This window comes from Acinetobacter gandensis, from assembly GCF_001678755.1.
GTDB lineage: Bacteria > Pseudomonadota > Gammaproteobacteria > Pseudomonadales > Moraxellaceae > Acinetobacter > Acinetobacter gandensis.
Genome location: NZ_LZDS01000010.1, coordinates 1 through 47,198 on the forward strand (window position 1 = coordinate 1; position 47,198 = coordinate 47,198).

Genomic DNA, 47,198 nt, shown 5'->3' on the forward strand with positions numbered 1-47,198 from the left:
TTTTGATTGATCGAAAGCTTGCGAGGAAGCTGAGATCAATTGATTTTTCCAGTCAATAATTTGGTTTTGATGAACATCAAACTCAGCACTCAATTCAGCAAGTGTTTTTTCTGCTTTAATCGCAGCAAGTGCTACCTTAGCTTTAAAATCATTTGAATGATTTCTTCTTGGTCTACGTGCCATAAAATACTCCATATATTGATGTTTATAACATCATTTGAGGAGCAGAATATCACTTATAGGAGTTGTTCAAATTTACGGATCCATCTCTCAATTGTACTTAGATGAACATCGCATTCAGTTTGATGATGTGAAAGGCTATATTATTGATGGTGTCGTTTTAAACAGTTTGTCAGAGCGTTTGGAATATTTGTCAAATCGAAAATTAACGCATTTTGACGATTTAAAGCAACTCTATTCAGCTGCAATGATTATCAATGAAAAGATTGATTTAGAAATTGCCAATCAACGCTTTGTTGCTCGATTAGGGAATACAGAAGAAAACTTATTGCAATTTAAGCAATATCTAAAATTGTTAAATGATTACTATCGACAGTTTATTCGAGACAAAAAATAAAGCCGGAAAATTTGGCTTTTAATTTTGCGATTCAATATTCTCTGCCATGTTTTAACTTATCGATTGTGTTGTAATTTCACCTGAACATCATTAGAAAATCACGCATGTAAAATGCATCGTGTTAATATGTTGCTCAGGTGATTAAAACATTAAAAGCTTATTACATCATGTTCCAGCAAGAAATTTCACAACTCAATCTTAAGCAGCTTAAAGCTGGTGAAAAGCGATGGGTCGGTAACTTACAAGGCTCATCTGCGGCATTATTATTTAAAGAAATTAGTAAGCAATCGAAGCAGCTTTTTATTATTGTTGCGCGAAATAACCAGCATCTGGGGCAGCTTGAAAGTGAGCTGGAATTTTACGGAATTAAACCCACAATTTTCCCTGATTGGGAAATTTTGCCCTATGATCGACTTTCTCCACATCAAGATATTGTCTCTGAGAGATTAGCAATATTATCGAATATGCCGCAGCAGGGAGTATTGTTACTGTCAGCTTCAACCTTAGCACAGCGTGTTGCGCCTGCATCTTGGGTGTTGGGTGAACATTTTGATATAAATGTTGGGCAAAAGTTTGACCTAGAACAACAAAAAATGCGTTTGATTCAGGCAGGTTATCACTTGGTTGATACTGTTTATGATCATGGTGAATTTGCTGTACGTGGAAGCATTATGGATATTTATGCATCGGGACAAAGTGCACCGATTCGCATAGATTTATTCGATGATGAAATTGATACTTTAAAGTTTTTTGACCCTGAAACGCAGCGTACCACACAAAATCTAGAACAATTTACAGTCTTGCCTGCCAAGGAGTTTCCGCTGAAAGAAGCACGTTCATTGTTTCGTGATCGTTATGCGGAAAGCTTTCCAAATGCAAATCCAAAGAAAAACCCAATTTACCAAGATGTACAAGAAGGTATTGCATCACCGGGTATTGAGTTTTATTTACCCTTATTTTTCTCTGAAAAAGCCATGCAAGAGCAAAGTACGCTATTTTCGTACTTACCAAAGAATGGCGTTGTCATTACAGATAAGGCTGTCGATGACAGTTTATTGCAATTTTGGGCAGATGTAGTTCGTCGTTATGAAGACCGTCGTCATAATGTCGACCAACCGATATTGCTGCCTGAACAATTATTTTTACAACCTAACCACATTTTAGAACAACTCAATAAGTTGCGTCGTATTGTGGCATCAGCAGAACCTTTTGATGAAAAAGCAGGTGTGCTCAACCTCGCTGCTGAAATTCCACCACGTTTACCAGTCGATCCAAAAAAAGAAAAACCGTTTAGCGCAGTTAAGCAATATATTGATAATGCAAATTATCCAGTATTGTTAGTTGCTGAGAGTGCTGGTCGCCGAGAAACACTTAAAGATGCATTACGTCCGAGTTTAGGTGATATTCCAACTGTTGAAAGTTTTGATGATTTCATTACTTCAATGCATGCAATTGCGATCACCAACGCACCTTTAGATCGTGGCTTGCTACTGAGTAATAAGCTCAGTGTAATCTCTGAAAATCAGTTATATGAACATCGTGTGGTACAGCGTCGTCGAAAGCGGCAACAGGAAGTCTCAGAAGAGTTTCTTGTACGCAGTCTGACTGAGCTGAATATTGGTGCACCTGTTGTTCATATCGACTATGGTGTTGGGCGTTATGCAGGTTTAATCACTTTAAGTATTGATGATCAAGATCACGAATTTCTGCAATTAGACTATGCAGATGCAGCGAAAGTTTATGTACCTGTCACGAATTTACATTTAATTAGCCGTTATAGCGGCGGCGACCCTGACCTTGCACCTTTACATAAGTTAGGTACGGATGCTTGGAGTAAAGCCAAACGTAAGGCTTTAGAACAAATACATGATGTTGCAGCGGAGCTGCTGCATATTCAGGCACGTCGTCATTCGAAGCCAGGTTATGGTTTTGAGTTAGATCAAAGTTTATATATGCAGTTTGCGAGCGGTTTTGCATATGAAGAAACCCTTGATCAAGCCAATGCAATTGAAGCCACTTTGTATGATATGCAACAAGCTAAACCGATGGATCGTTTGGTCTGTGGTGATGTCGGCTTTGGTAAAACTGAAGTTGCAATGCGTGCGGCTTTCGTTGCTGTACAAAATAACAAACAAGTAGCGGTTCTCGTGCCGACGACCTTGTTGGCACAGCAACATTATGAGTCGTTCAAAGATCGTTTTGCCGATTGGCCTGTCAGAATTGAAGTACTTTCTCGATTCGGTTCGTCTAAGAGTCATACAAAAACCATTGAAGACTTAGCCGACGGCAAAGTTGATATTGTGATTGGAACGCACAAAATTTTGCAGGAAAGTATTCAATTTAAAAACCTAGGTTTAATGATTGTCGACGAGGAACACCGCTTCGGAGTGCGTGATAAAGAACGTATAAAAGCATTACGTGCAGATGTTGATATGTTGACACTTACTGCTACTCCAATTCCACGAACTTTAAATATGGCTTTTAGTGGTATGCGTGATCTTTCGATTATTGCAACACCACCGGCACGTCGTTTAGCGGTGAAAACTTTCGTGCAAGAACATACTGGTGATGCCATTAAAGAGGCTGTATTACGCGAGTTGTTACGTGGTGGTCAAGTATATTTCTTGCATAATGAGGTCGACACAATTGAACGTGCAGCGGAAAGTTTACGTGAACTGGTGCCTGAAGCACGTGTCGCAGTTGCGCATGGTCAAATGAGGGAGCGTGAACTTGAACAAGTGATGCAGCAGTTTTATCACAAAGAATACAATGTATTGGTGTGTTCAACCATTATCGAAACTGGTATTGATGTGCCAAATGCCAATACCATTTTGATTGAACGTGCTGATAAACTTGGCTTGGCGCAATTACACCAATTACGTGGTCGTGTTGGACGTTCCCATCATCAAGCTTATGCTTATTTATTGGTGCCTTCAATTAAAGGTCTGAAAGGTGATGCTGAAAAACGTCTAGATGCAATTTCTCGCGCTTCAACTTTAGGTGCCGGTTTTATGCTCGCCACTGAAGATTTGGAAATTCGTGGCGCAGGTGAATTATTGGGTGAACAACAAAGTGGTTCTATGCAAACCATTGGTTATAGCTTGTATATGGAAATGTTGGAAAAAGCCACCAAAGCCATCCAAAAAGGAAAAACGCCTAACTTTGATTCGCCATTGTCGTTGACTGCTGAAATTAGCTTACATATGCCTGCATTGATTCCTGATGATTATTTAGGTGATGTTCATCAACGTTTATTATTTTATAAGCGTATTAGTAATACAGATACGCAAGAAAAACTCGATAATATTCGAATGGAATTGATTGATCGCTTTGGTTTACCGCCACAGTCGGTAAAACAATTGTTCTCTGTCCATCAATTACGCCTCAAAGCAGAGCAATTGGGTATTACCAAAATTGATATTAGTTCACATGGCGGTAGTATCGAATTTTCACCAGATACACCTGTACAAGCGATTTCAATTATTCAAATGATGCAGAAACATCCAACCTTCTTCAGAATGGAAGGCGGGCAACGTTTAAAAGTTATGGTAATGCTTGAAGAGTACGATAAACGTATTAAATTTATCAATGACTTACTCGATAGCCTATTGAAAGAATTATCTTAAATCATCAGCCGAATATGAAAAAAATGCAGCTTAACTTGAACAAGTTGCTGCATTGCACTGATCAGGTAGTGTTTCTTATGAAGAAACGCTTGATTTTTCTTAAAAATTTATTAAAGTCGTAATTAAGCAGAGCGTTATTTCAAATGCAGTTTATTTGTAATGAAAGGCTCTGTGCAGAATATTCACACCTCTAAGGATGTGATAGTATTAGCCATCATTCTAATTTTGCATCATTTATAAAGATATGTTTAGTTTACATCCACAACTTGCTCAAGATACGTTTTATGTAGGCGACTTTCCACTGTCAACATGTCGTTTAATGAATGATATGCAATTTCCGTGGTTAATTTTGATTCCACGTGTGCCTGGAATTACTGAACTTTATGAATTGAGTCAGGCAGACCAAGAACAATTCTTACGTGAATCTAGTTGGTTATCAAGCCAATTATCACGTGTATTCCGTGCGGACAAAATGAATGTTGCTGCTTTAGGTAACATGGTTCCACAATTGCATTTTCATCATGTAGTACGTTATCAAAATGACGTGGCTTGGCCTAAACCAGTTTGGGGTACGCCAGCAGTTCCTTACAACAATGATGTATTGGCTCATATGCGTCAAACATTAATGCTTGCGCTTCGTGGCCAAGGTGATATGCCATTTGACTGGCGTATGGACTAATCCCGATTTACGGACAATATCAGGATGGTAGAAGAATGAATGTCCGTAATGGAGCGACTAAGTGCCGTTAGACAACTTAATCAGCAAAGAACCTAAACAGTTTGAGTATTTCCATCGTATGATGGGATATATCATGCTGTCTTTGGTGGTTGTTGTCTATCATTACACCCAGCCGGATACGCAATACCAAATTTACATTCCTGTATTTTTGTTCTTTCTTTTACTGATTACGCCAAAACTTTCTCACTGGTTAATTTATCGTTATAGCAATCGGGTAAAGCGTAGTGTTTTATTCCTCATTGATATTGTGATTATTTCAGTGATGCTGTCGGCAGTTCATTTAAGTTTAGTGCTGACGTTCTTAGCTATTTTTGCACTGCTCTATACTTCAATTTACAACAAAATTAATTTTCTCTTATTGTCATTAGCAAGCTTGATTGGAATTGCAGTATTTTACATCTGTAATATCTATGTATTTGGATTCCAAGAATATTTCGAGGCAACAAGCAGTGAGTTAACAGTGCTTGGCTTTATGTGTTTGATTACCTACTTTGGTGTAGGTACCTTTTATCAGCGCAGTCAAGTTCAATATATCAGCAATAAAAAAGACCACTATTACGATCAAATGAATCGTTATATGGAGTTTGCAAACCAACTTAGTCGCTATGCGCCAATGCAGCTTTGGCAATCGATTATGAAAGGTGAGTCTGAAGCTAAAATTGAATATAAACGTAAGAAGATGACTATTTTCTTTTCAGATATTCAGGGTTTTACCGAACTTTCTGAAACGCTTATTCCAGATGATTTAGCATTCTTACTCAATGACTATCTCAGTCACATGACCGAAATTGCTAAGCAATATGAAGCCACGGTTGATAAGTTTATGGGCGATGCAATCCTCATTTTCTTTGGTGATCCACACAGTCAAGGTGTTGAGCAAGACGCGAAAATTTGTCTTGAAATGGCGATGGCCATGCGTCAACAAATGAAATTGTTGCGCGAACGTTGGATTAAAATGGGTTATCCGCCATTACATATCCGCATGGGTATTTCGACGGGTTATTGTCACGTAGGGAATTATGGGGCTGCACATCGTATGGCTTATACCATTGTCGGTCGTGATGCCAATTTGGCAGCTCGTTTACAAAGTGCTGCAGAAGTCGATGAAATCTTAATTTCTGATGATACACACCATTTAATTAAAAGTGATTACCTCTGTGCACCCAAAGCACCTATTTTCCTAAAAGGGATAAAAGGGCCAGTTCGTACATGGCAAGTTATGGAAAAATACACATCACAAAAAACCGATTACCAACGCTGGTTCGATTACGAGTATAAAGGTTTTCATTTACTGTTGAACTTGGATGAAGTTCAAAACTTTGAATATCCTGAGTTGATTCATGTATTAGAGCGAATGATTAAACGCCTTCAAACCCAGCAAAAAATGACAAATTCCGAAGGTATTGTTAAGTTAAATCTAGAAGATGAAGTGATCGAAGAAGTGAAAAAGACCGAATTTCACTAACTTATAATTAAAAGTCACATTCGGACATTTTACTTTTCATTGCGAACCATTTCTCTAGAGCAATCCATTTTTATAATGTTGGTAAGTTTTATAAAGCTTATTGTTTGTAAGTAAACGGATTGAATTGTTTTCATCAAAAAAGCCAGCGTAAACACTGGCTTCTTGGAATCACAAATTTTATTACAAGACTTTAGTTTTTAGTGGTTTTCAGAAGCATGGTTAATGGTGTACTTCGGAATTTCAACTTCTAAGTCTTCATTTTCAATTTTAACTTGGCAAGATAAGCGTGAGTCAGGTTCTAAGCCCCAAGCACGATCAAGTAGATCTGCTTCAACATCATCCATTTCATCTAAGCCATCAAAACCTTTACGTACAATCACGTGACATGTTGTACATGCTTTAGACATATCACAAGCATGTTCAATTTTAATGCCGTTTTTTAACATGCTTTCACACAGGTTGGCATTTGCTTCTACTTCAAACTCAGCGCCATTTGGGCAAATCGTTGCGTGAGGCAATACTTTAATACGTGGCATAGTCTTTACCTATAAATTAATTTGAGTTTGACCAGTCATCGAGTTTTGTGCCTTTTAATGCGGCATCAATGTGCTGATTCATACGTGCAGCGGCAAATGCATCGCTATGTATTTTAAGCTGTTCTACAGCATGTTCAATAGCTTTGATATCTGTTGTCTCTAATGCTTCATCAAGTACAGAGCGGGCAGATGCTAGAGAGGCTTGTTGCGCTTCAGTCATCAAATGCGCATCAACTTTTAGTGCTTGGTCAAGCGCTTCGAGTTCACGTTTTGCTTCTACTTTTGTTTCTTGTAGATGACGTAAATTTTTGTCTTCTTCAGCAAACTTATAGCCATCTAAAAGCAAACGTTCGGTATCTTCGCTTGATAAACCATAAGATGGTTTGATATCAATTTGTGCATGTACGCCAGAAGTCGTTTCTTTTGCTGAAACACTCAGTAAGCCATCAGCATCAACTTGGAAAGTCACTTCGATGCGTGCTTGACCAGCTGTCATTGGTGGAATGCCACGAAGCACAAAACGGCCCAAGCTACGGCAATGCTCAACCAAATCACGCTCACCTTGAACAACGTGAATCAACATCGCTGTTTGGCCATCTTGATAAGTGGTAAATTCTTGGCGACGCGCAACTGGAATGGCAGTATTACGTGAAATTAAACGTTCTACTAATCCACCCATTGTTTCTAGGCCGAGTGAGAGTGGTGTAACATCAAGTAGTAAAGAGCCATCTTTCGAGTTACCAATCAACTGATTGGCTGTAATCGATGCTCCAATTGCAACCACTTCATCTGGGTTAATTGTGCAAAGTGGTTCTTGATTAAAGACGTCAGCAACCGCTTTTTGCACCGCATAAGAACGTGTCGAACCACCGACCAAAACCACATTTTTGATGTCGTCAAGTTCAAGCTTGGCATCACGCATCACGCGTTTACAGACACTGATGGTTTTGTCTAAAGCAATTTTAATGATGGCTTCAAAGGTAGGGCGGTCTAAAGTTAAAGATTGGTCTAAAACTTTAAGCTCTACACTTTCAGCATCTGTTAGCGCTTCTTTGGCTTTGCGTGCAGAAACAATAAAATGTGCATATTCAGCATCATCTAGGGTTTCAATATTGAGTTGTTTCTTTGCCCATTTCACAATAAGACGGTCTAAGTCATCGCCACCAAGAGCAGTGTGACCACCTGTAGCTAGAACTTCAAATACACCTTGTGAAAAACGTAAAATAGAAACGTCAAAAGTACCGCCACCTAAATCATAGATCACATAGTTTTGGTCATGAGCTAGATTGGTGTCTTGGTCTAAACCGTATGCCACTGCAGCAGCAGTCGGTTCATTCAATAAACGTAAAACATTTAGGCCAGCAAGTTGCGCTGCATCACGTGTCGCTTGACGTTGAGCTTCGTCGAAATAAGCAGGAACAGTAATTACCGCGCCATTTACAGGATTTTTTAAACTGTTTTCTGCGCGGTCTTTCAGTTGTTTTAAAATTTCTGCAGACACTTCAACAGGCGTTTTACGGCCTTGACTGGTTTCAAAAGCAGGCATCTCATTCGCTTCACCTACAAGTTCGTAGGGATGTTGAAACTTAATATCTGCTTTAGAACGACCCATAAAACGTTTAACAGACACAATGGTATTTTTTGGATCAGTCGTTAAAAACGGTTTTGCATCATCACCATATTGCGATGTGTTTTCGCTGTAATGTGCAATTGACGGAAGTAACACTCGACCGTGTTCGTCGTTGAGCACTTTTGCTTTGCCTGAAAGTACCGTGGCTACTAACGAGTGTGTCGTGCCAAGATCGATACCAATTGCAATACGGTGTTCATGCGGCGCACTTGATTGACCAGGTTCTGCAATTTGCAAGAGAGCCATGTGTTACATCCTTTGAGCGTCAAATATTAAAAATAAATTAAAAATCATCATCTAAGTCAAAACTGTCATCGTCTAAGAAGCGATCTTCAGTTTTGTCGATATCAGCCATTACTTTTTGGAAGAAGCGGAGTTTACGAACGGTATCGCGCGCTTCAGCCCAGTCTTGGTCGTCATAATCAATTTTGAACTCACGTACCAAGCCATCAATCCATTGCTGAACTTCAGTTTTAAGAGAGCTTAGATCATCGGCTGATTGAGCCTCATCTAACTGCTCACGAATTTCTAAAGCATCCTGCAAAAATTCAAAATCACTAATCGATTGATCGAGATGATAATCTTGTTTTTTTAAACTTAGGAGGTACGCAGCCCGGCTATCTACATTGGATAAAGCTTTAAACGCTTGATTAATTTCACTTGATTTAATCAGCGCAAGATCTTTGTCTTCGGCTTTATCTGGGTGATATTGTTGCTGCAACTTTAAAAACTCTGATTTTAAAACTGCTAAATCAATATCGAGTGCTACGGGAAGGTTAAACAACTCAAAATGATTCATGGGAGATAAGGTCCGCAATAGATGTGCAAAAAGTGGTGCTTTAAATGCAATTAAAACAGTGAATATTACACTGTTTTAATGCCAAAAGAGGGAAGTGTAGGCTTAAACAGTGAACGATTCACCACAGCCACATTCGCCTTTTTTATTCGGGTTGTTAAATTCGAAGCCTTCGTTTAAACCGTTTTTGACGTAATCCATCTCCATACCTTCAAGATAAACTAAGCTTTTAGGGTCAATAAAAACTTTAACACCGTGCTGATCAAATACTTGGTCATGTGTGTCGATTTCATCTACGAATTCGAGTACATAAGCCAAGCCTGAACAGCCTGAAGTTTTCACGCCAACGCGAATGCCTTCACCCTTACCGCGATTTGATAGGTAATTGCTGATATGAGTTGCAGCATTTTCAGTTAAATGGATCATGAAAACTCCGTTAATCTTTCTTAAAACGCGTGAACAATTAAGCTTTTACTTTCTTGCTACGGTAATCTTCTACAGCAGCTTTAATTGCATCTTCAGCAAGTACAGAGCAGTGTACTTTTACTGGTGGAAGAGCAAGTTCAGTTGCAATATCAATATTTTTGATTGCTTGAGCTTCATCAAGCGTTTTGCCTTTTAGCCATTCTGTTACTAAAGAGCTAGAAGCAATTGCAGAACCACAGCCATAAGTTTTGAAGCGAGCTTCTTCAATTACGCCGTTGTCATCTACTTGAATTTGTAAACGCATTACATCGCCACATGCAGGTGCACCGACCATACCTGTACCAACGTTTTCTGCATTTTTATCTAAAATACCAACATTACGAGGGTTTTCGTAATGATCAATTACTTTTTCGCTATAAGCCATGATGCGTCTCCAAACCTCGGGGTCAGCCTTAAGATTTAATATGAGGGTGAAATTAAGTTAATCAATGAAATCGCCTCAATAAAAAGCGATTTCATTGGAATGAATTAGTGTTCAGCCCACTCTACAGAGTTAAGGTCGATACCTTCTTTGTACATATCCCAAAGTGGAGAAAGATCACGTAATTTTTCTACAGCAGCTTGAGTAATTTCAAGTACATGGTCAATATCTTCTTCAGTTGTGTATTTACCGAAGCTGAAACGAATTGAGCTGTGCGCTAGTTCGTCAGATAAACCAAGTGCACGTAGCACATAAGATGGTTCTAAGGTTGCAGATGTACATGCTGAACCTGAAGATACTGCTGCATCTTTTAGTGCCATCATCAACGATTCGCCTTCAACAAAGTTGAAGCTTACGTTTAAGTAGTTTGCAACGTTGTGTTCTGGGTGGCCGTTTAGAAAAACTTGTTCAAGACCTTGTAGGCCATTCCAAAGTTTGTCACGAAGTACACGTAGACGAGTTTGTTCTGCAATTAGGTTTTTACCTGCTAATTCGAATGCTTCACCCATACCCACAATTTGGTGAGTTGCAAGTGTACCAGAACGCATGCCACGTTCATGACCACCGCCATGCATTTGCGCTTTAATACGTACACGTGGTTGACGACGTACATAAAGTGCACCAATGCCTTTAGGGCCATAGATTTTATGGCCAGAGAAACTCATCAAGTCAACTTTCATAGTTGAAAGATCAATTTCTACTTTACCAGCAGCTTGAGCAGCATCTACGTGGAAATAAGTTTTGTTTGCGCGAGTTAATTCGCCAATTGCAGCAACGTCAGTAACAGTACCAATTTCGTTGTTTACCATCATGAGTGAAACAAGAATTGTGTCTGGACGAAGTGCAGCTTGAACCATTTCAGGTGTAATTAAACCTGTTTTAGCTTCTGGTTCAAGGTAAGTAATTTCGAAGCCTTCTTCTTCAAGCTCACGACATGTATCAAGAATCGCTTTATGTTCGATTTTACTTGTAATAATGTGTTTGCCTTTAGAACCGTAGAACTGAGCAATACCTTTTAGTGCAAGGTTGTCAGATTCTGTCGCACCTGAAGTCCATACGATTTCGCGTGGATCAGCTTTTACAAGATTGGCTACTTGTTCACGAGCATATTCTACTTTTTCTTCTGCCTGCCAGCCGTAAGCGTGAGAACGTGACGCTGCGTTACCAAAAGTACCGTCAAACGTTAAACATTCCATCATACGTTCTGCGACTTGAGGGTCTACAGGAGTAGTTGCTGCATAGTCAAGATAAATAGGACGCTTCATGTCAAATACCTGTAACCGATAAAAGGGCTGAATCAAAATTTGTTGAGTTTTGGCGAAGTGATACGGTTTGAACGTTGTCACGTGCTACTAGGTCAGCAAGGGTGATTTTTGCAAGATAATCGGCAATGTGGTGGGAGAGTTCCTGCCATAAATCATGAGTTAAACACATCGCACCATTTTGGCAGTTGCCTTTATGGTCACAACGCGTTGCGTCAACTGTTTCATTTACAGCTTCAATAATTTCCAAAACAGTGATGTCTTCAGCACTACGAGCAAGGTGATAACCACCATTTGCTCCACGGATACTGGACACTAAGCCGTGACGCTTCAATTTAGCAAATAACTGCTCTAAATAAGCTACTGAAATGGTTTGACGAGCTGCAATTTCGGCAAGAGTAATCGTCTGTTCAGTAGGCTGCAAAGCGAGATCAAGTAGGGCAGTCACTGCGTAGCGACCGCGAGTTGTTAAGCGCATGATTCGATACACATGTTAAGTCTAGATGTGCAGATTTTATGAATCCTGACTAAAATAGTCAAGTTTTTTTGATGTTGTTTAAATGTTTTATTTTATGTGAAAAATTATGTATTTAATTGAACCACACATTATACACTAATAACGTTATTAAAAGAACAGATATTAGACTAAATACGATATTAATTCGCTTTTGACGACGTTCAATACGTTTAATACGGTTTTTATATTGCTTCACTTCAACCTGTAATGTATTGATTTTTGAACGTTGTTGCTCAATTTTTTCTAAAAGCGGGGCAATACGTTTCTTCGATGCAACAACATTGTTTTCATCGACAGGTTCAGATAACCAATGTTTCCAATCAGCTAAAATTTTTGGAACACTAAATAATGAAACTAAATCACGGAATTCGTCTTTGAGGACGATGTCACCATCAATACGCATGCTTTTGATACTTTTGCGATTACCAAAAACAAAAATTTTAACCAAGTCCATCAATGTAGTACGCACGTCTAGGTCAATGGCTTTGCTTGGTGATTTAGTATCAAATAAGATGCCATGCTCAGTAAACTGAACATAAAAGTCAAAATAAGGAATGTAGCTATTTATTTTTAAAGCAATCTTTTGATCGACAAATTTCTTCGCTTGTAATGCGACAACACGATCATGTTTGAGAATAAAGGTAAAAATAGTCTCTAGAACAATCAATGTCATCGTCAGCAACAAATGAGGTTGAGCTTGACCTTGTTGCGTATCGCTCATAAAAAATCGGTCCTTTAAAAAACATCAATGCATTGTGTAATGAGCTTCCTGCCCATCTTCGAACTAAGAATATACCAAAAACTTTGCAATTCACCAGCTTTGTAGAACAGTTTAACGAATCTATCAAGTATTATGTTTGCTATTCTATTGAGAATTTGTAGGATTACATGTCAGTACGCACATAAAACAATCAGGAGAAGTGCAGCTTATGGAAAATACCGAAAGCGTGAACGATGATGTGCAAGAACAGGTAGAAAAACCACCAAAGTCAAGAAATCGAGGATTTTCAGACCGAAAATCTAAGATGGATTTTCGTAAATATACCAAGCAAATTTGGTTGGCAGGTTTAGGTGCTTTTTCACGTGCTGAAGGTGAGGGAAATAAACTTTTTGACTCATTGGTCAAGGTTGGAGAAGAGCTTGAATCAAAAACCATTGATATTGCAGACCAAACTGTAGAAAAAGTCTCTGAAAAAGCCAAAGAGTCGGTTACAGATACAAAAGATAAAGTTGAAAAAATCTTAGATAATGGTGTTAATCATTCCTTAAACCGTTTAGGATTGGTCACTGTAAAGGATTTACAGCACTTAGAAAGGCTTATACTTCAATTACATACGAAGATTGACCAATTAGCCGAAGAAAATGCCCAATTGCGGACAGAAATACGAAAAAAACAGTAATGTTTTAACTATTATTTAATTTTCAAGGTTTTTTCGTCATTTTTTTTGCATAAAAAGAGGTTCAGGAGTATTGCGTTTGACCCTAAAGCATTGCTATAAAGGCGCTATGGCGTTTTAAACACATTCTTGGACCTTAAATAAACGATATTAAGAGGACGTAATTTTCATGAATAAATCAGAATTAATTGATGCAATTGCAGACAATGGGGGATTATCTAAGGCTGACGCTGGTAAAGCTTTAGATGCAACGATTGCTGCTGTTACCAACGCGCTTAAAGCTGGTGATACAGTAACTTTAGTTGGTTTTGGTACTTTCAGCGTTAAAGAACGCGCTGCACGTACTGGTCGTAACCCACAAACTGGTGCGACTTTAGAAATCAAAGCAAGCAAAGTACCTAGCTTCAAAGCTGGTAAAGGCTTGAAAGATTCTGTAGCTTAATTCTGTTAAGCACATGAAACGCGCCATTTTTGGCGCGTTTTTTATTGGTAAATGTGATTAATCAATATATCGCATTCATTCATCACGGGTTTTCGGTTAAAATTCACCGCAAATAAAATATTGGAATACTTATGGAATCGTTTCGTAAAGTCATTAAGGGTTGGTTGGGCAAGGTCTTGCTCGTTTTGTTTTTGACCCCTTTAGCACTTGTAGGTATTGAAGGATATTTTAGTGGTGGATCAAAAGATACAGCAAAGACTGTAAACGGTACTGAAATTTCTCAAAAAGAACTCGAAGCACTCACGAACTCTTTAAAAGAACAATATCTTGCTTATGCTCAAGGTGATGAGACCTTATTAAACCAAAATTTCATTAGCAATAAAGCAATGGACACTTTGGTATCACGCCAATTGTTATTACAACAAGCTGACAAGTTAGGCATTAGTTTGAGTGATGCACAAATTGTGCAAATGATTCATCAGCAGCCGAGTTTCCAAGTCAATGGTCAGTTTTCTGATGAGCAGTTTGCGAAATACCTTGAATCAATTGGTATGACGAATCGCGCATTCATTGATAATTTACGTAAAGACCATGCATTGAAAATGTTATCTACAACATTTATGAATTATGCATTAGTAAGTAAGTTAGATATTCTGCAAATTGCTAATTTGCAAACTGAACAGCGTACTATTCAGTTGGCGAGTATCAATCTTGAAGATTATAAGAAAAATGTGAAAGTGAGTGATGCAGAACTTGCAGCTTACTATGAAAAGCATAAAAACTTGTTTAAACAAGTAACGAGCGTGGATGCAGACTTTGTTGTGTTAACACCAGCAAATGTCGCTGCGCCGGCTACACCAGCGACTGATGCTGAATTGCAAGAGGCTTATAACCAATATGTAGAAACAGCACAGCAAGCGATGAAGCCTGTTGTGAAGCATATTATGATTACTGCAGATACGCGTTCTGATGCAGAAGCTAAGAAATTAGTAGATAGTATTGCTGCGAAAATTAAAGCAGGTATGAGTTTTGATCAAGCTGCAGCTCAGTTTTCTGAAGATCCTGCATCTAAAGCTAAAGGCGGTGAGCTTGCAACGTATGAAAAAGGTGTATTTGGTGATGCCTTTGATGCTGCTGTAGTAAGTTCAAAATCTGGACAAGTCTCTGCACCAGTGAAAACTGATGCGGGATATCATTTAATTGAAACGGTAACGCCAAAAGCAAATGTTGGTAGTTTGGAGCAAGAAAAAGCGCGTCTACAAGCTGAAGTTGCGCAAGCGAAAACTGCTAATGTCTTTTCAGATACTGTAAATAGTCTGAATGATATGGTTGTAAGCAGCGATGCTCTTGATGTGGTAGGTCAGGAAGTTAAAGGTGTACAAGTTCAATCAATCAATGGCTTGACGCTATCTTCACAACATCCTGTATTAAGCGATGCTAACGTTAAAGTTAAATTGTTTAATGATGATGTGAAAAATGGTGATCGTAACGTATCTTCAAGCATTCAGTTAAAAAATGGCGATGTGGTTTGGGTTAAAGTACGTAATTATCATCCAGCAGGCGTTCAAACTTTAGCTGAAGCGAAAGCGAAGGTAAAAGCGAAATTGATTGAGCAAAAAGCTTCAGATGCGGCTAAAGCTCAAATTCAAACAGCATTAAAAGAGTTTGCTGCTAAACCGGCTGCGTCAGTTGCTAAAGGTAATTTAAACTTTGAAAATGCAGGCACATTCACGCGTGCTGATGGTTTATTAAAACGTGAAATTCAGCGTGCTGCATTTAGTGTAAAAGCACCTAAAGAAGGTTTCTGGTCAGTGACAACAACAAATTTACCAAATGAATTGGTGGTTGTTGCTGTAACAAACGTGAAAAAACAAGCTGATGATGCTTTAACTGGTGAGCAGTTAGGTGAACTTGCGAAACTTTATCAACAGTTACGTGGTCAGCAAGAATTTGATGATTACACACGTTATTTAAAAGATCATGCAAAAATCAAATAATTGATTTTGGATTAAAGACCAGCCTTCGGGCTGGTTTTTTTTGGCTAAATTGCTCAATTAAGAAATTTATTTTAGCGAGTGTGCAAATGCCAAGATGGATTAAATCAGTTAGATTAAAAGTTAAAACTGAAAATTACGTATAAAAATAATGTAATAGCAATAAAGGATAAATGTGATGGATCACTTAACCGGTTTGAATCTTAAAAATTTTATCGATTACAGAAAAGCTTTAATTTCCTATTCTTCCTTTAAAGTAATGATAGGATTACTGCTTACGATGTTTAGCATGTGCACTTTTTCTGCCGAAATAAATTTTCAAAATGTATTGCAACAAGAAAGAGCATGGGCTGGATTAACGAGTAAGAAAGTAAAAAATAACGATATTGAGTGGGCGTATAGCGAGGGTGGAGATTCGCGGAAGCCAACACTACTACTGTTACATGGTTTGTCAGGTACACGTGATAACTGGAACCGTGTAGCCCGTTACTTAACACCGAATTATCATGTTGTTATTCCTGATTTGCCCGAGCATGGGGAAACGATTGTTACAGATCAGTTTGACCTATCTATACCGAACCAAACAGAAAAGTTAAGACGGTTTATTGATGCTGCTCAGCTGAATCCAAACTTGCATGTGGCCGGTCACTCAATGGGTGGTGCAGTTGCTATGCTCTATACAGCACAGTATCCATTAGAGGTGAGATCATTGATGCTTGTCGATACAGCGGGTGTATTTAAAACTGCAAATACGATTTACTTAAAGGATACAACGAAGCTTAATGATTTAGTTGTGCGTAAAACAGGTGATTTTGATCGACTAATGAGCCTAGCAATGCAAAGTCCACCTTTTATTCCGCAGGAAATTAAAACTGGACAGGAAAAGCTCATGATCAACCAATCGAAAAATACAACAAAAATGGTTGATCAATTGGTTGCGATGTCTAAATATTATACTCCAGACGCATTCGCTTTATTGGTTAGAGGCATTGATGTAGCTGTGTTTATCGTGTGGGGAAAGCAAGATAAAATTATTAATGTGGATGTGGCTAATGAGTTAAAAGCGCTATTTAAAAATGCTGAACAACCTTTGATATTGAATGGTGTTGGACATCTGCCGATACTTGAAGCAGAGCAGTTGGTGGTACAGCCTTATTTGATGTTTTTATCAAAAGTGAAATAACCGTCTATTGAGCAGTACAATCTAAAAATAAAAGCGAGATATTTCTCGCTTTTATTTTGCTTATTAGAAGATTTAATAGATTATGTACGTACCTTAATCTCGTAACCCGTGTATTTACGTATATTGATTACACCGGTATCTAGAATTAAATACTGACCTTTAATGCCTTGTAATTTTCCACGAATAATCGGAGTCTTATCCAAATTATGTGACTTGATCTTTTCAGGATATTCGTCCACAGGATAAATAAATTGACGAGGCAATTCATCTTCAAGTAATTCAACCGTTTCATTGAATTCGAGCTTTTGACTGAATTCATCACGAATGGTTTGAATTTTGGGTGCAAACTCTTCAACCAATTGATCTCGGATTTCAATTAGGTTAATAGGATCAGCTTCGCCTTTAAGCAATTTACGCCAATCTGTTTTATCGGCAACCTGTGTACCAAACATGACTTCAAGCTGTCCTGAAAGACGGCGAGAACCAACTTTCATAATGGGGAGAGCTTGTGTAGCGCCTTGATCTAACCAACGCGTTGGCATTTGTCCAAGACGGGTAATACCCACTTTCAAGGCACTCGAATTTGCTAAATAGACGATATGCGGTTGGAAGCAAACTTCATGTGCAAAATCGTCTTCACGGCATGTGCCTAAATGATAATGGCAAGTTTCAGGCTTCATAATGCACATATCACAAGAGGCTTTGGTTTTCATGCATTTAAAGCAATGGCCTTGTGAATATGATTTTGGCGTTTTTGCTCCGCAAGAAACACAGTAAATATTTCCAGTCGCTTCAATCTCAATTTCTTGACCTAAATTAAATGGTAGGTCAACTTCTGAACGATCTAGAATAAATTTATACTCAACATTTGCCTTGTGTGTATGTTGATCAGTTACACTAAGGTCCTTAAGACCTGCATGCATTTTATGGCAAATGCCTTGTAGTTCCATACGAATTCTCTCTTCAATAATAAGGATGCGGCAAATGGCTGAACAAAATGTCATCACTTCTATGCTAGACGATTTGTCGAAAGAGCAGCCTATTTCAACCGCAATCTGTATTGGTCAAAATCTTGAACAATACAATCAATTTCATCCAATTCTATGGCATCATTTTAACGTAACTGAGTTTTTAAGTCTGCCTTTTACCCAGCGATTTGATCTTGGCTTTGTGATTTTGGATAGCGAAATGATGCGAGGCTTAGATGAGCAGCAAAAATCTCAGATGTTGGTCAAACTACGGGACTTGCTGGCAAAACGAATCGTGGTGGTGAGTACATTACAAGATGAACAATTATTGCGTGCACTTGGCTTTACTCAGTTAATTGATAAGACCACTCATGATAGTGACTTTGCATTGTGGCAATTTAATATTTTAACCTATAAACATATCCCAGATTGGTTTAACTCTAAGTTTTGGGCGAACCCAGAAAATTGGAATAAATTCCGTTGGTAACAATGATTTAGTTGTCTAATCTTTGCAAAAAATAACAAACTGCACTTATTGAATTGTCTTTTCCCACGTATGCTGTAACGAGGTTTATCTAGGAATAATAAAATGACAAATTTAAATAGCATTGTGGAAATTTTAGCAAAGCAAGCGTTAGGTGGAGCAGGTGCTCAAAACCAACAAGGTGGCTTAGGCGGTATTTTAGGTTCTGTATTGGGTCAGTTGGGTAATAATGCAAATACTCAAAACACACAAACCAACGCTCAAAATCAGGCAGGTGGTTTGGGTGGTATTTTAGGTTCTGTACTGGGTCAGTTGGGTGGCGCTGCGCAACCACAGCAACGTACTTCTGGCGGTGGCGCATCTACAATTTTAATTGCAGTATTGCCTTTGGTCTTGGCATGGATTCAAAAGCAAGGTGGTTTACAAGGTGCATTGGATAAATTACGTGGACAAGGTCTAACCAGTCAAGTAGATGACTGGGTGTCTACAGGACCGGGCGAGAATGCAGCTGTAAACACTCAGCAAGTACAAAATTTATTTGATGATGCTGAAATTGAACAAGTGGCGCAGGAAACACAAACACCGAAGCAAGATGTTTATAGTGCAATCTCAACTGTATTACCACAAATTATTGATTCATTAACACCGCAAGCGGGTCAAACAAATCAAAATGAAGCCAATGATGATATTCAACAAGTACTCAATATGGTTTCAGGTTTCTTAAAACGTTAAGTCTGATTGAATGTAAAAAGCCAGTTTAGACTGGCTTTTTTTATGGGCTTTAAAAAAATTAATAATTTGATTTGTGGTTGCAAGTTCAAGAAGGATTAAAGAGTCGGTTGGATAAGCAGATTTTTTTGCCGACATAATGTGATTTTTTTTGCCGAATTAAAATAATTTGAGATTGAAATTCAAGTTCCCCAAATTCAGGTTCAACTTGTACATAATGCAGTTGACCAAATTCATCTCGTACACGTGCTTGAGCAGAAAAGCCGGGTCGAGCATTACCACTCGAAATCGTCGCTAAACGACCGAGTAAATTGACTGAATGTTTTTTATATTTTGGTGGGACGACTTGATCTAAGCAATGAATCATAAAAACAGTAAAAAATATTGCGATAATCAGTGCGGGAAGGAATAAATAATATGAAGGTACAAAGTGTCCTTCTTGTGCATGAATGCAAAATTGCAACACATAGCCTGCAAAACTAAAATTCATTAACAAGAAAAATAAAATCAAAGATTTAGAGAATTTTACATTGAGCAATGCTAATTCATGTAAACGCTGTGGAAATATGCGCTTTATTAATTGTGTCGGTCTAAAATTAATGTAATAGCCAATGGTTTCCACCATGCCCAACAAAAGCACAGCCAATAAACTTAAATGAAAAATAATTAAGTTGCTGTCTGTGAGAAATGCGGACATGGCGAAGTTCCAAAGGTTATTCTTCTGTGAGGTAAATTCCACCATCAGAATGCACGTTAATACTTACTTTTTCAAGCGCTTGACCTTGGCAAGGGCCAGAAATACATTCGCCTGTTTCTACAGTGAATAGAGCACCATGTGTTGAGCATTCAATGAACTCTTGGTCACGGTCTAGAAACTGGTTTTCTAAAAACTCTAATTCGACTTGTAAGTGCGGACATAAATTCTGGTAAGCGTAAAACATACCATCACGTTGAGTGATGAAAATGGTATCGCCATCTGGTGTTTCAAAAGAGCGTGCTTCACGTTCAGGCACGTCATCTGTCATACAGATTTTAAACATTAAGCACATTCCTTTTGAAATGACTGTAATAGGGCAGCATAGTCTTCAACGTCTAAGCGAGGACCAAATTGAGAAACAACTTCACTTGAAATTAAAATAGCAAGTTGTGCAGCAGTTTTATAATCATGGCCTGCATTAAGTGCATATAAGAAAGCGCCTGCAAAAGCATCACCCGCACCATTGGCATCAACAGCAGTCACTTTACGACCAGGCACGGTAAATGTCGCTGATTCGTTATGAATTAAAGCACCTTTGGCACTCAATGTAATGACAATGTGTTTACTTAGTGTTTGCAATTTAGCAAGTGCAGATTCTAAATTATCAGTTTCTGTGTACATGAGTGCTTCTTGTTCATTGCAGAACAAAAGGTCAACGCCATCATCGAGTAATTCATCTAAGCCTTGACGTGCATATTGCACCATCGCTGGATCGGAGAGTGTTAAGGCAATTTGCACACCATTAGCTTTCGCTATTTTGCGGGCTTGTTTGACTGCTTGGCGAGCTGTGTCAGAGGTTGAGAGATAGCCTTCAATATATAACCATTTCGCAGTATTTAATGTGCTAAAGTCAATTTGAGCATCAGTCAATTCAGCAGTAATACCAAGATAGGTATGCATTGTGCGCTCAGAGTCAGGGCTGACAAGTACCATACATGTACCGGTCACACCTTCACTGATTGATTGGGTTGCAGTTTGAATGCCAGCTTGGTTTAAACCCTCTAAGTAAATTTGACCAAGATCTTCATTACCTACACGGCATGCATAAAATGCAGAACCACCTAAGGCACTGAAAGCTACAGTTGTATTGGCAGCAGAACCACCTGAAGCTTGACCTTTATATTCCTGAGTCGCTTGAAGGTTGTTATACAAAGCTGCCTGAGTATCACCATCAGTCAATTGCATGGTGCCTTTTTGCAGATTTTGTTGAGTTAGGAAGTCATCGGAGACTTTGAATTCCTGGTCAATAAGTGCGTTACCAATTGCAAAAAGGTCAACTGTTGCCATGTTGTTCAATCACATCAAAAAATGAAAGTGTTAAGTTTACACGATTGCTCAGGATTGCTGTAGTTTGTTGAAGAAAATTCAATTAGAAGACAAGTGTGTATATATTTCACTCATATTGATCATTTTTTTGAATATTTTTTTTAAATTGTTGCCGTTTTAATCAGCTTTGCTATTGTATAAAAGCTATTTTTTTAATCTTATAGAGCTACAGGGTTTAAGTGCAGTAAGTTGAATTTTGCTGTTGATATAAATAGATAAATTGATTAAAAAGTGTGGATATATGGAAATAACTATTCGCCAAGCTGACCAGTTGCCAGCTCAAATTGAAAATATTGCTGCTTTAGCGCAGCATGAAGGCTATGTGTTTATACACCGTTTAATCGAAGAATTTCGTAGTGGTAAAAACCGTTTTGATCAAACTGGCGAACAGCTTTTATTGGCTTATGATGGCGATAAACTAATTGCTTGTGGCGGCTTGAATCAACAATGGGGTGATACTGGTATTGAAGAACGTATTGGTCGTGTGCGCCGTTTTTATGTGCATCCGCAGTACCGTCAACATGGTGTGGGGAAGCAATTGCTCATTGAACTTGAAAAGGGGGCAAAAAAACATTTTTCAGCACTGTGTCTAAATACAGATACCAAATCCGCAGCAAGTTTTTATCAAAAGCAAAACTATGTGTTTGTAGAGAGTCATCCAAACTACAACTATTTTAAATATTTAGTTTAGCGGCACCTTTTTCAGCTAATAGGTTTAAATCTTAAAGTTTGAAATGGTCTATAAACTCTCAAAGCATCCTTCGGGATGCTTTTTTGTATCTATAGTTTGGTGAGATGCTTTAATTTAACTGAATGAAAGGATGAGCTGAATTTGAAGATGAATAAAATAGCCTAAGTAGATTAATATTTAATTTGACTCATATAACTTCTTACAGCACCTTAATAAATAATTAAGTTTTGCAGTCAATGATAAGGATAAATATTTATAGAGAAATAAGGTATGGATACAACTGAGCTTCGGCAGCATTTAATCAAAGTTCCTGCCATTACCGCTTTGTTTTGGATCACGAAGATTTTTGCGACCACTTTTGGTGAAACCGGTGGTGATGCAATTTCAATGTCCATGAATTTGGGATATTTGGTCAGTACCTTTATTTTCGCAGCGATATTTATAGTATTACTATATTTTCAGATACAAGCCAAAAGTTATAAGTCATATCTGTATTGGGCAACCATTATTGCCAGTACCACAGTAGGGACGACCTTAGCAGATTTTGTTGATCGTTCCTTAGGTATTGGCTATTTAGGCGGAACTTTAATTTTAATTGGGCTGGTACTGGTTTCTTTATTCAGTTGGTACAAAGTTGAAGGCACAATTAATCCGCATAGTGTCAATCAGCCACGGGTAGAGATTTTTTATTGGCTGACCATTACCTTTTCCCAAACCTTGGGTACGGCTTTAGGAGATTGGGCTTCTGATAGTGCAGGTTTGGGGTATATCGGTGGCATGGTGTTATTTTCCAGTCTCATCGTGTTAATGGCATTGCTGTATTACTTTAGTTCTGTATCACGGACTTTACTGTTCTGGACTACCTTTGTTTTAACGCGCCCATTAGGCGCTGTGGTTGGCGACTTTTTGGATAAGCCGCTAAGTTCAGGTGGTTTGGATTTAAGTCGATTTGCTGCTTCCTTTGTGTTGCTGATTGCAATTTTGATCTGTATTTATTGGTCAACATGTCAAGATAAGTATCAAAACAAATCCATTCAGTAGCGCCTTTCTATCACAATAATAGTTGATAGGTTAGACATAGAACATGATTGGATAGGTCGATGGCTTTAAGTAGATTAAAACGGTTGGAAATATCGTTTCATTGAATCCTGATCGGATTTTTTAAGGTATACTTTGCCGTATCTTATAAAGTAATAGATTAGGAGCACACATGACTGTAGATGTCACTGAAACCATTTCTCAAACTGTTCATCCCGCGTTTCAGTTGATACGTCAACACCATGTTGAAGCCTTAGACATTTTAGTCTCTGAATATAAACATAAAGTTACTGGTGCAGTGCATTATCACTTAGCCACCAATCATGACGAAAATGTATTCTTAGTAGCGTTTCGTACTCAGCCGATGGACTCGAAAGGCGAAGCGCACATTCTTGAACATACAGCATTATGCGGTTCTGAAAAATTTCCTGTACGTGATCCGTTTTTCTTGATGATTCGTCGTTCATTAAATACCTTTATGAACGCATTTACTGCGGCAGATTGGACAGCTTATCCATTTGCAACGCAAAACAAAAAAGATTTCCAAAATTTGCTTGAAGTCTATATGGATGCGGCTTTTGCTGCGAATTTGAATCCTTTGGATTTTGCGCAAGAAGGCATTCGTATTGAGCTAGAAAATGGTGAGCCAGTTTATAAAGGCGTGGTCTTTAATGAAATGAAAGGTGCAATGAGTTCACCTTCAGATCAACTTTATCATCAACTTGCACATCATTTATTCCCAGAAACGACCTATCATTACAACTCTGGTGGTGATCCGAAAGACATTCCAGATTTAAGCTATGAAGAACTGGTTTCCTTCTACAAATCACATTATCACCCAAGTAATGCTGTGTTCATGACCTTTGGTAATGAGCCTGCTTATAACTTGCAAGAACAATTTCAAACTTTAGCCTTGTCTAAGTTTGAACAAGGCCAAACGCTGTACTCTAAACCAGAGCGTCGTTTAGCAGCACCTGTCACTGTGACTGAGACCTATGCAGTGGATGCAGAAGACCTGAAAGACAAGACTTATCATGTTCTTTCATGGTTATTGCCTGAAGCGAGCAATATCAAATTGCGTTTAGGAATGCGTTTGGTTGAAGGTGTATTGTTGGAAGACTCAGCATCACCGCTGCGCCATTACCTAGAAACCTGTGGTTATGCACAATCAACAGGCCCATTCATGGGTGTGGATGATTCAAACTTTGAAATGACTTTCTTCTGTGCAGTTCAAGGTTCAAATCCTGAGCATGCTGAAGAGTTTAAAAATGGCGTATTCAAAGTACTTGAAGATGTTGCATCGAAGCCTGTAGATGCTGCACTGGTTGAAGCGATTTTGCATCAGATTGAATTGCATCAACGTGAGATCAATGGCGATGGTATGCCATATGGTTTAAGCTTGATTTTAAATGGCTTGAGTAGTGCAATTCACCATTCAGACCCAATTGATGTTTGGGATGTGGATACTGCCATTGAACAAGTCAAAGAAGAGTTGAAAGACCCAATGTGGCTTTCAAACCTAATTCAAGAATACTTGCTAGATAATCCACATCGCGTACAACTGACTTTAGTTCCAGATGCAGAGAAAAATGCGGTAGAAGCTGCTGCTGAAAAAGCACGTTTAGCTGAAATTGGCGCTCAACTGACTGAAGAGCAGAAAGCTGAAATCATTGCGCAAACTGAAGCGCTGAATGTGCGTCAAGATACCCCAGATGATTTGAATTTGTTGCCAAAAGTGGGTTTAGAAGATATTCCTGCACAATTACAAATTGTGCAAGGTCAACTCCGTGAAATTATCAGTAATGGCTTAGATACACCTTTAAATCTTTATCATGCTGGTACGAATGGTATTTACTACCAACAAGTATTGATTCAAATACCTGATGAAGTCGTACAATCGCCATACTTCAACTTACTGTCTATTTTGATGGGTGAAGTGGGTGCAGGCGAATATGGTTATTTAGAGCTGCAACAATTACAAACTGCTGTAAGCGGTGGTTTAGGTATGGGCGCATCATTGCGTTCAAAAACTGATGATAAAGGTCAAATCAGTGCTTGGTTAACACTAACTACTAAATCACTGGTCAATAATCTTGAAGCGATTCGTTTATTAAAATTAGCCTTTGAACAACTGCGCTTTGATGAAAAGAACCGTATTGTTGAATTGTTGCAACAACGTAAAGCGCGCTGGCAGTCTCGTGTTTCTGGTTCGGGACACAGCTATGCCATGCAAGTGGCTAGCCGTCAGCATAGTGCACTGGCACTACGTGATTATCACAATACTGGCTTAGGTGCATTGAACTGGTTATCTGATCTAGTTGCGAATATTGAAAAAGATGAAACTGCTTACAACGCTTTAATTGAAGAGCTACAACTGATACATAACCGTTTGCTAAAAGCCCCTAAACAATTCTTGTTGGTATGTGAAGAGCATCAATCAGACCGTTTGGTTGAAGAAGTGCAAACCGTTTGGGATAAAGTTGCGATTGAAAATATTCAGCATGAACTTACACAGGTTGATTTTGCCAATAGCAGCAATGACGAAGCATGGTTAATTCAAGCCAATGTTCAATTCTGTGCTTCAGCATATGCTGCGGTTGAAGTGTCACATCCAGATTCTGCGCCATTGATGATTCTTGCGGCTTATTTGCGTAATGGCTTCTTACACAGTGCTATTCGTGAAAAAGGTGGCGCTTATGGTGGTGGGGCGAGCTACGATGGCAATGCATGTTCATTCCGTTTTTATAGCTACCGTGACCCACGCTTAGCAGAAACTTTTAATGATTTTGAAGCGAGTGTGCAGTGGTTACTGAATGCTGAGCAACAACCGCATCAATTAGAAGAAGCGATTTTAGGTCTGATTGCGAGCATGGATAAACCGGGTTCACCAGCAGGTGAAGCGATTACTGCATGTTATGCATTGTTACATAAGCGTACGCCAGCATTCCGTCAAATGTTACGGGAACGCCTGCTAAACGTAACTTTAGACGACTTAAAACGCGTTGCTGTTAAGTATCTGTTTGAACAAAAACCGACTAAATCAGTCGTTGCGCCTGTGGCAAAACGTGAAGCATTGGTTGAGCTAGGCTTTGATATCAAACAAGTAAATTAAAACAATAAGGGGTAGATATGGCGTTCAAATCTCTTGAGCGTACTACATTGCAACTGAGCCTAATTGCGCTCAGTTCGATGTATGTCAGCAGTGCTTATGCACTTAATGGTGAAGTAACAGCTAATCCTGCCACGCCAGAAGCTTGCGTTGCACTTGAATCGAATGCTGAGCGTTTGTCATGTTATGACGCGTTGTTTAAGATTCCTGAAGAAGTTAAACCAACGCTTGTTTCTGAGCGTCAGGCTGCGCAAGAAATTAAGCCAGAGCCAACTGAGCCTTTAAGCCTAAAAGAAAAAGTTTCTCATGCTTTTTCAGATCGCTTATTCGCAGTTGAGGCACCAAGTTTAAATCCTAATTTGTCTTTATTGGACAGTCGTTGGGAGTTGTCACAAGAAAGTAAATTGGGGACGTGGAATATTCGTGGTTATCAACCTGTGTATTTAATGCCAGGTTATTGGACTTCAGAAAAAAATGAACGTCCATCGAGCCCAAATGAAAACAATACTGTCAATGCCGATCAGGAACAAAACCTGAAGTCGATGGAAGCGAAATTCCAATTGTCTCTTAAGACCAAAGCGGTTGAAAACTTATTTGGAAATAATGGTGATGTTTGGTTGGGCTATACGCAGTCATCACGTTGGCAGGTTTATAATGAGGACGAATCACGTCCATTTCGTGAAACCAATTACGAGCCTGAAGCAAGCTTAGTATTCCGTACGAACTATGAATTGCTGGGTTTAAATTGGCGTATGCTGGGTGTAACTTTCAACCATCAGTCTAATGGTCGTTCTGACCCACTTTCACGTAGTTGGAACCGCGTCATGCTGAACCTAGGTTTCGAGCGTGATAACTTTGCTTTAATGCTGCGTCCATGGTATCGCTTAGAAGAAGATGCTAAGGACGATAATAACCCAGATATTAAAGACTATATGGGACGTGGAGATTTAACAGCGTTCTATCGCAAAAATAATCATGATTTTAGCTTGATGCTGCGCCATTCTTTAAAGGGTGGAGATGATTCTCATGGAGCGGTACAGTTCGATTGGTCATTCCCAATTAACGGTAAGCTACGTGGTCAATTCCAAGTATTTGATGGTTATGGAGAAAGTTTGATTGATTATAATCACCGTGCAACCTATGTAGGGCTAGGTGTTTCTCTGCTGAATTGGTTCTAAAACGTTGAATTAAAAAAACCACGCTTTGGCATGGTTTTTTGTGCTATTTAGTTGTGATTTTGGCTATTAGCCAATTTGTATTTCCGAAGGTGGGTGTTTAAGGCGACTTTTTTTCGGAGTAGCAATTAAGTAGGCCAAAGTTAGGGGGCCGAGTCGTCCAGCAAACATCAATAACATGAGTGCTACTAAGCTTGCTGGTTGTAATTCGCTGGTTATACCTCGTGACAAACCTACGGTACATGCAGCGGAAACTGCTTCAAATAACAAATCTAAGAAATGGTGTTTAGGCTCAAGTAACAATAGGCTAAATAGGCCAAAGAAGATTAAAGTGACGGTAATAAAAATCACTGCAAGGGCTTTAAATGTAGTTTTTTCAGAAATAGAGTGATTAAACACACGCAGTTCATCTTCACGTCTTAAAAAACTAATTACACTCAAGACTACAATAATGAAAGTACCGACTTTAATACCACCAGCGGTACTTAGAGAGCCACCGCCAATAAACATTAATAACATCGTTAATAAGGATGATGCATCCGTCATGCTTTGCATAGGTAAGCTGTTAAAGCCAGAAGAACGAGGAACTGTGGCATGGAACCATGCGTTTAGCGCTTGATCGCCAATTGACATGTTGGCAAGCGTCGCAGGATTTGTTGCTTCTAAAGCCCAAATCACGACAAATGCAACCACATTTAGTCCCGCTATGGTAGAAAGTATTAACTTACTATTGGTTGTAAGCTTTTTCCAACTTTTATTACGCTTAATATCCATGAGAACCAAGAAACCGATCCCACCAATGATATATAGCATACTAATGGTAAAAGTAATGAAATAGCGATCTGCGAAGCTCATTAAGCTATTGGGGAACAGTGAAAAGCCACCATTGTTAAAGGCGGAAACACTATAAAAGGCTGCATAAAATAGGGCCTGGTTGAAGTTATATTCTTGCATCCAAGCAATGGTTAAAATGACAGTGCCGATCAGCTCAAAAAATAAAGAATAGAGAAATACACCTTTAATAGTCATCGAAACTTTGGTGAGACTGGTTTGTCCAATTGTTTCCTGCGCCATAATTTGCTGTTTGAGGCCCATTTTAGGAGACAAACTCATTGCTGCTAAAATGGCAAAACTCATAAAGCCGAGCCCGCCACATTGCAGTAGTCCCATAATCACAATTTTACCGAATACCGTATATGCTTCTCCGACATTAACGACAGATAATCCGGTAATGGTGACAGCTGATGTTGAGGTGAACAGGGCATTTAACCAAGACAAATCACCATGATGTGAAATGGGTAGTTTGAGTAAAAGCGTACCTAATATAATCAAACCTAAGAAGCCTAGCGCTAATATGCTAGGTGGACTGAGGTTAATGGTATTTTGCTTTTTATTGTGTAATTTCATTTTAGCTATTCAATCTATACTTGAAGCGTGGAAGATCAATTAAGTTAATGGAATTTAATTGCTGACCTTGAAGTATTTGGCGAGTCTGCGTAGGGGCTCAATCAGACCTTCAATGACAAGAATATCGCCAGTTTGTAAAATCAAATTTGGGTCTAGACTATATTGAATATCTGTTCCGCGTTTATGCAAAATTGTTTTGACTTCAGGTACATGGTCCATCATTTGATTTAAACGTGTCCCTTGCTGAGACTCTTTAATCTCAACTTTCACTAAGTAGTGGTCGTCTTCCAACACCATATAGCGACTCACCATCGGGTAGCTCAGTGATTGTGCAACACGGACACCCATGTCTTCTTCAGGATGAATGATTTTGTCGACGCCAAGATGTGTCAAAATCATGTGATGCGCTTTGGATTTAGCTTTGGCCCAAATTTTGTTGATCCCCATGTTTTTAAGATGGAGCACACATAAGATGCTGGCTTCAATGTCTTCACCTATGGCAACGACAACAGCTTCACAGTTTTGAATGTTTAGCTCTTGCAGCACATGCTCATCTGTGGCATCTGCAATGACTGCATGTGTTAATTGGTCTGAGATATTCTCAACAAATTTTTTGTTGCTATCGATACCAATCACATCATGTTTTAAGCCCATGAGTTCAGTTGCAACTGTAGCGCCAAAGCTACCTAAACCAATTACCGCGAATTGAGCCATAAAATCCCTAAGTTATTTTAAAGTTATAAATTGAGTAAATGGTAGCGTGTTCCTTTAAAGGCGGCTATTACAAATTACATAATCCATTTAAATCGAAAAGCTCTAATTTTTTATTTCTTCATCGTTTTGATAGGCATAAAGTTCAGCAATATTGGGACAATTTTCCATAACTTGTTGGTATTTAAAAATTTCATAGCCTAATTTATTTTTTAGAATGTATTGAAATTGATGCTGATCATCTTTGATGACATTTAGGGTGGCTTTACGAACGAGTTCGGAATTGTTCTTTAAACGGTTTAAGCTATCGCATGAAAATTCACGTATGATAGCTTGAACAGATTCCGGAGCGGTTTGATCACTCAGCTCATCAAAGCGAATATATACAATGTAATTTGGATATTGATTCAGCATTTCAGCTTGCGCGGTATAGCCGTAAATATTTTCTAGATTTTGCGTACGGGACTGATTTGGAATTTGTTTCATACTTTGACGAATCTTATCTTCCTCTTGTGTAAGTTGATAAGCCGGATATGCATAAAAATATCCACCTAAACCCACAATAGCGATCATAAATAAGGCATAAAAATTCAATTTAAATATCCATTTTGTTTTATTTTCAATGGATTATAGAGTGCGGTGAATTTAACGACAATGACGGCGTTGATGAATTAAATAGATGAATATCTTTATTTTGATGTAGAAAATAGTTGCTGCAAATAAAAAAGCTGGAATCTAGATCCCAGCTTTTTTATAGAAGTTTTATTTATTTCAAGAAACGTTGGTAACCCAAGTTATTGGTAATTTCAACGTATGGATAAGTAATACTTTCCAATGTTTCCACTAAACCATCTGGGTTTTGTTTCGCATCAGTAGCTTCCATACCAACAAGTACACGACCTTCAGCTGCACCGTGGTTACGGTAGTGGAACAGGGTAATGTTATGTGTTGGACCAAGACGTTCTAAGAATGTTAACAAAGCACCTGGACGTTCTGGGAATTCCACACGGAATAAACGCTCATTTTCAATATCGGCATGACCGCCAATTAAATAACGAATATGCAACTTAGCTACTTCATCATCAGATAAATCATCAACATCATATTGGAATTTTAATGATTCAAAGATGTCTTGTCGCTCTTTTTCACCGCCTTTTAAACTAATACCTACAAAGACTTGTGCTGCTGTTGCACAGCTGGCACGGTAGTTAAATTCGGTAATATTACGACCTTGTAAAGCACGACAGAATTTGAGGAATGAACCTTTTTCTTCGGGAATAGTCACAGCAAAAATCGCTTCTTTGCGTTCACCAAGTTCTGTACGTTCAGCGATATAACGTAAACGATCGAAGTTCATGTTGGCACCGCATACAATCGACACGCAGTTTTTACCAACAAGTTCATGTTGTGCTACATATTTTTTGATACCTGCAAGTGCCATTGCACCTGATGGTTCTACAATACTACGGCATTCATCATAAGTATCTTTGATGGCAGCACAGATTTCATCTGTATTTACAAGAACAACATCACGTTCGACAATTGGGCCTGAGTTATCTGATTTTTGTAGTTGAATCACTTCAAATGGTTTTTCACCAATTTGAGCAACCGCAGTGCCGTCAGCAAATAAACCAACAGATGGAAGGATTACACGTTCATTGGCTTCGAATGCTGCTTTTAAACATGCTGATTCGTCATATTCAACAGGGATTACTTTCACGTGTGGAGCAACATCGCCTAAGTAAGCCGCTACACCTGCAATTAAACCACCACCACCAACAGCAACAAACACGTAATCCACATCACGCCATTGACGCAAAATCTCATTACCAATGGTGCCTTGGCCAGCCATAACGAGTTCATCGTCATAAGGTGGAATAAAGGTCATGCCTTCATCTGTTGCACGTTGAATCGCATATTTATTGGCTACGTCAAAAGAATCACCATGTAATACCACTTCACCGCCAAGACGTTTTACTGCTTGGACTTTAATGTCTGGCGTGGTTTTCGGCATCACAATAATGGCGCGAATTCCCAGTTTTTGACCAGATAGAGCCACACCTTGTGCATGGTTACCTGCTGAAGCCGTAATAACGCCACGTTCCAACTGAGATTTCGGTAATTGACTAATACGGTTATATGCACCGCGTAGTTTGAAAGAAAAGACAGGTTGCAGATCTTCGCGTTTAAAGCGAATGTTGTTGTTTAGCTTTTCACTAATTCGTGGCGCTGCTTCGAGTGGGGTTTCGATTGCAACGTCATAGACCGTTGCCTGTAATATTTGTCGAACCAAACGAGACAGCATGTTAATTTTCCATCTAACAGTTTAAAATAGGGGTTTATTGTAACAAACCCCTGTACATTTGGGCTGAAAAATCAGCGTCTAATGTCAAAAAATAGTTGAGCCAAGTTATGAGTCTGTATGCAACCCAAGATGAAAAGAAACAAGCTGCTGCAAAAGCTGCGTTAAAGCATTTGCCTAAAGGCGGTATTTTGGGTGTGGGTACAGGAAGTACTGTTAACTTTCTGATTGACCTATTACCGGAACTTCAACTTGAAGCTGCTGTAGCAAGCTCTGAAGCAACTGCACAACGCCTTAAAAAGTTAGGTATTGAAGTTGTCGATATGAACCATGTAGGTGGTTTAGATGCCTATGTAGATGGTGCAGATGAAATTGACCGCCACATGCACATGATAAAAGGTGGCGGTGCTGCACTGACTCGTGAAAAAATCGTGGCATCTATTGCGAAAAAATTCGTTTGTATTGTTGATGACTCTAAATGGGTTGAACAATTAGGTCGTGAATTTCCACTTCCTGTAGAAGTGATTCCAATGGCACGTTCTGCTGTTGCGCGTAAAATCGTATCTTTAGGTGGTGACCCCGTTTATCGTGAAGGTGTTGTGACTGATAACGGTAATGTAATTTTAGATGTTCATAACCTAAATATTTTGAATGCGTTGGAACTTGAAAAAACCATCAATGACATCCCTGGTGTGGTGTGTAACGGTATCTTTGCAATAAACAAAGCAGATATAGCTGTTGTAGCCACTGATAACGGTATTGAAGAGCGTACAGCGGTTTAATATGCTGAAAGTTCCCTCTCCTTTTAGGAGAGGGTTAGGGAGAGGTTGTGTTAACAGTTCCCTCATCCTAACCTTCTCCCAGAGGGAGAAGGAACTCCCAATATATTTTTGAAAACTGTTCAAATTTTCAATTTTATGTATTGTTTACGAACTTTTAATAAAAGAAGAAAATGCCCCAAAACCTTCCAGAAATACAAATCACCCGAAAATTACGCGCAACACGATTAAGACTGCGTGTCGAACCTACACAAATTAAATTAACTGTGCCGCAATTTTGCACACAGCGCCAGGTTCAGGATTTTTTAAAACAATCAGAACAATGGATGATTGAAACATGGCAAAAGCAGCAGGAAAAATCAGGGCAAATTGATAAGACATTTCCAACTGAATTAAAACTATTCAACCTAAAAAAACCGTTACAGGTTGTTTATCAAACACAGAAAAACTCTTTTATTTTAGATCAGCAAAACCATCAGCTTTTTGTTAGTGATCGCCAGCCCGAAAGTTATTTAAAAGCTTTCACAATTGCCTATGCCAAAACACATTTACCGCCGTATTTGCAAAAGCTGAGCATTGAAACGGGTCTGAAATTTAATCAATGCGCAGTACGTCAACCCAAAACACGATGGGGCAGTTGCTCTGCTAAACATGACATTATGTTGAATAGTGGATTAGTACTTTTTCCACATGAAATTGCACGATATGTGGCTGTACACGAGTTAGCACATACCAAGCATTTTGATCATAGTGCAAGATTTTGGGCAGAAGTGGAAAAATATGATGCGAATTTTCAGCAGCATAGGAAAATACTAAAAACGACGCCAATGCCTTGGTGGTGGAATATTTGAAGGTTGAAATCTAGACACTTATGTGTTGTGCTTGTTTTTAAACAAAAAGTTTCTTTTATCTAATAATGATTGAATATATTAGGATTTTTTATTTATATATTTAGGTTAAAGAGAAAATTAAAAATAAAAGAGAGCAATGAGAGTGATGAAGCTATTAGGAACTTGTGGTGCTTTGATATTGGTTTGTAGCTTTAATTTTGTTTGTGCTGAGGATTACAGCGGGAAAAATGTACAAAGGTTGAATCCAAAGATTTATAAAGTAGATGATTTAGAAGAAAAGACACTTGAAATGCTAGAAGAAGGATATGTGCCTATATCTACTGAAAAATTAATTGATTATTCCTATAGTAGAAGTATGAGGGATATTCGACAAAAAGCTTTACTTCATGGCTCAGCTATTGCGGTTTTTAGTAGTGAATCTTTAGGCAGTAAGGTTGTTTATGATACCCGTATGCATCAGCCAGAGGCTGCAAGAGTTTCTGGTGGTGATAGGGGGAAATATGATGTCAATAATTTAAATAATATACCGGTAGGCACGATAGAAAGCAGACCAGCCCGATACCAATCTTTAAGTGATCAGTTAAATGTCGTTTATTTTTACAAATTTAATTCAATAACAGGTATTTATCCTACTGAATTATCCCAAAGGGATAAAATTTATAATAGTATTCAATCAGGTGTTATCGCTAAAGTGGTTAAGCTGGGTTCTCCTGCTGAAAATATGATAATGTCGCAAGATATCATTTTAAAAATGAATGATGAAAATATTAATGATGTCAGTGCATTTGTTGAAAGTTCAAACTATTTAAGAGGAAACACGGTAAAGTTTGAAATTTTAAGAAAAGGACAGAAAATACCTGTAGAAATTAGTTTGAAACAGTAATAGTTGCTACAAACAGGGCAATTGCACCTTTCATCCAACGTAAGTTTAGTTCTTTCTGAAAATATGTTTTCTCTTAACCTGATAAAAAATATCTGTATTGCAATAAACCCTAGTAAAACAGTTCAGAAAACCGAAACTTCCTGTCATACTACGCAGTCATCAAATGGATACTTTGAATAGAGGTAAAGAGCGTGATTGCAGTAGGTATTGTCGGTGGAACAGGGTATACAGGCGTTGAATTGTTGCGTCTATTGCTACGACATCCAAATGCAGAAGTAAAACTTCTGACTTCACGTACTGAAAATGGTCGTCGTGTTGACGATATGTTCCCAAGTTTACGTGGACATACAGACCTTTGCTATTCAGACCTAAATATAGAAGAACTTAAACAATGTGACGTTGTATTTTTTGCAACACCGCATGGCGTAGCAATGAAACATGCTGAAGAGTTGGTTGCAGCAAATACTAAAGTAATTGACCTTGCCGCTGACTTCCGCTTGCAGGACTTGGCTCAGTTTGAAAAATGGTATGGTTTAGACCATGCATGTCCAGAATTATTAAAAGATTCAGTTTACGGTTTATCAGAACTTAACCGTGAAAAAATTAAACAGGCCAATGTGATTGGTAACCCAGGTTGCTACCCAACTACAGTACAGCTTGGTCTAGCGCCAGTACTCAAGGCTGACGCATTGGTGAAACCTGAAAGTATTATTATTGATGCAAAATCAGGTGTATCAGGCGCAGGCCGTAAAGCCAGCCTAGGTATGATTTATTCTGAAAATGCAGATAACTTTAAAGCCTATGGCGTTGCAGGCCACCGTCATCATCCAGAAATTGTGGAAGCATTAGAAAATATTTCAGGTCTAAAAGGTGTGTTTAACGAAATTTTATTCGTACCGCATTTAGTACCGATGATTCGTGGCATGCTCAGTACAATTTATATTGATCTAACTGATGCAGGCACTGAAGCAGACTTACAAAGTTTATATGAAGCTTTTTATGCCAAAGAACAATTTGTTGATGTCATGCCAGCAGGTAGTTCACCAGAAACTCGTACGGTGCGTGGTGCGAACCAATTACGTATTGCGATTTGCAAACCACAACCGAAAAAATTGGTAATTCTTGTTGCGCAAGATAACTTGGTTAAAGGTGCGGCAGGACAAGCGGTACAAAATATGAACTTAATGTTTGGCTTTGCTGAAAATGCAGGCCTACAAGGCATTGGTTTATTACCATAAAAAACGTTTTAAAACTTCACACCCATTTCAATCTAGATTTAAATGGGTGCTTTGAATGAACCAAAATAAGAGATGACGATGTCGAATACAGAATCAAATATCACGTCACAGCCGGATAACAGTGAAAAAACGCCTTTTATGAAGACGAATATGCCACTGGCAGTTGGTGCAGCAATACTGGCACTGAGCAGCGGCTTACTCGGATACAGTATTGGTCATCGTCAAGGCTTAACGGTTGTTGGTTATGATGCTGATGCAGAACAGCTCGTAGATGTTGTGCAGAAGCAGAAAACTGAACTTGCAACATTAAACAAAAATTTGAATGCTGCTATCCAAGAACGGGATGTTGCAGTTAGTAATTCAAATGATTTGTACTTGGCTGTTAATAAAGCACGTGATGAGCAAGAACATTCAGGTAATTTAGGTATTTTATATCGTGAAGTGTTACGTCAGCGTGGAGGGATGCCGCTTGCTGTACAGCATTTAGCGATTAAACCTTTGCCTGAAAATGCATTTGAATACCAACTAGATTTAGTACAAGTCAGCCCATCAAAAAGCTCTGTTTCGGGTAGTGTTGAAATCCGCTTAATTAAAGGCACAGAAGCATTGGCTGTACCATTAGAAGATAAAAACTTTAATTTCAGTGAAAGTGAGCGACTAACAGGTCGCTGGACGATGCCAAAAGGCTTCAGTCCAGATTTTATTGAAGTACGCTTATCGGGTAGTAAACCTGTTATTCGTCGTTTTAGCTGGTCTAAAGGTCAGCCTGTTGAAAATCAATCAGCATTCCTTTCAGAAATTCCACAAACTGAAGCAAGTGTTAACTAAGTGCGAAACCCAAATTCTATGCGAAGTAATAAACGTCAAATGTGCTTATCTGACATCAAAAACTCTTTTCACCAATCTGGTTTGATCGATTGGCATCTGACTCCGAGTCTAAGTCAAGGCTCACATGAAGATGGAGATTCAGATATTCAGGTTTTGACTGCTCCTCCTGAGTTAAAGCGTCCGCCGATGTATGCTGTCGTATTAATGAACGATGATTACACCCCAATGGACTTTGTTATTGAAATTTTACAACAATACTTTGCTTTGAATCTTGACCAAGCTACTCAAGTAATGCTAACTGTACATTATGAAGGAAAGGGTGTTGCAGGGGTTTATCCGCGAGACATTGCGGAGACTAAAGCAAACCAGGTCAATAATTACGCTCGATCACAAAGTCATCCATTACTTTGCCAGATTGAGCCAAAAGATTAATAAGGGGATTACATGCTCAGTCGTCAATTAGAAGTATCATTACGTTTGGCTGTCAGCATGGCTCGTCAAAAGAGACATGAATTTTTGACGGTAGAACATTTATTATTGGCTTTACTGGACAATGACTCTGCTGTAAATGCATTAAAAGCATGCGGTGCAGACATTATCGTTCTTCGCAAAGAACTTGAAGAATACGTCGAACAACATACCCCTAAGCTTGGTGAAAATAGCGATCAAGCACCACATCCAACAGAAAGTTTTGACCGCATTTTGCAACGTGCGATTTTCCATGTGCAATCAAGTGGCAATGACCGTACTGTCGAAGGTGCTGACATTCTAGTTGCGATGTATTCAGAACGCGATTCGTTTGCAGTTTATTTACTGAAACGTCATCAAATCAATCGTTTGACATTGACTCAATATTTGTCACACGGTACACGCAAAGATGAATCACAAGTAGAAGAAATTGAAGAGCTTGATGGAGAGACTTCATCTTCTGCCAATGCGGGGCCACTTGAGTTATATACAACCAATTTAAATGCCGAAGCACAAAAAGGCAAAACTGATCCACTGATTGGTCGTGAAAAAGAAATTGAGCGTACAGCACAAATCCTTTGCCGCCGCCGCAAAAACAATCCATTACTTGTTGGTGATCCTGGTGTAGGTAAAACCTCCATCGCCGAAGGCCTGGCGTGGTTAATTGTGAATGGTAAAGCGCCAAAGCCACTTGAAAATGCTGAAGTGTTTAGCTTAGATATTGGTGCATTAGTTGCGGGTACAAAATACCGTGGCGATTTTGAAAAACGCTTAAAACAACTTTTAAATGCATTAAAGAAAAAACCTGAAGCGATTTTATTTATTGATGAAATTCACATGATCATTGGTGCGGGCTCGAGCATGGGTAGCACAATGGATGCCTCGAATTTGATTAAGCCTGCTTTAGCAAATGGAACATTACGTTGCATTGGTTCAACAACCTTCCAAGAATATCGTCAAGTCTTTGAAAAGGATCATGCTTTATCACGCCGTTTCCAAAAAATTGATGTCAATGAGCCCTCAATCTCAGAAACCATTGATATTTTACGTGGCTTGAAATCTAAGTTTGAAGATTTCCATCATGTTAAATATGAAGATCAAGCTCTCGTTTCAGCAGTTGAACTTTCTGCCAAGTTCATTAATGATCGTTTCTTGCCAGATAAAGCTATTGATGTAATTGATGAAGCTGGTGCGCAGCGCCGTTTGAAAGCTGAACAAGATGATACGGTTATTTCAGTTGAAAACATTGAAGATATCGTTTCTAAAATTGCGCGTATTCCACCGAAAACAGTATCGAAAGATGATAAAAGCGTTTTGGGTAATCTCGAACGTGATCTTAAGCGAGTTGTGTTCGGGCAGGATGAGGCAATTGAAGCTTTGGCATCTGCCATCAAGCTTTCTCGTGCAGGATTGAAAGCACCTGACAAGCCAGTAGGTAACTTTGTATTTGCTGGGCCTACCGGTGTGGGTAAAACTGAAGTGACCAAACAATTGGCGAAATTGTTGGGTGTTGAACTTGTTCGTTTCGATATGTCTGAATATATGGAACGTCATGCAGTCTCACGTTTAATTGGTGCACCTCCGGGCTACGTCGGTTTTGATCAAGGTGGCTTACTCACAGATGCTATTCATAAAAATCCGCACTGCGTACTGTTGCTTGATGAAATTGAAAAAGCACATCCTGATGTCTTTAACTTGTTATTACAGATTATGGATCATGGCTCGTTGACGGATAACAATGGTCGAAAATCTGACTTCCGTAATGTGGTACTTGTGTTGACTACGAACATCGGTGCAGAAAGTATTTCACGTGTAAGTATCGGTTTCATGGAGCAAGACAACAGCCGTGATAACCAAGATGCAATGAAAAAAGCCTTTTCGCCAGAGTTCCGTAACCGTTTAGATGGTGTGATTCAATTCAAAGCCTTGCCAACAACAGTTATTGAAAGTGTCGTAGATAAGTTCTTAACTGAACTACAGGCACAATTAGATGACAAAAAAGTCATTCTTGAAGTTGATCAAGATGCGCGTGAGTGGATGGCAGAACAAGGATATGATCGCCTTATGGGTGCACGTCCAATGCAGCGTTTGATTCAAGAACATCTGAAAAAACCACTTGCTGAAATGATTCTTTTTGGTGAGTTAGCAGAACATGGCGGTAATGTTGCAGTTTCTGTGAAAAAAGAAAATGGTAAAGCGGTTGGTTTGAAACTTGAAGTATTTGAAGATCAAACGGCTGAACCTGCTTAAATTGCTTTTATGAATAGAAACCCGTGTTCGCACGGGTTTTTTATGTGCTTATATTTTTGGAATGAAAAAGGCTATCAACGATGGATATACAACTCAGTAAAGTCTTAGCTACGTTTGGACTTTTTCTGATTACTGCAGTGATGGAAATCTTAGGTTGTTATTTTCCCTATTTGATTTTAAATCAACATAAATCGCAGTGGTTATGGATCCCAACGGCATTGGCCTTAGCTGCGTTTGTATGGTTATTAACATTACATCCAGCTGCTTCAGGACGAATATATGCAGCCTACGGTGGCATTTATATTTTTACAGCATTAATGTGGCTAAAATTTGTTGATCAAGTGAGCTTGACTCGTTGGGATATTATGGGTGGTGCAATTGTATTGGTTGGTGCAGCGGTCATAATTTTACAACCCCAAGGTCTAATACGCTAAAAATTGATCTAGTTTCATAAACCTTGTTGTATCAGAGGAGTGTTTATTTAAATTTGCACTCAGTATTTTTAATGGTGATTTCGTATTGCTTTGTACCCGAGCTTAGATCCATTTCAATTTTATATGGGTTAACACGTTGAAATTGATGCTCGAATAGTAATTCACAGTTTTGAAGTGAATTATGCTTGATGAGTTGCTTTACTTTGAGTTCACCGACTGATTGTTCAAATTGGGTAAAATCAGGAGTGGTGATAATGCCATCAATTTCAATCTTATCCGCTTCCACTTCCATTTTTTCCATCAACATGTTTTGATCAACTTGATAGGGTAGAGTGCGTGAATCTTCATCACTAATTGCAGCAAGTATTTCGTTTAAAGCTGTTTTGTTTTTAATTTTAAAATTACTGTCTAAAATCTGCTTTTTCACCAAATATTGATCTAATTCACTTGGTTCACCAGCATAAGAAAAAGTAGATAAGCTCAATCCAAGAGCCAATAAGCAAATATTTTTTAAACGCATAATCCTAATCACTTATAAAACTTATGGTTTTATTAAAACATGTGCATATAAAAAAAGCACCTTTCGGTGCTTTTTTTAACAAAAGATCTGATTATTTTTTCATATTTTCATTCAATAAAAACTCAACCAATGCTTTTTGTGCATGTAAGCGGTTTTCAGCTTCATTCCAAACCACTGCATTTTTGTGATCAAGCATATTTTCAGAAATTTCTTCACCACGGTGTGCAGGTAGGCAGTGCATAAATAAGCAATCAGGATGTGCTAAGTCCATTAAGCGTTCATTTACCTGATAATCAGCGAAAGCTTTTTCACGGATTTTTTGTTCTTCTTCTTGTCCCATGCTCGCCCAAACGTCTGTAACAATTAGGTCAGCATTTACTGCAGCATCTTCCGCAGAGCTAACAAGTTCAGCACAATGAGCAAATTCAGCTAAAAATTCAGGTTTTGGTTCATAGCCTTTTGGTGCCGCAATTTTCAATTTAAAGCCCCACATGTGTGCAGCTTCAATATAAGAATTACACATATTGTTGCCATCACCAATCCAAGCAACAGTTTTACCTTCAATCGAACCACGGTGTTCAACGAATGTTTGAACATCGGCAAGTAATTGGCAAGGGTGGTGGTCATCTGTTAATGCATTGATTACAGGAACTTTCGAATAAGACGCAAAACGTTCAACAATGTCATGTCCAAACGTACGGATCATAACAATATCAAGCATGCTAGAAATTACACGCGCAGAATCTTCAACTGGCTCACCGCGACCAAGTTGTGAGTCTCGCGAAGAAAGGAAAATTGCACTACCACCAAATTGGCTCATACCTGCTTCGAACGATACACGGGTACGGGTGCTCGATTTTTCAAAAATCATACCCATGACTTTACCAACGAAAGGTTGGAAAACTTCATTGTTATGTTGCTTGCGCTTGAGTTCGATTGCGCGTTGCACAATTTGATTGAGTTCTAAAGTCGATAAATCGCGTAAAGTTAAAAAGTGACGTAGAGCCATTGTTACTCCACAATAATTGCTGAATCAAAAATACAGAACAACAATTAGTTGTTGGTTAGTTAAGAAAAAAAGGAATCGATTAATATACTATAAGAGATACAAATTGCAAAAAAACTAGCGTTTTTGATGACCGTCTAGGAATCGATCAACGCAATAACTGATGTAATCGTTGGTTTCTTGATCATTTTCATCAATTGAAATGCCCATCAGAACACGCCATTCCAAATTTCTTAAAATGCCAAAATAAAATTGCGCTGAAAATAGTGGCTTTTCACAGAATAACAAACCATATTCATGTGCTTGCGCTAAGGTTTCTGCAATTGAGCATTGTACATGTTTGGGGCCTTGTTCATGGATGTGACGCGCAATTTCTGGATTACGCCCAGTTTGTTCTAAAACTAAGCGCATAAAGGCGGCATTTTCTGGCAGCGCAATATGTTTATGGAAGTTGACCAAGTTGAGAATCAGGTAGCTACGAAAATCGGTGTCTTGATCGATGGTAAAAGGTAGACAAATATCTTTAAAAAATAAGCTACGGCGATAATCACAAATCGCTTTAAACAAACCGTCTTTATTACCGAAATATTTATAAATCGAGGCTTTAGAACCACCTGCATGGTTCACAATATCGTCTAGTGAAACAGCCTCGAAACCGCGTTGCAAGAACAATTCTGTTGCACTGTCTAAAAGCGCAACACAACGCTCATGGCCCCGCCGAGTTTGTGGCAGGTCACGTGCTAAAGGTTCGATGTGCGCTAAGTCTTGCATATAACGATAATGTGCCAATATAACAGAGAGAATAATTGAAATTATATCAAAAATATGCACACATTACTTACTTAGTGAAAAATAGAAAATCTTTGACTAAAGGCTAATAAGAAAAGTGTGAATAGTGAATATTTTGACTAAAGTTTTAGAGTTTTTAGCCTAGAAAGCCATAGAGTTGGGAGAATTTATGGATATACTCAAAACTCAAAATTAAAGTAAATGCCGTGGAAAGGAATATGACACAACAAACGTCTGCAGGCTTAAGATTTAGACAAGCATTGGAAGTAGAAAAACCATTACAGATCATTGGCACAGTAAATGCCTATGCAGCAATGATGGCAAAAGAAGTTGGATATAAAGCTATTTATTTATCTGGTGCAGGTGTTGCGAACTATTCATATGGTTTACCTGACTTAGGCATGACCAGTCTGGATAACGTTCTAGAAGATGTACGTCGTATTACAGAACGTGTAGATACGCCATTATTGGTGGATATTGATACAGGTTGGGGTGGTGCTTTTAATATTGCCCGCACTGTGAAGCAAATGATTGCTGCTGGCGCTGCGGCAGTTCATATTGAAGACCAAGTTGCCCAAAAGCGTTGTGGCCACCGTCCAAATAAAGAGATCGTCACTCAACAGGAAATGGTTGATCGGATTAAGGCAGCAGTAGATGCGAAGACGGATTCAAACTTTGTCGTGATGGCACGTACTGATGCACTACAAAAAGAAGGTTTGCAAGCAGTTATAGATCGTGCATGTGCATGTGTAGAAGCGGGTGCAGATGCAATCTTTGCTGAAGCGATGACTGATATTACCATGTACAAAACTGTCTGTGATGCTGTTGGTGTGCCTGTACTGGCAAACATTACAGAGTTTGGAGATACCCCTTACTACACCAAAGAAGAATTAGGTGAGCAAGGGATTAGCATGGTGCTTTACCCATTATCACCAACACGTGCAATGCAAAAAGCAGCACTCGAAGTGATGCAGGCGATTCGCAATGAAGGTACACAAGTGAATGTACTCGACAAAATGCAACAACGTAAAGAACTGTATCAATTCCTTGATTATCACACTTTTGAAAATACCTTAGATAAATTATTCACAGAAGGAAAATAAAAATGGCTGAAGGAAAAGTACTCACGGGCGCAGGATTGCGCGGACAAGTTGCTGGTAAAACAGCATTGTCAACTGTAGGCAAAAGTGGTGCTGGCTTAACTTATCGTGGTTATGACGTTCAAGACTTGGCAGAGAATTGCCAGTTTGAGGAAGTTGCGTACCTTATTTTCTTTGGTGAATTACCGACAACAGAACAACTTGCTGCATACAAAGCAAAATTAAAATCTTTACGTCAATTACCGCAAGCGTTAAAAGAAGTTTTAGAGCGTATTCCTGCAGATTCACATCCAATGGATGTGATGCGTACAGGCGTTTCAATGTTAGGTAACCTTGAAACTGAAAAATCGTTTGAAGAGCAACAAGACGTTGCAGATCGTATTTTGGCAACCTTACCTGCAATTATTTGTTACTGGTATCGTTTTAGCCATGATGGCGTGCGTGTAGAAGAAAATACCGATGATGATTCAATTGGCGCACAATTCCTACACTTACTTCGTGGCGAAAAACCAAATGAATTGCATGAGCAAGTGATGAACGTATCACTGATTCTGTATGCAGAGCATGAATTTAACGCGTCAACATTTACAGCACGCGTTTGCGCTTCAACTTTGTCTGATATGCATTCATGTATTACGGGCGCAATTGGTTCATTACGTGGTCCACTACACGGTGGTGCCAATGAAGCTGCAATGGAAATGATTGAAAACTGGACGTCACCAGAAGAAGCTGAGCGTGAAATGCTTGGTAAATTGGAACGTAAAGAAAAAATCATGGGCTTTGGTCATGCGATCTATAAAGACAATGATCCGCGTAATGGCATTATCAAAATTTGGTCTGAGCGTTTAGCAAAAGACGTTGGCGATACCGTACTTTATCCAGTATCTGTTCGCTGTGAAGAAGTCATGTGGCGTGAGAAGAAACTATTCTGTAATGCTGACTTCTTCCACGCTTCGGCATACCATTTCATGGATATTGCAACAAAACTATTTACACCAATCTTTGTGATGTCGCGTGTAACAGGCTGGGCCGCGCATGTAATGGAACAACGTGCAGATAACCGTATTATTCGCCCAAGTGCAGACTATACTGGTCCTGAACTGCGTAAAGTGGTGCCAATTGCTGAACGTTCAGCAGCATAACTAGAGTATTTATAAAAAAAGCCTCTTCGGAGGCTTTTTTATTTTAAATAGAACAATTATTTACTTAATAAAATGGGATCTTCAACGGTATATCCAGTTTCAAATGGGATACCTAAGTATTTAACTGTGCTGAGTAAATAAGGCTGTTGAGGTACTTTGTAGGTTTGTGAAACTTTTAAGCCTTCTTTATATGTTTCAGCGGTTTGTAATGCGCTTTTATATGTTGAATTTTTAACACGGTATTGATATTTCCACTTATCTATGGTTTCACTGGGGTCATACCAAGCTTTGGCTGTACCATTCATGGTTGTGATCATTTGTATTCGCACATTGTTGTTATTAATCGGTGTTAAGCGAGTCAGTCGATTTTTTATTTTTTTTATCTCTTTATCAAAAGCTGTGCTGTCTTGATCATAGTCAATACGTTTAGTTTTTGGATTGATATAGAGCGATTTAACAGTGATGAGTTGAGTAGGTGATTTCGCATTTAATTGATAGTAGTAAAGTTGCGGTAAACGACCACGGCCATCATGAAAATGTCGCATAACATAAATTTTTTGATCTTTCTTATCAAAGCCTAACACTTCGATATTTTGTGGTCCACCAACAGTTGCATATGCTGACAATGAAAATAAGCTAAAGAACGCAGCACTAAAAGTATGTAAATGATTCATGCAATGCGCTCCAAAAAAATGAACTTAGAGAATATTATGTCGCTTAGAAAGCACTTAAACCGATAAGATTTGTATCTATTTATTGTTGGATTAAGTTTAAGATATTGCTAGCGACATGAGCAGTCAGAATATTCAGTCGTTCTAATGGCGTGCCTTCAATAAAATAATGGTAATTTGATGTTTGCCCTCTAAAAGAAATAGAAATATAAAAAGTACCTTCAGGTTTCTCCAATGTCGCACTGCCTCCAGGCTTTAATAACCCTGTACAGGCTACAACAAAATCGGCATGCTTAAAAAGTTGGTGACCATGTGTAGCCATAGCTTCGGTCACTTCTGCAGATTCTGCAGTAAATGCAGTAATTATTTCATTGTCTATTTTTAAAATTTCACGCTTAACCGAAGGATCATAGCTTACAAGCCCGCCGAGTAAGATGTCTGCGCCACTATTTTTATATATAGAAAACTGACTACACAAATAGCCTGAGCTTGCACTTTCAACAAAAGCGATGGTTAAATTGTGCTGTTGCAATTGATCACAGCATGTTTTCAAAATTGACATTGCGCTAAAGTCCAATATTGTGTGAAATAAGTTTTAGTTAGAATGAATTTCTAATCAGATATCTATCTATAGATCGATATTTTACCTGAGTTTAAAAGTGAAAAATGCTTAATCGATTAGAAGCTGAACAAAATAACCAATTAAAGGTTTCCTATCCTGCTAAAGGGTGTTAAAACTTAAAATAAAGAGCGTATCAAAAGTGGGAACATTTCAATGAAAACGACTGTTAAATATGTAGTATTAAAAAGCCTAGACTATCAGTTAGGCACACCACTTTTTCAAGAAGAACTTGATGTGGATGGTCTTTATTTTGATCAAATTCCATCTATCATCCAGTATCAAAATCACCAGTTTAAAGTTAAAAGTAAAGAGTTAAAGCGAGTTTATTTAGCTGAAGAAAATGAAGACAGCCAAACGATTATTGTTAAAGTTTTATCTGTATAAAATTATAAATAAGAATTGCTCTCATTTATAATGAGGGCTTTTTTATTATTTAAAAACTTCCGGTGAAACATATTGTAATTTTATTTTAGATTGAATATAAAATAGATAATAAATATTTAATACACTTATAAATTTCATTTATCAGGATTGCTTGATTAATTAATATACTTTTATATGCGTAAATTTTTTATGTTTTATTTATAATATAAGCTGTTTTTTCATGGGGGTGAATAAATGGATTATTTGAAATTTCTTAAAAGCTTTAATACAACAGGTACATATCTTTTTTGGCAGTTGTACTTTTAATTTTCTTCGTGATCTACTTTTATGTAATTAACCCAACGTGATCTAAATTGTAAGAATATTATTTTATGTTTTCATAACGCTACACTGTAAATGGGCTTGTGCTGTTAATTTATATACTTTAGTGATGAGGATGTAGTCATGAAGTATATTGTAGTTTGCATGTGTGCCTTTATTTTTGTGCTGAGTGGGTGTCAAAATGATCATGACAATAATCAAGAACCGCAGACCCCGCACGCCTTAGATAAAGACTAGTCGCTAAGTTTTTTACTTGGATTAAAATTCAAATGGGGTCTATATGAAAATTTTAGTAAGTATAGCATGTGGATTAATTGCGCTTGGGTTAAGTGCTTGTGCGACATCTCCACAAATTGATCAATCAAAACATGTAATTGGTATGGCCAATCCAGCGAGTGTTTATTGTGAACAGGTTGGTGGACAAAGCCTTATTCAAAAGACTGAGGAAGGCGATCGTGGATTTTGTAAATTAAAGAATGGTCAGTTAGTTGATGAGTGGCAATATTATCAACATGGTCTATCAATTTGTAAGCCTGAATTAACACAAAAATTAATTGGACAAAAAAATCTAACTGATGCGCAAATTCAAGCGCTGACTAAAGCAAAATTAGTGCGCGTTGTTGAACCTGGTCAGCCAATGACTATGGACTATAGAGTTGAACGTGTAACAGTAACAATTAACCCCAATACCAAGATTGTTACAAATGCAATATGCGGTTAATAATTAAAATGTTTAAAAAGTCTACAGATGTAGACTTTTTTATAGCTAAAACTAAGTTATCAATAGTTTTACGTCGAAGTTAATAAATTTAAAAATATTTATTAACTCATATTTATTTCAAGTATTTATTAATGCCATGTATAAAGATGAAGCCTCACAAATTGAAGCTATGTGTAGATACATTCAAGTGTATGGCTTGGTCAATACATTTAAGAATAAGGACTGGAAAGCTTTTGCACGGGGCTAAGACGGAGCAGCCTACGCAAAGAATAACGGCTTTGTTGCACAAACCTATCTGTAAAGGCTTTTTCAGCGATATAATTTTCAAATGAAGAAGCCTGCACATAAAATCTACCGCACAACCCATTGGCCCGCATATAACCGAGCACTTATGAGTCGCGGAAATATTGCCATTTGGTTTGA

47 protein-coding genes and 3 pseudogenes are annotated in these 47,198 nt (G+C 38.4%); 28 read left to right on the forward strand and 22 right to left on the reverse strand.

Annotated elements, in window-relative coordinates; genetic code table 11:
- Window positions 1–183, reverse strand: a pseudogene (locus A9J31_RS04600) (IS3 family transposase); the annotation flags it as partial.
- Between the two features lie 46 nt (window positions 184–229).
- Between A9J31_RS04600 and A9J31_RS04605 the strand changes: the two are divergent.
- The 4 genes from A9J31_RS04605 to A9J31_RS04620 all read left to right on the forward strand — a co-directional run bounded on the left by A9J31_RS04605 (window position 230) and on the right by A9J31_RS04620 (window position 6,407).
- The gene (locus A9J31_RS04605; RefSeq protein WP_067762832.1) at window positions 230–577 is read left to right on the forward strand and encodes a hypothetical protein; all 348 of its coding nucleotides are present in this window, start codon (window positions 230–232) and stop codon (window positions 575–577) included.
- Between the two features lie 167 nt (window positions 578–744).
- Window positions 745–4,203 (forward strand): transcription-repair coupling factor, encoded by a 3,459-nt coding sequence (gene mfd / locus A9J31_RS04610; RefSeq protein WP_067762787.1) that lies wholly within the window; start codon window positions 745–747, stop codon window positions 4,201–4,203.
- A gap of 244 nt (window positions 4,204–4,447) precedes the next feature.
- Window positions 4,448–4,882: an HIT domain-containing protein gene (locus tag A9J31_RS04615; protein ID WP_067762788.1), complete on the forward strand. Its 435-nt coding sequence runs from the start codon at window positions 4,448–4,450 to the stop codon at window positions 4,880–4,882.
- A gap of 61 nt (window positions 4,883–4,943) precedes the next feature.
- Complete coding sequence (locus tag A9J31_RS04620; protein ID WP_067762789.1) at window positions 4,944–6,407, forward strand: adenylate/guanylate cyclase domain-containing protein; 1,464 nt, start codon at window positions 4,944–4,946, stop codon at window positions 6,405–6,407.
- A gap of 197 nt (window positions 6,408–6,604) precedes the next feature.
- Here A9J31_RS04620 and fdx read toward each other — a convergent pair whose 3' ends face one another.
- The 8 genes from fdx to A9J31_RS04660 all read right to left on the reverse strand — a co-directional run bounded on the left by fdx (window position 6,605) and on the right by A9J31_RS04660 (window position 12,776).
- Complete coding sequence (gene fdx, locus A9J31_RS04625) at window positions 6,605–6,943, reverse strand: ISC system 2Fe-2S type ferredoxin (protein WP_067762790.1); 339 nt, start codon at window positions 6,941–6,943, stop codon at window positions 6,605–6,607.
- Between the two features lie 16 nt (window positions 6,944–6,959).
- Window positions 6,960–8,819: a Fe-S protein assembly chaperone HscA gene (hscA, locus tag A9J31_RS04630; protein ID WP_067762791.1), complete on the reverse strand. Its 1,860-nt coding sequence runs from the start codon at window positions 8,817–8,819 to the stop codon at window positions 6,960–6,962.
- Between the two features lie 37 nt (window positions 8,820–8,856).
- Entirely contained in the window at window positions 8,857–9,372 is a 516-nt protein-coding gene (gene hscB / locus A9J31_RS04635) for a Fe-S protein assembly co-chaperone HscB (protein ID WP_067762792.1), read from the reverse strand.
- 102 nt (window positions 9,373–9,474) lie between these two features.
- Window positions 9,475–9,795 carry an iron-sulfur cluster assembly protein IscA gene (gene iscA, locus A9J31_RS04640; RefSeq protein WP_067762793.1) on the reverse strand — a complete coding sequence of 107 codons (321 nt, stop codon included), beginning with the start codon at window positions 9,793–9,795 and terminating at the stop codon, window positions 9,475–9,477.
- A gap of 37 nt (window positions 9,796–9,832) precedes the next feature.
- Complete coding sequence (gene iscU / locus A9J31_RS04645) at window positions 9,833–10,219, reverse strand: Fe-S cluster assembly scaffold IscU (protein WP_067762794.1); 387 nt, start codon at window positions 10,217–10,219, stop codon at window positions 9,833–9,835.
- Between the two features lie 104 nt (window positions 10,220–10,323).
- A complete protein-coding gene (locus tag A9J31_RS04650; RefSeq protein WP_067762795.1) occupies window positions 10,324–11,541 on the reverse strand; it encodes an IscS subfamily cysteine desulfurase in 1,218 nt (405 codons plus the stop codon).
- Between the two features lies 1 nt (window position 11,542).
- Window positions 11,543–12,016: an Rrf2 family transcriptional regulator gene (locus A9J31_RS04655; protein ID WP_067762796.1), complete on the reverse strand. Its 474-nt coding sequence runs from the start codon at window positions 12,014–12,016 to the stop codon at window positions 11,543–11,545.
- A gap of 112 nt (window positions 12,017–12,128) precedes the next feature.
- On the reverse strand, window positions 12,129–12,776 hold the full coding sequence (locus tag A9J31_RS04660) for a hypothetical protein (RefSeq protein WP_067762797.1): 648 nt from the start codon (window positions 12,774–12,776) through the stop codon (window positions 12,129–12,131).
- A gap of 208 nt (window positions 12,777–12,984) precedes the next feature.
- Here A9J31_RS04660 and A9J31_RS04665 point away from each other — a divergent pair, with 208 nt between their 5' ends.
- The 4 genes from A9J31_RS04665 to A9J31_RS04680 all read left to right on the forward strand — a co-directional run bounded on the left by A9J31_RS04665 (window position 12,985) and on the right by A9J31_RS04680 (window position 17,071).
- On the forward strand, window positions 12,985–13,455 hold the full coding sequence (locus tag A9J31_RS04665; protein ID WP_067762798.1) for a phasin family protein: 471 nt from the start codon (window positions 12,985–12,987) through the stop codon (window positions 13,453–13,455).
- A 166-nt stretch (window positions 13,456–13,621) separates the two neighbouring features.
- The gene (locus A9J31_RS04670; RefSeq protein WP_067762799.1) at window positions 13,622–13,894 is read left to right on the forward strand and encodes an HU family DNA-binding protein; all 273 of its coding nucleotides are present in this window, start codon (window positions 13,622–13,624) and stop codon (window positions 13,892–13,894) included.
- Between the two features lie 131 nt (window positions 13,895–14,025).
- Complete coding sequence (locus A9J31_RS04675) at window positions 14,026–15,891, forward strand: SurA N-terminal domain-containing protein (RefSeq protein WP_067762800.1); 1,866 nt, start codon at window positions 14,026–14,028, stop codon at window positions 15,889–15,891.
- Window positions 15,892–16,168: 277 nt separating this feature from the next.
- Window positions 16,169–17,071, forward strand: a complete 903-nt coding sequence (locus tag A9J31_RS04680) for an alpha/beta fold hydrolase (RefSeq protein ID WP_245668206.1) — start codon at window positions 16,169–16,171, stop codon at window positions 17,069–17,071.
- 80 nt (window positions 17,072–17,151) lie between these two features.
- Here the strand turns inward: A9J31_RS04680 and A9J31_RS04685 are convergent, their stop codons facing one another.
- Window positions 17,152–18,021, reverse strand: coding sequence for a DUF2797 domain-containing protein (locus A9J31_RS04685; RefSeq protein WP_067762833.1), 870 nt, complete (start codon window positions 18,019–18,021; stop codon window positions 17,152–17,154).
- Window positions 18,022–18,055: 34 nt separating this feature from the next.
- Between A9J31_RS04685 and A9J31_RS04690 the strand changes: the two genes are divergently transcribed.
- Window positions 18,056–18,526 (forward strand): DUF6231 family protein, encoded by a 471-nt coding sequence (locus A9J31_RS04690; protein WP_067762802.1) that lies wholly within the window; start codon window positions 18,056–18,058, stop codon window positions 18,524–18,526.
- Between the two features lie 102 nt (window positions 18,527–18,628).
- On the forward strand, window positions 18,629–19,255 hold the full coding sequence (locus A9J31_RS04695) for a YidB family protein (protein ID WP_067762803.1): 627 nt from the start codon (window positions 18,629–18,631) through the stop codon (window positions 19,253–19,255).
- An 85-nt stretch (window positions 19,256–19,340) separates the two neighbouring features.
- On the opposite strand, the gene A9J31_RS04700 is transcribed toward A9J31_RS04695, so the two are convergent.
- The 3 genes from A9J31_RS04700 to A9J31_RS04710 are packed head-to-tail and all read right to left on the reverse strand — an operon-like array spanning window position 19,341 to window position 21,296.
- Window positions 19,341–19,949 (reverse strand): OB-fold-containig protein, encoded by a 609-nt coding sequence (locus A9J31_RS04700; RefSeq protein ID WP_067762804.1) that lies wholly within the window; start codon window positions 19,947–19,949, stop codon window positions 19,341–19,343.
- A 16-nt stretch (window positions 19,950–19,965) separates the two neighbouring features.
- Entirely contained in the window at window positions 19,966–20,277 is a 312-nt protein-coding gene (locus A9J31_RS04705) for a Rieske (2Fe-2S) protein (protein ID WP_171256669.1), read from the reverse strand.
- 14 nt (window positions 20,278–20,291) lie between these two features.
- Entirely contained in the window at window positions 20,292–21,296 is a 1,005-nt protein-coding gene (locus tag A9J31_RS04710; RefSeq protein WP_067762806.1) for an adenosine kinase, read from the reverse strand.
- Window positions 21,297–21,576: 280 nt separating this feature from the next.
- Here A9J31_RS04710 and A9J31_RS04715 point away from each other — a divergent pair, with 280 nt between their 5' ends.
- The 4 genes from A9J31_RS04715 to A9J31_RS04730 all read left to right on the forward strand — a co-directional run bounded on the left by A9J31_RS04715 (window position 21,577) and on the right by A9J31_RS04730 (window position 27,351).
- Window positions 21,577–22,026: a GNAT family N-acetyltransferase gene (locus A9J31_RS04715; protein ID WP_067762807.1), complete on the forward strand. Its 450-nt coding sequence runs from the start codon at window positions 21,577–21,579 to the stop codon at window positions 22,024–22,026.
- Between the two features lie 270 nt (window positions 22,027–22,296).
- Window positions 22,297–23,067 carry a COG4705 family protein gene (locus A9J31_RS04720; protein WP_067762808.1) on the forward strand — a complete coding sequence of 257 codons (771 nt, stop codon included), beginning with the start codon at window positions 22,297–22,299 and terminating at the stop codon, window positions 23,065–23,067.
- Window positions 23,068–23,236: 169 nt separating this feature from the next.
- The gene (locus A9J31_RS04725; RefSeq protein ID WP_067762809.1) at window positions 23,237–26,176 is read left to right on the forward strand and encodes an insulinase family protein; all 2,940 of its coding nucleotides are present in this window, start codon (window positions 23,237–23,239) and stop codon (window positions 26,174–26,176) included.
- A gap of 77 nt (window positions 26,177–26,253) precedes the next feature.
- Window positions 26,254–27,351, forward strand: coding sequence for a phospholipase A (locus A9J31_RS04730; RefSeq protein ID WP_425394344.1), 1,098 nt, complete (start codon window positions 26,254–26,256; stop codon window positions 27,349–27,351).
- Window positions 27,352–27,417: 66 nt separating this feature from the next.
- Here the strand turns inward: A9J31_RS04730 and A9J31_RS04735 are convergent, their stop codons facing one another.
- The 4 genes from A9J31_RS04735 to ilvA all read right to left on the reverse strand — a co-directional run bounded on the left by A9J31_RS04735 (window position 27,418) and on the right by ilvA (window position 31,771).
- Window positions 27,418–28,755, reverse strand: a complete 1,338-nt coding sequence (locus A9J31_RS04735; protein ID WP_067762811.1) for a TrkH family potassium uptake protein — start codon at window positions 28,753–28,755, stop codon at window positions 27,418–27,420.
- 54 nt (window positions 28,756–28,809) lie between these two features.
- On the reverse strand, window positions 28,810–29,469 hold the full coding sequence (locus tag A9J31_RS04740) for a potassium channel family protein (RefSeq protein ID WP_067762812.1): 660 nt from the start codon (window positions 29,467–29,469) through the stop codon (window positions 28,810–28,812).
- Between the two features lie 102 nt (window positions 29,470–29,571).
- Window positions 29,572–30,060, reverse strand: a complete 489-nt coding sequence (locus tag A9J31_RS04745; RefSeq protein WP_150923094.1) for a hypothetical protein — start codon at window positions 30,058–30,060, stop codon at window positions 29,572–29,574.
- A 172-nt stretch (window positions 30,061–30,232) separates the two neighbouring features.
- Window positions 30,233–31,771, reverse strand: coding sequence for a threonine ammonia-lyase, biosynthetic (gene ilvA / locus A9J31_RS04750; protein WP_067762814.1), 1,539 nt, complete (start codon window positions 31,769–31,771; stop codon window positions 30,233–30,235).
- A 107-nt stretch (window positions 31,772–31,878) separates the two neighbouring features.
- Here ilvA and rpiA point away from each other — a divergent pair, with 107 nt between their 5' ends.
- The 8 genes from rpiA to A9J31_RS04790 all read left to right on the forward strand — a co-directional run bounded on the left by rpiA (window position 31,879) and on the right by A9J31_RS04790 (window position 39,499).
- Window positions 31,879–32,550, forward strand: coding sequence for a ribose-5-phosphate isomerase RpiA (gene rpiA, locus A9J31_RS04755; RefSeq protein WP_067762815.1), 672 nt, complete (start codon window positions 31,879–31,881; stop codon window positions 32,548–32,550).
- A gap of 170 nt (window positions 32,551–32,720) precedes the next feature.
- A complete protein-coding gene (locus tag A9J31_RS04760; protein ID WP_067762816.1) occupies window positions 32,721–33,398 on the forward strand; it encodes a YgjP family zinc-dependent metalloprotease in 678 nt (225 codons plus the stop codon).
- Between the two features lie 145 nt (window positions 33,399–33,543).
- Window positions 33,544–34,281, forward strand: coding sequence for a S1C family serine protease (locus tag A9J31_RS04765; protein WP_067762817.1), 738 nt, complete (start codon window positions 33,544–33,546; stop codon window positions 34,279–34,281).
- A gap of 191 nt (window positions 34,282–34,472) precedes the next feature.
- Complete coding sequence (argC, locus tag A9J31_RS04770) at window positions 34,473–35,519, forward strand: N-acetyl-gamma-glutamyl-phosphate reductase (RefSeq protein ID WP_067762818.1); 1,047 nt, start codon at window positions 34,473–34,475, stop codon at window positions 35,517–35,519.
- A 78-nt stretch (window positions 35,520–35,597) separates the two neighbouring features.
- Window positions 35,598–36,347, forward strand: a complete 750-nt coding sequence (locus A9J31_RS04775) for a hypothetical protein (protein ID WP_067762819.1) — start codon at window positions 35,598–35,600, stop codon at window positions 36,345–36,347.
- 18 nt (window positions 36,348–36,365) lie between these two features.
- Window positions 36,366–36,779, forward strand: coding sequence for an ATP-dependent Clp protease adapter ClpS (gene clpS / locus A9J31_RS04780; RefSeq protein WP_067762820.1), 414 nt, complete (start codon window positions 36,366–36,368; stop codon window positions 36,777–36,779).
- A gap of 12 nt (window positions 36,780–36,791) precedes the next feature.
- The gene (gene clpA / locus A9J31_RS04785) at window positions 36,792–39,065 is read left to right on the forward strand and encodes an ATP-dependent Clp protease ATP-binding subunit ClpA (protein WP_067762821.1); all 2,274 of its coding nucleotides are present in this window, start codon (window positions 36,792–36,794) and stop codon (window positions 39,063–39,065) included.
- 80 nt (window positions 39,066–39,145) lie between these two features.
- On the forward strand, window positions 39,146–39,499 hold the full coding sequence (locus A9J31_RS04790) for a YnfA family protein (protein ID WP_067762822.1): 354 nt from the start codon (window positions 39,146–39,148) through the stop codon (window positions 39,497–39,499).
- Window positions 39,500–39,542: 43 nt separating this feature from the next.
- Here A9J31_RS04790 and A9J31_RS04795 read toward each other — a convergent pair whose 3' ends face one another.
- From A9J31_RS04795 to A9J31_RS04805, 3 genes are all read right to left on the reverse strand, one after another.
- A complete protein-coding gene (locus tag A9J31_RS04795) occupies window positions 39,543–40,019 on the reverse strand; it encodes a hypothetical protein (protein WP_067762823.1) in 477 nt (158 codons plus the stop codon).
- A 91-nt stretch (window positions 40,020–40,110) separates the two neighbouring features.
- Window positions 40,111–41,028 carry an ornithine carbamoyltransferase gene (argF, locus tag A9J31_RS04800; RefSeq protein WP_067762824.1) on the reverse strand — a complete coding sequence of 306 codons (918 nt, stop codon included), beginning with the start codon at window positions 41,026–41,028 and terminating at the stop codon, window positions 40,111–40,113.
- Window positions 41,029–41,142: 114 nt separating this feature from the next.
- A complete protein-coding gene (locus tag A9J31_RS04805; protein WP_067762825.1) occupies window positions 41,143–41,796 on the reverse strand; it encodes a TetR/AcrR family transcriptional regulator in 654 nt (217 codons plus the stop codon).
- 236 nt (window positions 41,797–42,032) lie between these two features.
- Between A9J31_RS04805 and prpB the strand changes: the two genes are divergently transcribed.
- Window positions 42,033–42,917 (forward strand): methylisocitrate lyase, encoded by an 885-nt coding sequence (gene prpB, locus A9J31_RS04810; protein ID WP_067762826.1) that lies wholly within the window; start codon window positions 42,033–42,035, stop codon window positions 42,915–42,917.
- Window positions 42,918–42,919: 2 nt separating this feature from the next.
- A complete protein-coding gene (prpC, locus tag A9J31_RS04815; RefSeq protein ID WP_067762827.1) occupies window positions 42,920–44,056 on the forward strand; it encodes a bifunctional 2-methylcitrate synthase/citrate synthase in 1,137 nt (378 codons plus the stop codon).
- Between the two features lie 56 nt (window positions 44,057–44,112).
- Here prpC and A9J31_RS04820 read toward each other — a convergent pair whose 3' ends face one another.
- Complete coding sequence (locus tag A9J31_RS04820; protein WP_067762828.1) at window positions 44,113–44,730, reverse strand: aminotransferase; 618 nt, start codon at window positions 44,728–44,730, stop codon at window positions 44,113–44,115.
- A gap of 79 nt (window positions 44,731–44,809) precedes the next feature.
- Entirely contained in the window at window positions 44,810–45,289 is a 480-nt protein-coding gene (locus A9J31_RS04825) for a CinA family protein (protein ID WP_067762829.1), read from the reverse strand.
- A gap of 213 nt (window positions 45,290–45,502) precedes the next feature.
- Here A9J31_RS04825 and A9J31_RS04830 point away from each other — a divergent pair, with 213 nt between their 5' ends.
- The 4 genes and pseudogenes from A9J31_RS04830 to A9J31_RS15555 form a co-directional block, all read left to right on the forward strand.
- The gene (locus A9J31_RS04830; RefSeq protein ID WP_067762830.1) at window positions 45,503–45,733 is read left to right on the forward strand and encodes a hypothetical protein; all 231 of its coding nucleotides are present in this window, start codon (window positions 45,503–45,505) and stop codon (window positions 45,731–45,733) included.
- A gap of 601 nt (window positions 45,734–46,334) precedes the next feature.
- Window positions 46,335–46,775, forward strand: coding sequence for an I78 family peptidase inhibitor (locus A9J31_RS04835; RefSeq protein ID WP_067762831.1), 441 nt, complete (start codon window positions 46,335–46,337; stop codon window positions 46,773–46,775).
- A 118-nt stretch (window positions 46,776–46,893) separates the two neighbouring features.
- A pseudogene (locus tag A9J31_RS15310) lies at window positions 46,894–47,019 on the forward strand (N-acetylmuramidase domain-containing protein); the annotation flags it as partial.
- A gap of 84 nt (window positions 47,020–47,103) precedes the next feature.
- A pseudogene (locus A9J31_RS15555) lies at window positions 47,104–47,198 on the forward strand (IS5/IS1182 family transposase); the annotation flags it as partial.

Coding starts and splice junctions, on each gene's coding strand:
- A9J31_RS04695 (WP_067762803.1), top strand. CDS start 18,629: ATGACAAATTTAAATAGCATTGTGGAAATTTTAGCAAAGCAAGCGTTA.
- A9J31_RS04685 (WP_067762833.1), bottom strand. CDS start 18,021: ATGGAACTACAAGGCATTTGCCATAAAATGCATGCAGGTCTTAAGGAC.
- argF (WP_067762824.1), bottom strand. CDS start 41,028: ATGGCTCTACGTCACTTTTTAACTTTACGCGATTTATCGACTTTAGAA.
- hscA (WP_067762791.1), bottom strand. CDS start 8,819: ATGGCTCTCTTGCAAATTGCAGAACCTGGTCAATCAAGTGCGCCGCAT.
- A9J31_RS04740 (WP_067762812.1), bottom strand. CDS start 29,469: ATGGCTCAATTCGCGGTAATTGGTTTAGGTAGCTTTGGCGCTACAGTT.
- ilvA (WP_067762814.1), bottom strand. CDS start 31,771: ATGCTGTCTCGTTTGGTTCGACAAATATTACAGGCAACGGTCTATGAC.
- A9J31_RS04655 (WP_067762796.1), bottom strand. CDS start 12,016: ATGCGCTTAACAACTCGCGGTCGCTACGCAGTGACTGCCCTACTTGAT.
- A9J31_RS04715 (WP_067762807.1), top strand. CDS start 21,577: ATGGAAATAACTATTCGCCAAGCTGACCAGTTGCCAGCTCAAATTGAA.
- hscB (WP_067762792.1), bottom strand. CDS start 9,372: ATGAATCATTTTGAGTTGTTTAACCTTCCCGTAGCACTCGATATTGAT.
- A9J31_RS04710 (WP_067762806.1), bottom strand. CDS start 21,296: ATGGCAACAGTTGACCTTTTTGCAATTGGTAACGCACTTATTGACCAG.
- A9J31_RS04730 (WP_425394344.1), top strand. CDS start 26,254: ATGTATGTCAGCAGTGCTTATGCACTTAATGGTGAAGTAACAGCTAAT.
- iscA (WP_067762793.1), bottom strand. CDS start 9,795: ATGATCCATTTAACTGAAAATGCTGCAACTCATATCAGCAATTACCTA.
- A9J31_RS04835 (WP_067762831.1), top strand. CDS start 46,335: ATGAAAATTTTAGTAAGTATAGCATGTGGATTAATTGCGCTTGGGTTA.
- A9J31_RS04795 (WP_067762823.1), bottom strand. CDS start 40,019: ATGCGTTTAAAAAATATTTGCTTATTGGCTCTTGGATTGAGCTTATCT.
- A9J31_RS04830 (WP_067762830.1), top strand. CDS start 45,503: ATGAAAACGACTGTTAAATATGTAGTATTAAAAAGCCTAGACTATCAG.
- rpiA (WP_067762815.1), top strand. CDS start 31,879: ATGAGTCTGTATGCAACCCAAGATGAAAAGAAACAAGCTGCTGCAAAA.
- A9J31_RS04660 (WP_067762797.1), bottom strand. CDS start 12,776: ATGAGCGATACGCAACAAGGTCAAGCTCAACCTCATTTGTTGCTGACG.
- A9J31_RS04805 (WP_067762825.1), bottom strand. CDS start 41,796: ATGCAAGACTTAGCGCACATCGAACCTTTAGCACGTGACCTGCCACAA.
- clpA (WP_067762821.1), top strand. CDS start 36,792: ATGCTCAGTCGTCAATTAGAAGTATCATTACGTTTGGCTGTCAGCATG.
- iscU (WP_067762794.1), bottom strand. CDS start 10,219: ATGGCTTATAGCGAAAAAGTAATTGATCATTACGAAAACCCTCGTAAT.
- A9J31_RS04725 (WP_067762809.1), top strand. CDS start 23,237: ATGACTGTAGATGTCACTGAAACCATTTCTCAAACTGTTCATCCCGCG.
- A9J31_RS04615 (WP_067762788.1), top strand. CDS start 4,448: ATGTTTAGTTTACATCCACAACTTGCTCAAGATACGTTTTATGTAGGC.
- A9J31_RS04690 (WP_067762802.1), top strand. CDS start 18,056: ATGGCTGAACAAAATGTCATCACTTCTATGCTAGACGATTTGTCGAAA.
- A9J31_RS04680 (WP_245668206.1), top strand. CDS start 16,169: ATGTTTAGCATGTGCACTTTTTCTGCCGAAATAAATTTTCAAAATGTA.
- A9J31_RS04790 (WP_067762822.1), top strand. CDS start 39,146: ATGGATATACAACTCAGTAAAGTCTTAGCTACGTTTGGACTTTTTCTG.
- clpS (WP_067762820.1), top strand. CDS start 36,366: ATGCGAAGTAATAAACGTCAAATGTGCTTATCTGACATCAAAAACTCT.
- A9J31_RS04670 (WP_067762799.1), top strand. CDS start 13,622: ATGAATAAATCAGAATTAATTGATGCAATTGCAGACAATGGGGGATTA.
- A9J31_RS04705 (WP_171256669.1), bottom strand. CDS start 20,277: ATGACAGATGACGTGCCTGAACGTGAAGCACGCTCTTTTGAAACACCA.
- A9J31_RS04775 (WP_067762819.1), top strand. CDS start 35,598: ATGTCGAATACAGAATCAAATATCACGTCACAGCCGGATAACAGTGAA.
- A9J31_RS04760 (WP_067762816.1), top strand. CDS start 32,721: ATGCCCCAAAACCTTCCAGAAATACAAATCACCCGAAAATTACGCGCA.
- A9J31_RS04675 (WP_067762800.1), top strand. CDS start 14,026: ATGGAATCGTTTCGTAAAGTCATTAAGGGTTGGTTGGGCAAGGTCTTG.
- A9J31_RS04820 (WP_067762828.1), bottom strand. CDS start 44,730: ATGAATCATTTACATACTTTTAGTGCTGCGTTCTTTAGCTTATTTTCA.
- fdx (WP_067762790.1), bottom strand. CDS start 6,943: ATGCCACGTATTAAAGTATTGCCTCACGCAACGATTTGCCCAAATGGC.
- A9J31_RS04720 (WP_067762808.1), top strand. CDS start 22,297: ATGGATACAACTGAGCTTCGGCAGCATTTAATCAAAGTTCCTGCCATT.
- A9J31_RS04650 (WP_067762795.1), bottom strand. CDS start 11,541: ATGAAGCGTCCTATTTATCTTGACTATGCAGCAACTACTCCTGTAGAC.
- mfd (WP_067762787.1), top strand. CDS start 745: ATGTTCCAGCAAGAAATTTCACAACTCAATCTTAAGCAGCTTAAAGCT.
- A9J31_RS04735 (WP_067762811.1), bottom strand. CDS start 28,755: ATGAAATTACACAATAAAAAGCAAAATACCATTAACCTCAGTCCACCT.
- A9J31_RS04700 (WP_067762804.1), bottom strand. CDS start 19,949: ATGTCCGCATTTCTCACAGACAGCAACTTAATTATTTTTCATTTAAGT.
- A9J31_RS04825 (WP_067762829.1), bottom strand. CDS start 45,289: ATGTCAATTTTGAAAACATGCTGTGATCAATTGCAACAGCACAATTTA.
- A9J31_RS04665 (WP_067762798.1), top strand. CDS start 12,985: ATGGAAAATACCGAAAGCGTGAACGATGATGTGCAAGAACAGGTAGAA.
- prpC (WP_067762827.1), top strand. CDS start 42,920: ATGGCTGAAGGAAAAGTACTCACGGGCGCAGGATTGCGCGGACAAGTT.
- prpB (WP_067762826.1), top strand. CDS start 42,033: ATGACACAACAAACGTCTGCAGGCTTAAGATTTAGACAAGCATTGGAA.
- A9J31_RS04765 (WP_067762817.1), top strand. CDS start 33,544: ATGAAGCTATTAGGAACTTGTGGTGCTTTGATATTGGTTTGTAGCTTT.